The sequence below is a fragment of the Ruegeria discodermiae genome (assembly GCF_030758345.1).
In the GTDB taxonomy this organism is placed as follows: domain Bacteria; phylum Pseudomonadota; class Alphaproteobacteria; order Rhodobacterales; family Rhodobacteraceae; genus Ruegeria_C.
On the sequence record NZ_JAVAMO010000001.1, the window covers coordinates 616550 to 670779 of the forward strand.

Genomic DNA, 54230 nt, shown 5'->3' on the forward strand with positions numbered 1-54230 from the left:
TCGGCCTCGGACAGCGCTGCCGGGTTGGCGGCGGCAATGTGCATTGCAACCTGCTTGCCGATGGCAGCGTCGCCACCGTTCAGCGCGACCAGAACACCAATCTTGCCCATACCGCCGGTTGCCGCGTTGTGCACGTAGCTTACAACGGTGTCGCCTTCCAGCTTGGCCATGCGGCGCACGGACATGTTCTCGCCGATGGTGGCGATCTTGTCGGTCAGCGTGTCGGCCACGGTCTTGCCACCCAGGTCCGCCGCTTTCAGCGCGTCGACATCGTCAACACCCAGCGCCGCAAAGGCGATCTTGCCGACCATTTCCTGGAACTCGGCATTCTTGCCGACAAAGTCGGTCTCCGAGTTCACTTCGACCGCAACACCGGTGCCACCGTCAACAACAACGGCCACCAGACCTTCGGCAGCGGTACGGCCCGATTTCTTTGCAGCTTTCGCCAGACCCTTGGTACGCAGCCAGTCGACGGCCTCATCCATGTTGCCTTCAGTCTCGGTCAGCGCCTTCTTGGCGTCCATCATGCCTGCGCCCGTGCTGTCGCGCAGTTCTTTCACCATTGCTGCTGTGATTGCCATCTCTTGGCTCTCCTCAATTCAAAACGGTTTGGGGCAGGTCATACCCTGCCCCTCATGTCATTCCGATGACGGTCGGATCAGGCTTCGGCAGGCGTTTCCGCTGCAGGAGCTTCTTCAGCGACAGCTTCTTCGACCGGCGCCTCTTCCATCGCGCCCAGATCAACACCTGCGCTGCCCAGCTGAGCGGTCATACCGTCCAGCGCGGCGCGGGCGGCCAGATCGCAGTACAGCGAGATCGCGCGTGCGGCGTCGTCGTTGCCGGGGATGATGTAATCAACACCATCGGGCGAGCAGTTGGTGTCAACCACAGCCACAACCGGGATACCCAGCTTGTTGGCTTCGGCGATGGCCAGCGCTTCTTTCTTGACGTCGATGACGAAGAGCAGGTCGGGTGTGCCGCCCATCTCGCGGATGCCGCCCAGCGAGGCCTGCAGCTTCTGCTGGTCGCGCTCCATGCCAAGACGCTCTTTCTTGGTCAGGCCTTCGGCGCCGCCTTCCATGGTCTCGTCGATCTGACGCAGACGGTTGATCGACTGGGACACGGTTTTCCAGTTGGTCAGCGTGCCGCCCAGCCAGCGGTGGTTCATGTAATACTGCGCCGACTTCTCGGCGGCTTCGGCGATCGGCTGCGCCGCCTGACGCTTGGTGCCGACGAACAACACGCGGCCGCCCTTGGCGACGGTGTCACGGATGGCCTGCAGGGCCTGGTCCAGCATCGGTACGGTCTGCGTCAGGTCCATGATGTGGATGCCGTTGCGCGAGCCGTAGATGAACGGACCCATGCGCGGGTTCCAGCGCTGGGTCTGGTGGCCAAAGTGAACGCCAGCTTCGAGCAGCTGACGCATGGAGAACTCAGGAAGAGCCATGCTCAAGTATCCTTTCCGGTTTCGATCCTCGACGGGGGTGCAGAGCGGATGCTCCAACCGGGGGTCTGTCAGGGATGTCTCTCCTGAACAGGCCAAAACCCCGCCTGTGGGTTAATGGCGCGCGTATAGTGCAGGGAAATTCACACTGCAAGTTGAAACTTCACTCAAAAGAGGAAACTCAGATCGAAATCTGACGCATCTCGACATGCCCCTGCCGCACGGCGTTTTCGCAATAAGCCGCCAGCGCCTTGCGGTCGGCAAAGTCGCTGACTTTCACCGGCGGATGATAGATCAGTTCCACACGTCCTTGCGGCCAGGCGGCCAGTGTTTTCAGCAGATGCGGGCCGAATTCCATCTCGCCCCACCAGCCATAGAACCGGTCCGGCAGGCCTTTGGGCGCATGAAACACGACCGAGACCGGCTGCACATACATGAACTCGCGCAATTGCTCGGTAAAGAAGGCGGCAAAAAGCGTGGTCTTGAAGGGCAGCACCCGTTGCCCGTCGGTCGAGGTGCCCTCGGGAAAAAACAGCAGCTTGTGCCCCGCCTTCAAACGGCGTTCGAACATCTCGGTCTGCTCGCGCGCCTTGCGGCGATCCCGCTCGATGAACACGGTGCCGGTTGCGCGGGCCAGCCAGCCGATGCCGGGCCATTTCGCCACTTCGGCCTTGGACACGAAATAGATGCGTTTGCGGGCGTTCAGCGCAAAGATATCCAGCCATGAGCTGTGATTGGCCACAACCGCGCCCCGCTCGGTCATCAGCGCGCCGCGCGTGTGGAACCCCATTCCCAGAATGCGGAATGCGTTGCGGCAGACGAATTGCGTGATGTAGGGCGTCACCGGTCGGCGCGTGCCGAATATCGGTCGTTCAAACAACCGCAAGAGCAACAGGATCAGCAGGCCACCAAACACCAGCACCGCTAGAGAGAGCCCGCGCAGGGCCACAAGCCCCCAGCCGATCACTCCGATCCGCAGCGGATCAGGCGCATCATCACCCTGCCACGTGGCGCTCATGGGGTGCGATCCCCGCCATAGATGCGCCGCTGCCGGGCGTTGAGGCGCGTCGTGTCCAGCACCAGACAGATATCGGTGGTGTTGAAGGCATGGTCGATAAACGCTCCCTCGCCCACGAAGCCGCCCAGCCGCAGATAGGCCTTGATCAGCGCCGGCACCTGCACCATCGCGGCGCGCCGGTCCAACTGATCGGGCGCGACCAGATCCATCGACTGAAAATGCGCGGGCTGGGCACGGACCCGCAGCTCGGGCGGTGCCAGATGGTTGTGATGCAGCATCGACAGCGGTTGCGCCAGGGCGCTCATGTCAGTGCCGTGAAAGCTTGCCACGCCGAACAGAACCTCGATGTCGTGATCGGACACATACTCCGACAGCCCGTTCCACAGGTGATACATCGCCGCCCCGCCCCGGTAATCGGCATGCAGGCACGAGCGGCCCAGTTCCAGCAGCTTGCGCCCGCTTTGGCGCAGCACGCTCAGATCGTACTCATCCTCGGAATAAAACTGGCCCACTTTCTTGGCCCGATCATCGCGCAGCAGGCGATAGACACCGACCACCTCACCCGTGCTGTCATCCGAGATCAGCATATGGTCGTAGAACGGATCGAATCGGTCCTGTTCCAGCCCCCGCTCGTGATCGACCATCTCCCCGCCGCCGCCCAGCTCGCGCACGAAAACATCATAACGCAACCGCTGCGCGGCGCGCAGATCGGCGTCACTGTCGGCCAGTCTGACTGTAAAGCTCGGTCCGCTATCCGGCATGGGGCGCAAATCTCAAATAAAGCGTGGGTTTCAGCGCTGATACCGCATCTCAATCAACGATTGCAACCGAGGCCGGATTAACCATTCGTAAACCTATTTCATGGATCAAAGACGGGCATCAGGGCGATGCGCGTGCCGTCGATCACCACTTTCCCTTGATCGGGAAAATTCACGGTTATCTTGCCGCCGATATTGGACTGCACCTGTCCAATGCCCCAATCGGGGTAATCGGGGTGGCGCACGAACATGCCCGGTGCAAGGATAGCGTTCAGATCAGACATGTCGGCCCCTGTCTGGTATGTAAGAAAGCGATTTACCGGAGGTAGCGCATGGGCGAAAGCACCGTCAACCTGGCAACCCTGATCGGGTCGCGTATCTGTCATGATCTGATCAGCCCCATCGGTGCGATCAACAATGGGCTGGAACTGCTTGAAATGACAGGCGCACCCAGCGGCCCCGAGATGGATTTGATCACCGACAGTGTCGGCAGCGCCGGCGCGCGCATTCAGTTCTTTCGCATCGCTTATGGGATCGCCGGGGCGCAGATGCTGGGCGCGACGGAGATCAACGCGGTCCTGAAAGAGGTGAACCGGGGCGCGCGCGTCACCGCAGAATGGCATTGCGAAGATCCCTGTCCGCGCACCGCTGTGCGGCTGGCCTTTCTGGCCTTTCAGTGCTGCGAAACTTCCTTGCCCCAGGGCGGGCAGGTGCGTTTCGATCAAGCCGATGGACGCCGGAGCGTGACCGCAACCGGCCCCGCCCTGTCACTGGACCCCAATATCTGGGAAACGCTGAGCAATCCCTCCGCCGGGGCCGAAATCACGCCTGCGCTGGTTCAGTTCGCAATGCTGCCCGCTGCAGCCGCCGAATTGGGTAGCCGGGTCGAGGTGACCTCGGACGAGACCCAGATCACCATCCGGTTCTGAGAGCTCAGGACCGGACGGTTCCGTCGCCTTCAACCAGATATTTGAAACTGGTCAGCTGCGCCGCGCCCACCGGCCCGCGCGCGTGCATCTTGCCGGTGGCGATCCCGATCTCGGCGCCCATGCCGAACTCGCCACCATCGGCGAACTGGGTCGAGGCGTTGCGCATCAGGATCGCACTGTCGAGCCGTTCAAAGAACCGCGCCGCTGCCGCATCATCCTCGGTTATGATGCAATCGGTGTGGTTTGAGCCATAGGTGCGGATATGTGCGATGGCCTCATCGACGTCGGCCACCGGTTTGGCCGCGATGATCATGTCGAGGAATTCCCTACCCCAATCCTCCTCGGTGGCGGATGAGGTTCCTTCCTGCGCAAGCGCGCCCTCGGCATGCACGTCAACGCCCGCCTGCAACAGCGCGGCGATGGTGTCATGCCCGATGCCATCAATGATATCCTGATGCACCAGCAGGCATTCGGCAGCGCCGCAAATTCCGGTGCGCCGCGTTTTGGCGTTCATCACCACCTCACGCGCCTTTTTCGGGTCGGCATCCTTGTCGATATAGATATGTACGATGCCTTCGAGATGGGCAAAAACCGGCACCCGCGCTTCACGCTGCACGAGGCCGACCAGCCCCTTGCCGCCGCGCGGCACGATCACGTCGACACTGTCGGTCATGGTCAACAATTCCTGTACCGCCGCGCGGTCACGGGTGGGCACAAGCTGGATTGCGTCCTCGGGCAGGTTTGCCGATTTCAGCCCGTCCACCAGACAGGCATGGATCGCACCGGAGGAGTGAAAGCTCTCTGACCCGCCGCGCAGGATCACCGCATTGCCCGATTTCAGGCACAGCGCGCCGGCATCTGCGGTCACGTTGGGGCGGCTTTCATAGATTACCCCGATCACGCCCAAAGGCGTGCGCACCCGGCGGATATGCAGGCCAGAGGGCATGTCCCATTCGGCCAGCACCTCACCAACAGGGTCGGGTTGTTCGGCCACCGTGCGCAATCCGTCGACCATGCCGCAAATGCGGTCCTCGTCCAGCATCAGCCGGTCCATCATCGCCGGGCTCAGACCCTTGTCGCGGCCATGGTCCAGATCCTTGGCATTGGCTGCGATGATCTCGGCCCGGCGGGCCCAGACCGCTTCGGCAGCGCCGATCAGCGCGGCGTGCTTGCGTTCGGCGCTGGCAAAAGCCAGCTCGGCAGAGGCTGCTTTGGCGCGGGCGCCGATATCAGCCATCAGGGCGGGAATGTTGTCGAGGTCTTTCATCACATGCGCCTTTGGTCAGGTCTTTGTTTGTCTTTAGCAGGGATACGCCTCATAGCGCCATATCGTCCCGGTGAATCAACGCCGCCCGACCGGGATAGCCCAGCGTCGCTTCGATCTCGGAGGATTTGCGCCCCTTGATGGCGTCAGCCTCCTGCGCGGTGTAGCGGCTGAGGCCCTGGCCCAGCCGGTGCGCCTTGGGTCCGAGAATGGCGACCGGATCACCCCGCCCGAAATCGCCCACGACTTCGACGATCCCGGCGGGCAACAGGCTCTTGCCGTTGGACAACGCCCTGGCCGCTCCGGCATCCACCAGAATTTCGCCGCGCGGCTTCATCGCCGCGATCCAACGTTTGCGGGCGGCCTGCGGATCAAGCGTGGCGGTGAACCAGGTCCGCGCGGCACCATTTTCAAGCTTTTTCAGCGGGTTATCTGGCGATCCTTCGGTGATCGCCATTGCACAGCCCGCCGCCGTCGCCATCTGCGCCGCCATCAGCTTGGTCTTCATGCCGCCTTTCGACAGACCCGATCCCGCATCGCCCGCCATGCGCTCGATCTCGGGCGTGATGCGTTCGATCACGTCATAGCGTGTGGCAGTGGGGTCCTCGGCAGGGTTGGCGGAATAGAACCCGTCCACATCCGACAGCAGGATCAACTGATCCGCGCCCACGGTAACAGCCACCTGCGCCGCGAGCCGGTCATTGTCGCCATAGCGGATTTCGTCCGTCGCGATCGTGTCGTTTTCATTGACGATCGGCACCACGCCCAACCCCAGCAGGGTCTCCAGCGTCGCGCGCGAGTTCAGGTAGCGGCGGCGGTCGGCGCTGTCCTCCAGCGTGACCAGCACCTGTGCGGTCTTGATCTCGTAAGGCGTCAGCGCCTCTTCATAGGCGCGGGCCAGCCGAATCTGGCCAACAGCGGCCGCGGCCTGCGATTGTTCCAGCGCCAGAGTATCGCCATTCAGACCAAGCACGCCGCGCCCCAGCGCGATGGAGCCGGACGAAACCAGAATGACATCCGCCCCCTGCCCTTTCAGCCAGGCCACGTCCTGCGCCAGCGAATGCAGCCAACCGGCGCGCAGCGCGCCGCTGGCACGATCCACCAGCAGGGCCGAGCCGATCTTGACGACGACCCTTTTCGCCGCGCTCAGGGTTGCCAAGGCTGCGCCTCCTCCACGGGTTTGTGGAGCAGACGGTCGGCATCGATCTGGCTGCGCAGGGCCCGCAACACCTCGGTCACGCCCTCGCGAGCCACGCCGGACATCAGCATCACCGGGCCGCCCGATGCCTCGCGCAAGGCCTGCGCGGCCTCTTCGCGCTGCTCCGCGTCCAGCGCATCGACCTTGTTCAGCACTGTCACGCGGGTTTTGTCAGCCAGATGCCCGCCATAGGCCTCAAGCTCGTGGATGATGGTGTGGTAATCTTCGACCACGGTGTCAGAAGTGCCATCGACCAGATGCAGCAGTACGGCACAGCGTTCCACATGGCCCAGAAACCGGTCGCCGATTCCACGGCCCTCATGCGCCCCCGCGATCAGGCCGGGAATGTCGGCCACGACAAATTCCACATTGTCCACACCGACAACGCCCAGATTGGGATGCAGCGTGGTGAAGGGGTAATCGGCGATCTTGGGCCGCGCGTTGGAAGTGGCCGCCAGAAAGGTGGACTTACCCGCATTAGGCAGGCCCAGCAGGCCCACATCGGCGATCAGCTTCAGCCGCAGCCAGAGCGTGCGCTCAACCCCCTCCTGCCCCGGATTGGCGCGGCGCGGGGCCTGGTTGGTGGCGGATTTGAAATGCAGGTTGCCGAAACCGCCATTGCCGCCGCGCGCAAGCTGCACGCGCTGACCAACCTCGGTCAGATCGGCGATCACCGTCTCTTCATCCTCATCGAGGATCTCGGTGCCGACGGGAACGCGCAGCACGATATCGTCGCCATCCTTGCCGGTGCGCTGCTGGCCCTTGCCGGGCTGGCCGTTCTTGGCGAAGAAATGCTGCTGATAGCGGAAATCGATGAGCGTGTTCAGCCCCTGCACCGCCTCGGCCCAGACCGAGCCACCCTTGCCGCCATCACCGCCATCCGGCCCACCATATTCGATGAACTTTTCGCGGCGGAAGCTGACACAGCCGCCACCGCCACCACCGGACCGGATATAGACCTTTGCGAGATCGAGAAATTTCATATACGTCCCCTAATGCAAAGGCCCCATTGGCCTCAAGTCAGAGTTTTCGGCTATAGGTCCAGGTGGGCACATTTGCATCGCGCGCCACCGAGAAATTTTCCGCATCGCCCAGATATTCAAAGCCGCAGCGGGTCAGCACCCGCGCCGAGGCCGGGTTGTCCTGAAACACGCTGGCAAACATCGTGTCGTTGTCCAGCGGGTTACTCTCGACCAGCGCCTCAACAGCAAGCGAAGCGATGCCGGTGTTCCAGAAGACCGGCGCGACCCAATAGCCGATCTCGGACTGGTTGCGGTCCATCCGCTCCAGCGAGATCAGCCCCATCAGCTCAGGGCCGCCATCCTTGGTGCCGTCAATCGCCCAGACATCCTCGTCCCGGTCCTCGGACATGGAGCGGGTCACGAAGGATTCAACCAAACCCGGCGGAATCGGGTGCGGCACCGACTGGGTCATGAAGGCGACCCGCTTGTCGCTGGCGTAATGCTCGATCAGCCCCATATCCGAGCGCCGCAACCGGCGCAGGACAAAGCGCTCGGTTTCAATGACCGGCTGATTGATGATGGTATCAAATTTCATATGTGCGCCCCTCCTCCGAACAGCACAAACAGGACGGATGCGACGGTGAGCACCGCCAATGTCCACATCAGATATTTCTCCGCCGGGCGTCCTGCAACGCTATGCGCGATCCGGTCCCCGGCGAAGGTCCAGATCGGGTGCAGGATCACCTGGCAACTCAACAAACAAAGAGCGATTGTGAGCGTAGACCAGAATGGTGACGATCCTGGGGCGACAAAGCCGGTAAACCCGGCCACGATCATGGCCCAGGCCTTGGGGTTAAGCGGATGGACGATCAGACCGGGCAGAAATCCCGGCGCGGCCTGCTCCGCCTGTCCTGGTGCCAAGCGCAGGTTCGCGACCTTCCACGCCAACCAGCAGATATAGGCGGCCGAGGCGTATTTCAACGTCGCGAACACAATGGGTGCCTGATCCGCCAGCTGCATCAGGCCAAAGCCAACCGGCCAGATGATCAGCTGTTTACCCGCGATCACGCCCGCGACGAAAGGCAAGGCCGCCCGGAACCCATAGCGCGCACCGGTGCCCAGCAGCACCATGTTGGCCGGTCCCGGCGTGCCGACCTGGCTGGCGGCAAAGATCAGGAAAGAGCCCGCCGCGACGCTCATTGCAGGGCCTCCCAATCGTCGCGGCTCAGCATCATGTCCTGGACCGTCACATCCGTACCGGTGGAAACCACAGTGATCCTGCGCTGGTCGGTCGGGCGAAAGCCAAGCTTGGTCAGAACCGCGCCGGAACGGTCGTTGCCCAGGTGATAAGCCGAGGGCAGATCATTGCCGCCCGCGTTAAAATGCCAATCGACCATGGCGCGGGCGGCCTCGCTGGCATGGCCCTGCCCCCAGAACGGGCGCCCGATCCAGTACCCCAGATGCCGATCGGTCAAGATGCAGCCGATCAACTCATAATCCTTTGTCATTGCAAAACAGGTGGGCGTCGCGCAGGCGAAGTTCTCCAGAAACGCGACCGCGTGATCATGCGTATAGGGATGTGGCATCTCGCTTAGCCAGCGTGCCACCTCCAGATCATTAGCCAACGCGACCACGTCACCTGCATCGCCACGCCGGAAGCGGCGCAGGACAAGGCGTTCGGTTTTGATCACGTCGGTCATGGGACCGCTCCTGAAAACGAGAAAGGGACCGGCATTTCTGCCGATCCCCTGATTTTGTTAAACCTTTTTGGGTTCCGGCTTACTCGGCGGCCTCCGCTACTGGCAGGACCGAAATAAAGGTGCGGCCCTTGAGGCCCTTGTGGAAGGTCACGGCGCCGTCAACGGTTGCAAAGATCGTGTGATCCTTGCCCATGCCCACGCCTTCGCCCGGCCAGAACTTGGTACCGCGCTGACGCACGATGATGTTGCCCGGGATAGCCGCCTGGCCACCATAGAGTTTCACGCCAAGGCGACGACCCGCAGAGTCGCGACCGTTACGGGAGGAACCGCCAGCTTTTTTATGTGCCATTCTCTCTCTCCTTAGCCTTTGGCCAGTTCTTTGGCCTGCTCAACCCATTCGGGTTTCACTTTGACGCTGTCGATAGCAGCAATCTGCTCGTCCGACAAGGCGGCCAGCGCGGCAAAGCTCTCGATACCGGCCTCGGCCAGCTTCTTGGCGGCGGCAGGGCCAACGCCGGTCAGCTTGGTCAGATCATCCGCTGCAGCGGCTGCGGCAGGCGCTTCGGCTTGTGCCTCAGCCTTCTTGGCCGGTTTTGCGGCGGGCGCAGCAGCGCCTGCAGGTGCGGAACCGGTTGCAGCCTTGATGCCCGACTTGTCTGCGCCAGCGGCCAGAATGTCGGTGATCTTGACCAGCGTCAGCTTTTGACGGTGACCTTTGGTGCGCTGCGAGCTGTGCTTGCGGCGGCGCTTGACGAAGTGGATGAGCTTTTCACCCTTGATCTGGTCGATGACCTCGGCCTGAACGGCAGCACCGTCCACAAAAGGCGCACCAACAACCGGTGCGTCACCGCCCAGCATCAGAACTTCGTTGAATTGAACTGTTTCGCCGGCATCAGCAGCAAGTTTTTCGACGCGCAGGATGTCGCCCGCCTGAACCTTGTATTGCTTGCCGCCGGTCTTGAGAACCGCGAACATGCGAGTTTCCTTTTCTTTACCGCGTTCTGTGGTCCCCGGTGCGGGCGTTTGCGACCCCCCGTTTCAGGCAGGGCCACCTTCGAACAGCGCGCCCTTTATTCGGGCGGATTTGCGGTCCCAAAGGGACCAATGATAACGAAACCCGGCGCGGAATACCGGGCCGGGATGGGCGCTTATTGATGGATCAGGCTCAGATGTCAATCCTTTTTCAGTGATCTCTGGCCCTTTTCAGAGATCGCTGGATTGCATCGCGAATCCTACCGCCTCGCCCAGCTCGAACGAGATCCGGTCATAGATGCGGTCAAAGCCCACGAACAGCGCTTGGTTGAGCGCCTGCCCCGTCTCGGAGGCGGAAAAAGCGATATTCTCGCGCATCTGTGCATCAGAGAGCGGCTGATAGGCCAGCACCAGGAAGCCATGCAGCCAGTCCCGCGTCTCGCTTTCCATTTCTTCGCGCTGGGAAAACAGTTCTGCCAGCAAGGCGCGGTCATCGGAGTGCGTTTCCTGAACCGAGCCCATGCCCTTAAAGAAGCTGAAATCGGAGCTCAACGTGCCCTCGACATTGCGCACGACCAGTTCGTTGACCTCGATATATTCTTCGATCAGGTGAAACCGGTCACCCTCACGGTCCATCAATTTTGCGCTTTCCTGCGCCATCTCTTCGACCGCAGGGTCGCTCAGTGCTCGCCGGGCAGAGTTTTCCAGCGAGATGATGGTCTGTCCCAGATCACTGCTGAAAAACACCGCCGCCTCGGAAATCTGTTCCGGGTTCAGCTCTTCGCGGATGGTGTCGCGCATGGTCTGCACCATCTGCTCCGGCGCATAGATGTCATCGACCTTTTTGAAGAAATAGCTGCCTGCATCGCCATCCAGCATGTCGGTGTTCAGTGTCGCGGCATAGCGATGACCTTCATCGACAAGGATTGTGACGACCTCGTCCAGCCGCATGGCACCCATCAACTCGTCCAGCGATTCCTCCGCCTCTGCCGGAACCGCCAGCAGCATGGCGGAGGCCAGGATTGCCGCCACCCGGCGCATCACAATTCCTGCGAAGGGCGCAGATCGGCCATACGCGCAGCCAGCACTTCGAACCGATTGGCCATGATCTCGTACTGCACAGCATTGAGCAACTCGTACACTTCCTGCATCAGCGGCTGTTCCAGCGCCTCGGTATAGGCCAGCACATCCTCGTCCGAGAACTCCTGATAGGTATAGGCGGCCCCCGCCAGGGCCGAGCGTTGCAGGGCCAGCCGCAGTTCGGTTTCGTTGTTTTTCAGCATTTCGCGCAGATCGCCAGGATCAAGGCGCAGATCGACCACTCCTGCCGCGCTGGCCGCCAACAGAAACCGGTACTGGATTTCCTGCAGCGCCCGCAGCGAGGTGCCGGTGGAGTCGATGGCCATGTTCATCCGCTTGAGCGTTTCGACCCGGTGCGATCCGTCCGCGACCCATTGCGCCACCAGCGCCTCGCCCGCGTCGCGCTTGGCACCGTCATCCTCGATCATATGCGAGGCGTTTTCAGCCTCGACCAGACGCTGGCCCAGATTGCTGGCGTAAAACTCGACCGCATGGGTCAGCGCCTCGTCGCTCAGGGTCTGTTCCAGGATGTCGAGCGCGATGCTGCGCATCACCTCGGTATCAAAAACCTCGTTGGTCAGGCGTGTCCACTCGGACCCAAACTCGCCGGGATCGAACCCCAGCATCTCAGGGGCCGAGGAGGAGGACAGCGCGATACTGTCCAAAGCCACGTCAAATCCGGTGGTTGCAAGAAATGCCTCGACCCGCGTCCGATCCGCAGCTTGCGCTGCGGGTGTCGTCCAGAGGATCAGGGCTGCGATCAGGGCCATAAAGACCGGCGGTGTAAAAACTCGTCTCAGCATGCCCCCAAGCCTAATCCATTTCCGTAGACGGGCAATCAATTTCGGGTGATAACTTCGCGAGTGTGTTTTTCGAAAATTTCTGCTTGCACCCTGTGTCGTTCCTGACTACATCCCCGCTTCACAGACCCCCGCGGAGAGGTGCCGGAGTGGTCGAACGGGGCGGTCTCGAAAACCGTTGTGGGTGCAAGCCCACCCAGGGTTCGAATCCCTGTCTCTCCGCCACTAACCATCAGAAATAAATGATATTTCCAGGTCTACCGCTCCCTCGAGGGACGCCGATAAGACGCTTTGCGCAGCCGAAACATGTCATACTAAGACAACATTTCGGGTTTCAATTGCACCAACTATGCCATCTCTTGGGTTCAAATCTTGTCGTGAGAGCATCAGTTTCTGAGCTGAGGCTGTCTCCGGCTGATATCTTTCTGGCCATGCTCTCTGCGTAGCACAAGCCGCAGCCAGACCTGCCGCGCTGCAACGCAGTAACAGAATTTGTGGCCAACCATGAGCAGATAGCGGAAACCTGGTTCCGGAATTTCGATCATCGATTGGGCCATCGCTGGCAAGACGCATAGCCAATTCGAGATACGACAGAGCCCGTTGGAAATTCAGAACCGTCTGACGTAAAGGGACAAATCACAGGCGGCGCTTCAGCATGCGTTTGGGCCCAACCGACCCTCACGCTCAATAAAACGCCTGCAATCCGGTTTGCGCGCGCCCCAGGATCAGCGCATGGACGTCATGGGTGCCTTCATAGGTGTTGACCGTTTCCAAATTCACCATGTGGCGGATCACCTGGAATTCGAGGCTGATCCCGTTGCCGCCATGCATGTCGCGGGCATGGCGGGCGATCTCCAACGCCTTGCCGCAATTGTTGCGCTTGATGATCGAGATCATCTCGGGTGCAGCATTGGCCTCATCCAACAGTCGCCCGACCCGCAGGCTGGCCTGCAGACCCAGCGCGATCTCGGTCTGCATATCGGCCAGTTTGCGCTGGAACAGCTGCGTTTGCGCCAGGGGTTTGTTGAATTGCTTGCGGTCCAGCCCGTATTGCCGCGCACCAAGCCAGCAGGCCTCGGCCGCGCCCATCACACCCCACGAGATGCCATAGCGCGCGCGGTTCAAACACCCGAACGGCCCCTTGAGGCCCTGCACATGGGCCAACAACGCGTCTTCGCCGACCTCGACTCCGTCCATCACGATCTCGCCGGTGATGGAGGCACGCAGGGACATCTTGTTGGCGATCTTCGGCGCGCTCAGGCCCGGCAAGCCCTTGTCCAGCACGAAACCACGAATCTTGCCGTCATGGGCATCGGATTTGGCCCAGACCACAAAGACATCCGCGATCGGTGCGTTGGAAATCCACATCTTGGTGCCTGTCAGACGATAGCCACCCTCGATCTTCTCGGCGCGGGTCTTCATGCCCGCTGGGTCAGAGCCCGCGTCTGGCTCAGTCAGGCCGAAACACCCGATATACTCACCGCTGGCGAGCTTTGGCAGGTATTTCTGGCGCTGTGTTTCGCTGCCATAGGCATAGATCGGATACATCACCAGCGAGCTTTGCACCGACATCATCGAGCGATAGCCGCTATCCACCCGTTCGATCTCGCGCGCGACCAGCCCATAAGACACATAGCCCGCGCCCAGCCCGCCATATTCTTCCGGGATGGTGATGCCCAGCAGCCCCATCTCACCCATCTCGCGAAAGATCGCGGGATCGGTGACCTCGGATTGAAACGCTTCGGTCACGCGCGGTTGCAGTTTCTCCTGCGCGTAAGCCTGGGCGCTTTGGGCGATCATGCGCTCGTCTTCGGTCAGCTGGTCCTGCAGCCGCAGCGGGTCTTCCCAGTTGAACGGCCCCAGATCTGGCGCGTCCTTGGCTTTCAGGGTCGGTTTGGCAACAGGGGCGTTCATGGCAGGTCTCCTATGCAGGGCTAGGGTAAAAATAACGTGCGCAGGACGCAAAAAACAGCGATAAAACCGCATCGATACGTGAGATTTTCGCATAGATGACCCCTGCCCGCCGTCTGATCCCGTCCCTGTCCGCGTTGCGCGCGCTGGAGGCGCTTGACCGTCTCGGCTCGGCCTCGGCCGTAGCCGAGGAAATGGCCCTGACGCAGAGCGCCATCTCGCGCCAGCTTCAGGGTCTGGAAGAGCAATTGGGCGTCACGCTGATCCGGCGCGACAAGAAGCGTCTGTCGCTGACCTCGGCAGCCGCCGACTATGTGGTCGAGATTCGCGCGGCCCTGAACCAGATTGCGCAGGCGTCGATCCAATTGCAGGTGCAGCCTACGGGCGGCAGCCTGACCCTCGCGATCCTGCCCACATTCGGGATGCGCTGGCTGGTGCCCAGATTGCCCGAATTCACCCATCTGCATCCCGACATAACGATCAACCTGTCGACCCAGCTCAGTCCGTTCAGCTTTGACGTGGAACCCTTTGATGCGGCGATACATTTCGGTCAACCGGATTGGCGCAGTACCGAGGCGCTTTTGCTGAAGACCGAGCGCGTCGTGCCGGTGGCGGCCCCCACTCTGATCGCAACACCCCCCGATGACCCGACGGACCTGTTGAAACTGCCGCTGTTGCATATCCAGACCCGGCCCAATGCCTGGCAGGACTGGTTTGCGCGCGTGGGCGTTGCGGTGTCACCGCCCCTGCCCGGCATGATCTATGATCAGTTCTCGACCATCACACAGGCCGCCCTGCACGGGCTTGGTGTGGCCCTGATGCCGGAATACCTGGTCGAGCAGGAACTGGCGACCGGGCGGTTGGTTCCGGTTCATGACCATTCGGTCGAAGCCAACGGTGCCTATTATCTGGTCTGGCCCAAATCCGGCTCCGAGGACCCGGTTTTGCGGCAATTCCGCGACTGGCTGGCGCAGCGCGCCCAGCCCGAGGATGATCTGCCGCGCTAGATTGTCAGCCCAGAGCGTATCCCGCGCCGCGCACCGTGCGGACCGGGTCATCGCCGCCATGCTGGGTCAGAGCTTTGCGCAGACGCCCGATATGCACATCCACCGTCCGGGTATCCACATAGATGTCGCGGCCCCAGACCCGGTCGAGTAACTGTTCGCGGCTCCAGACCCGGCCTGGCTTTTCCATGAAGGTACTCAATAGACGAAACTCGGTCGGGCCCAGCTTCAGCGGCTGTTCTGAGCGGCTGACCTTATGGGTTTCGGCATCCAGCACGATATCTTCGAATTCCAGCCGCAACCCGACGGTCGAGGGGCGCACGCGGCGCAGCTGGGTGCGCACGCGGGCCATCAGCTCGGCGACGGAATAAGGTTTGACCACATAGTCATCCGCTCCGGTTTCCAAGCCCCGCACCTTGTCGACCTCCTCGGAGCGGGCCGAGAGCATGATGACCGGGATGCCCCGCGTATCAGGGCGAATCTTGAGCCTGCGGCAGACCTCGATCCCGCTGAGATTGGGCATCATCCAGTCCAGAACGATGATGTCGGGATTGTCCTCTTCCACCAGCAGCAGCGCGTCTTCGCCATTCTCGGCCTTGACGACACGAAACCCTTCGGCCTCCAGATTATAACCCAGCACTTCGCGTTGCGCCGGTTCATCCTCGACCACCAGAACGGTTGGTTGTGCAGCGGCCATTTCCTGATCCTTATACTGTCAGCGAGGTTTTGTCTGCTTTGGGGCGTGCCTCGTCAGGCCGCGCGCCAGTAACCAGATAGATCACCTGCTCGGCGATTGAGGTGACGTGATCACCCATACGCTCGATGTTCTTGGCGATGAAATGCAAATGCATACAGGACGTTATGCTGCGCGGCTCTTCCGCCATGAAGGTCAGGAACTCGCGGAACAGCGCATTGTACATCTGGTCGACCTCACGGTCGCGTTCAATCACATCGGCGGCCAGTTCGGCATCGCGCTGGATATAGGAATCGAGCGCGTCTTTCAGCATCCCCTCGACCTCGCGCGCCATGCGGCGCAGGGATGCGGCGCTGTCATTGACTGGCGGCACAGTGATCAGCACAGTGTTGCGCTTGGCGATGTTCTTGGCGTAATCGCCGATCCGCTCCAGGTTGCCCGCAACTTTCAGCACCGACAACACCAACCGCAGATCGATCGCGGTGGGCGCGCGCAGGGCGATCAGCCGCGCGGCTTCCTCGTCGATCACCTCTTCCAGCGCGTCGATGGCCTTGTCATCGGCCCGCACTTTCAGCGCCAGTTCCTCATCGCGGGTTTCCAGCGATGCCGCCGAGGCGCCGATGGCTGCTTCGACCAGGCCGCCCATCTTCATGATATGTGCCTGGATCGACTCAAGCTCACGGTCGAAAGCGGATGCGATATGTTGTTCTGACATGGTCATGACTTTCCCTAGCCGATGCGCCCGGTGATATAGCTTTCGGTCCGCGGGTCCTGCGGATTGGTGAATATCTGGCCGGTCTCGCCGAACTCGACAAGATTGCCCAGATGGAAAAACGCGGTCTTCTGGCTGACCCGCGCGGCCTGCTGCATCGAGTGAGTCACGATGACCACCGAATAGCGCTGGCGCAGCTCGTCAATCAGCTCCTCGACTTGGGCGGTCGCGATGGGGTCAAGCGCCGAACAGGGCTCGTCCATCAGCAGAACCTCGGGCTCGGTGGCAACGGCGCGGGCGATGCACAGGCGCTGCTGCTGGCCACCCGACAGGCCGGTGCCCGGCGCATCCAGACGGTCCTTGACTTCGTTCCAAATCGCGCCGCGACGCAGGGATTTCTCAACGATCTCATCCAGTTCTGCCTTGTTCTTGGCCAGACCGTGAATGCGCGGGCCATAGGCCACATTATCATAGATCGACTTGGGAAACGGATTGGGCTTTTGAAAAACCATGCCGACCTTGGCGCGCAATTGCACCGGGTCGACCCGCTTGTCATAGATATCCTCACCATCCAGCAGAATGTTGCCCTTGACGCGGCAGACATCAATCGTGTCGTTCATCCGGTTCAGGCAGCGCAGAAAGGTCGACTTGCCGCAGCCCGACGGGCCGATGAAGGCGGTGACCGTCTTGTCGCCGATGTTTACGTTCACATCCTTGATGGCGTGGGTGTCGCCATAATGGACTTGTACGTCGCTGGCGGTGATCTTGGCTTGGCCAGTGTCCACAACTCTCTCCACTCGTGCCATATCGTTCATATCGTGCCCCTCCATTACCAGCGGCGCTCAAAGCGGCGACGCAGGATTACGGCCACAGTGTTCATTGTTACAAGAAAGATCAGCAGGATGATAATGCCACCCCAGGCGCGTTCATAAAACGCCGGGTCGGCCCGTTTGGCCCATTCATAGATCTGGGCAGGCATGGCCGAGTTCGGTGACAGCAGCCCGCTTGCGACGCTGTCCGGCGCGTTCGAGGCGATAAAGCCCACCATGCCGATCAGCAAAAGCGGTGCGGTTTCCCCCAGCGCCTGCGCCAGCCCGATGATGGTACCGGTCAGGATGCCCGGCGCAGCCAGCGGCAGCACGTGGTGGAACACCGACTGCATCTTCGAAGCCCCGACCCCAAGAGCGGCATCGCGGATGCTGGGCGGCACAGCCTTCAGCGAGGCGCGCGTCGAGATGATGATGGTCGGCAGTGTCATCAGCGTCAGCACCAGGCCACCCACCAGCGGGGCTGACATCGGCAGGTGCATGTAGTTGATGAAGACCGCTAGGCCCAGAATACCGAACACGATGGAGGGCACCGCCGCCAGGTTCGAGATATTGACCTCGATGATATCGGTGATCCAGTTCTTCGGTGCAAACTCCTCCAGATAGATCGAGGCGGCCACGCCGATGGGCAGCGCCAGGGCCAGAACCACCAGCATCATGAAGAGCGAGCCGATCATCGACACCCCGATCCCCGCAGCCTCAGGCCGCTGGTCGGAGGCATCCGCACCAAAAATGAAATCCAGGTTGAAGGATTTGACGATCACGCCATCCGCCACCAGTTGATCCACGAAATCCAGTTGCGCCGGTGAGATCGACTTGTCATTGGCGATGCTCTCGCGGCTGACCCGGCCTTTCATGTAGCCATCAACGCGCGAATTGGCGAGGAAGCGGAATTGAACCGTTTCTCCGATCTTGTCGGGGTTGGCGATCACATAGTCACGCAGCTGCGCCGCTGCACTTTTGGACAGGATGGCAGCCTGATCCTTGGCCGACAGATCGGTCTGGATGCCCAGCTTCTCGACCTCGCTGCTGATCGCGTCCTTGATCAGCGGTGCGTATCCGAAGGTCGAGACCTTCTTGATCTCATCAAGGTTGCGGTTGCCGTTCTTGTCCAGCTTGTCCTCGGCCAGCGTTACGTCCAGCGTGACGAAGGTCTGCGTGAATGCCCCGGTGCCACGGCTGACAATGTTGTAGACCAGCGTGATCAGCATCAGTAGGCCAACCGCAATCGCAAGAATGCCGTAGAGCTTGAACCGGCTTTCCGCCCGGTTGCGCTTTGCGGTGCGCGCGTCTTTGGACAATAGCGAGCTTGCGTGTTTGGGCGCGCCGCTTTGACTGATATCGGTCATTCGTACTGCTCCCGGTATTTGCGCACGATGTAAAGCGCCAGAATGTTGAGCCCCAGCGTCAGAACGAACAGGGTCAGCCCCAGCGCAAAGGCCACCAACGTCTCGGGGCTGGCAAAGTCGGTATCCCCGGTCAACTGGCTGACGATCCGTGTGGTGATCGTCGTCATCGATTCCAGCGGATTGAGCGCGAATTTCGCAATCGCACCCGCGCCCATCACAACGATCATGGTCTCACCGATGGCGCGCGACGCGGCCAGCAGCACCGCGCCGACGATCCCCGGCAGGGCCGCGGGCAAAACGACCTGCCGCACGGTTTCGGATTTGGTTGCCCCGAGGCCCAGAGAGCCGTCGCGCATCGACTGCGGTACCGCGTTGATGATGTCGTCTGACAGCGAGGACACGAAGGGGATCAACATGATGCCCATCACCACGCCCGCCGTCAGGACCGAGGTTGCCCCGGCCATCCATTCGACGCCCAGAAACCCGCCTTTGCCAAAGAAATCGACCAGCATCGGACCAACGGTCAGCAGCGCAAACAGGCCGTAAACGATGGTGGGGATACCGGCGAGGATTTCCAGCAGCGGCTTTGCGAAACTGCGGGTCGCTTTGTTGGCATATTCGGCCAGATAAATCGCCGCAAACAAACCGATCGGCACCGCGACCAGCAGCGCGACGAACGAGATATAAAGGGTGCCCCACAAGAGCGGCAGGATCGACAGTTCTGAATCGCCCCGGAAGTTCGGCGCCCAGGTGCCACCGAAGAAGAAATCCTTCCACGAATGCAGGCCGAAGAAATTCATCGTCTCGAACAGCATCGAAAAGACGATGCCAACCGTGGTCAGGATCGCCAGCGACGCCGCCAGGATCAGCAGGACCAGAATGCCGCGCTCGACCACGTTGCGGGCGCGGAAATCCTTGTGGGTGCGCGCATAGGCAATCGCCAGACCGGCCACTGCCAGCAGCGCGACGATCAATGTCATCGCATGTGTGCCGGTTGTGGTCATCTGCCGGTAGCGCTGCGCGGCATCTAACACTTCGGCTTCAACCTCGGCCCCAAGTGCGACGCCGACCTCACCGAGCCGTGCGCGGATATCACCGGCTTCGGCTTTGAGAGATTGCGACTCCGCCAGTGTCATCGCGCCCTGCTCGACGGCAAAATCCAGACCGCTGGCAACCCGGCGCACATCAGACATGACCAGACCGCGGGTCGAATCCTCAGGGATCGCCTCGTCCGGGATCAGCCCCGAAACCGAGTTTTCGACGATCATCGGCTGCGCGAGCAACCAGATGAGCAGAACGCCCAGGGCCGGGATCAACGCCGCAAAAGCAACGTTCAGACCGTAGTAGTTGGGAAGCGAGTGCAGCGCCCGCACGTCGCCACCGGCAGATTGCAGGGCGCGTTTGCGGCCCAGCACATACCCGATAGCGGCGAGAACAAGCACCGAAACGACCAGCCAAAGTGTCGGCATCGGTTCACAATCCGTTGTCGAAGGAAGGGGAAATGCCGGGGCGATCAACCCGCCCCGGCCAAGTCATTTGGGCGTTCCGATTAGGAATTGCCGCCCAGAACCGCCTCATCCGCGACGGCGCCCTGGGTGTCGCTCAGCTCGGGGTCCGACACCAGGCCATATTCGGCCAGCGGGCCGTCGGGGCCTGCGATCTCATCCGCGACAAAGAACTCGGCATATTCTTTAAGGCCGGGGATCACGCCGATATGTGCTTTCTTGACGTAGAAGAACAGCGGGCGCGAGACCGGGTATTCGCCGGTTGCAATCGACTCGGTCGAAGGAACGATGCCCGACATGGTCGCAACCTGCAGCTTGTCGGTGTTATTCTCGTAGAAGGCCAGACCAAAGACGCCGATGCCGTCCTTGTTGCTTTCGATACGCGCCAGCGTCTCGGTGTAGTCGCCGTCGATATCGACCGATTTGCCATCGGTGCGCAGACCAATACAGGCTTTCTCGGCGGCTTTCTTGTCGTCGCCATTTGCGGCTTTCAGCGCGTCGAAGGCACCGGTGTGCTCGCAGCCCGCCAGGATCACCTTGTCTTCGAACACTTCGCGGGTGCCGTGCTTGGTGCCCGGGATGAAGGCCTGGATGTCGACGGCCGGGAAGTTCGGGTTCACGTCGGCCCAGGTCACGTTCGGATTGTCGACCAGTTCACCATCAACCAGCACCTTGTCTGACAGCGCCAGGAACCAGTCATCTGGCGTGAACTCGTAGGAGTTGCCGGCGATGTCGCTGGCAAAGACGATGCCGTCATAGCCGATGCGCACTTCGATGATGTCGGTCACGCCTGCTTCGGCGCATTTGGCGATCTCGGAGTCCTTGATCTTGCGCGAGGCGTTGGCCACGTCGATGGTGTTTTCGCCCACACCTTCGCAGAACCGCTTCAGACCCGCCGACGAGCCACCCGATTCCACGACCGGTGTCGGGAAGTCGAAGTTTTCGCCAAAGGCTTCGGCAACGATCGAGGCGTAGGGCAGAACAGTCGACGAACCGGCAACCTGAACCTGATCACGCGCGGCAGCAGCAGTTGCCGAAACAGCAGCGATGGCCAGTGCAGAGGCGGAAAGTTTCACAAAGGACATTCAAGTCTCCTTGGTAAAGAATGTGCAGCGATCACCCCCATGATGATCTCGTCGCGGTAGCTAGCCGCGCTGCGTTTGCCTTTTGTGACAGGTTTGTAACAGGAGTATGACAATCGGGGTTTTGTGGGAAATAAGTTAAAATGCCTTCATTCCAATAAGGCATTGATTTTGAACGGATACCTTAGATCTCCGTTACATTCCCTTGCGGCAGGATAACTGTAAACTTGGTTCCTTGCCCCAATTCGCTTTCGATCCGCAGGCGGCCGCGATGGCGATTGATGATATGTTTGACGATGGCAAGCCCCAGCCCGGTTCCGCCAAGCTCGCGCGAGCGGTGGCTGTCGGCGCGATAGAAGCGCTCGGTCAGGCGCGGCAGATGGATCGGGTCGATGCCCGGCCCCTTGTCCGCCACCAGAATGCGTGCCGATGGCGCGCGCAGGGTTGGATCGCGCTCCTTCGAGGTCAGCGAGATGTCGACAACGCCGCCACTGCCGCCATATTTGATCGCGTTCTCGATCAGGTTGGTGAAGACCTGACGCAGCTGATCGGGATCGCCCGCGATCAGAACCGGATTGTCGGGCGTGGTCAGATTCATCACAACGCCCGCTTCTTCGGACAGCGGCTTGATCGAGTTCAGCGTCGATTTCAGCAGCGCGCTCAGGTCCACCTCTTCGCTAGGGCGCACCCGTTCCTGGCTTTCGACCCGGTTCAGCGACAGCAGGTCACCAACCAGACGGTTCATCCGGCTGGCCTCTCCCTCCATAATCTGCAGAAACCGCTCGCGCGCGACACCGTCGTCGCGGGCTGGGCCGCGCAGGGTTTCGATGAAGCCCATCAGCGCGGTCAGCGGAGTGCGCAATTCGTGGCTGACATTGGCGACAAAATCGCGCCGCATCTGCCCCGCTTTTTCCATCGGGGTCACGTCGGTGAAACACAGCAGCGCGCCCAGATCGGGAATGTAGCGGCAAGAGACATCGAAGGTGGTGTCCTGCCCACCGGCATTGGAGAGCAGCCGCGTGCGCGTCGCCTCGCGGCGTTGCAGGCAACGCTCCAGCGCGTCGATCACCGGGGGTTGACGCAGGATGGTGGCGAAATGCCTGCCGACGATCTGGCGCCCCAGCAGCGCCTGCGCCTCGGCATTTGCGCCGATGATCCGCTCGGCAGGGTCGACGATCAGCGCCACCAGCGGAATTCCGGCCAAAAGCCCTCGTATGGTTTCCTCGGGCAGCGGAGTCATGATCCGGTGGCCTCAGCAATGGCCTGCGAGAAGATATCCTTCAGCAGGTCCGGGTCTTCCAGACCGACGGAGACCCGAAAGAACCCCTCGGTCAAACCACGCGCCGCGCGCTCTTCCACGCTGAGGGCGCGGTGAGAGGAGGAGGCGGGGTGTGACAGGGTGGTGCCGACATCGCCCAGCGTTGGCGCAAAACTCAAACCATCCGCTGCGCGGGTGAAAGCATTGGCGGCAGCGCGGCCGCCGTCCAGCTCAAAGCTGACCATGTTACAGCCCTGCCCGTTCAGCAATGTCATGGCGCGGGCATGATCGGGATGATCAGGGCGTGTTGGGTAGAGCACGCGTTTGACGCCCGGCAGCGTCGCAAGATGATCGGCGAGTGACGCCGCGCTGCCCTGCGCCCGGTCAAAGCGCAGATCAAAAGACAGCATGCCGCGTTCGGCCAGCCAGCAATCAAACGGGCTGGGGGTCAGTCCGGTGGTGACCGAGAACACGCGCATGCGGTCGCTCAGCTCCGGATCGCGCGCCACCGCATAGCCCAGCATCACGTCGGAATGCCCGGCCAGCAGCTTGGTGATCGAATGCAGCACGATATCAGCGCCATGATCCAGCGGCCGGAACGCACGCGGCGTGGTAAAGGTGTTGTCCACCATCAGCAGGATGCCGCGTTCCTGGCACAACGCCGCCAGCCCTTGAATATCGGCCACGTTCAGCGCCGGGTTCGAGACGACCTCGACCAGGATCATTCGCGTCTCGGGCCGGATCGCAGCGCGCATCGCGTCGATATCGCCCGAGTCCGCCAGTGTCGTCGCAATGCCCAGACGTGGCAGGTCTTCCTTCATCAGACGCAGCGATCGCCCATAAAGCTGACTGCCGCCAATCACATGATCGCCTGTCGAGAGCAACCCCATGAGCGCCGCTGTCACAGCCCCCATGCCGGACCCGGTCACAATACCGCCCGAGGCCCCCTCCATCGCATCCAGCCGCTTGGCCACCACATCGGCATTGGGATGCCCCTCGCGCGAGTAGGTATAGCCCTGCACGCGGCCCTCATATTGGTCGTCCAGCGCATCGGGCGTGTCCGAGGCATAGACCACCGATGGGCTTAGCGGCGTGGCGACAGGCCGACTGGCGCTTTCTGGCAGCGGATCGGGCCGGATGATCGAGCCCTTTTCGTTTCGGCTCATGTCACCTCAACCATCCCGTCACGGAAACGCCGCATGTTCTTCTGATAAACCATTGCGCTCAGGGTCAATTTCTGCGCTGCGGCCTCGTCCAACTCGCGCACCACCTTGCCCGGCGCGCCCATCACCAGGGAGTTGTCCGGTATCTCTTTGTTTTCCGTAATCAAAGCCCCTGCCCCAATCAGGCAGTTCTTGCCGATCTTCGCACCATTCAGAACCGTTGCGCCCATCCCGATTAAGGAGTTGTCGCCGATGGTGCAGCCATGCAGCATGGCCTTGTGCCCAATGGTGCAGTTCCGCCCGATACTCAGCGGGAAGCCCGGGTCGATATGCATGACCACGTTTTCCTGGACATTGCTGCCCGCGCCCACGCGAATCTCTTCGTGATCGGCGCGAATGGTGCAGCCGAACCAGACCGAGGCCCCCTCCTCCAGCACCACCTTGCCGATCAGATGCGTGCCGGGGGCGATCCAGGTGTCTTCGTGGATATCCGGCGCGTGGCCGTCCAGAGCGTAAAGTGTCATGTCAGTTCCTCGAACTGGGTTTGCAGATTGCGCACATGGCTTTGCAGCGTAGGTTGCTGAATGCGGCGCATCCGCTCGGCGCTGATGATGGTTTTCAGCCGTTCTTCGGTCTCGTCCAGGTCATCATTGATCAGCACATATTCGTAGTAGCCCCAATGGCTGATCTCGTCCCAGCTTTTGAGCATCCGCTTGCCGATCACCTCTTCGCTGTCCTGTGCGCGGGTTTCCAGCCTTCGCCGCAGCTCGCGGATCGACGGGGGCAGGATGAAGATCGACAGCGCGTGCTTGCCGAGGTCCGAGTTGCGGATCTGAATGTCACCCTGCCAGTCCACGTCGAACAGAACGTCGTTCCCGGCATCAATTGCCGCGCGGACAGGGGCAGCGGGCGTGCCATAGAAATTGCCGAACACATGGGCGTGTTCCAGCATATCGCCATCGGCAACGGTCTGTTTGAAGCCCTCTTCGCTCATGAAGTGGTATTCACGTCCGTCCCGCTCGCCGTTACGCGGCGCACGCGTGGTGGCCGAGACCGAAAATTCCAGACTTGTGTCCCATTCCATCAGCCGCCGGGCCAGGGTTGATTTCCCCGCGCCCGAGGGCGAGGACAGGATGATCAGCAACCCGCGTCTGTTGGTCATGCGAAGCGTCCTTTATTCGACATTCTGTACCTGTTCCCGCATCTGGTCGATCACCGCCTTGAGGTCCAGCCCAATCGCCGTCAGATCGGTGTTCTGAGATTTCGAGCAGAGCGTATTGGCCTCGCGGTTGAACTCTTGCATCAGGAAATCCAGCTTGCGCCCCACCGCGCCGCCTTTTGCGACAAGATCGCGGGCGGCCTTGATATGTGCGCCAAGCCGGTCGATCTCTTCGGTCACATCCGCCTTGACCGTGAGGATCGCCAATTCCTGCGCGACCCGGTCCGGGTCGGCCCCGTCGGTGTTTTCCAGAATCTTGGCCAGATTAGCTTTCAGCGTGTCGGCCATGGCCTCTTTGCGGGCCTCGGCGACGCTTGCGGCCTGTGTGGTCAGCTCTGCGATCCGCGTCAGCTGCCCGTCCAGCAGCTCGGCCAGGGCTGCGCCTTCGGTGGCCCGCATCTGAACAAAGGCCTGAACCAGCGCCTCGAATTCCGATTTCAGCTGTGCGACCAGCGGGGCCTGATCCTCTTCGCCTGCGCCCGCCTCCAGAATGCCGCGCACAGACAGAAGGTCGCTGGCCTTTGACGGCGCAAAGGTGATCCCGCGCGCCATCGCCTCGACCTCGATCTCGTGCAACGCCTCTAACGTGGCGGTCAGGACATCGTGATTGAGCGACAATGCCGCGCCCTCTTCGTTGCGGCTGAGGCGAAGCGACAGGGTGATATTGCCGCGCGCGACCGACTTTGCCAGCATGGGCCGTAGCGCGGCCTCCAGCCCGTCCAGCCAGTCGGGCACCCGCAGCCGCAGATCCAGCCCCTTGGCGTTGACGCTGCGCAATTCCCAGCTCCAGGAGAAGGGCGCATGTTCCCCCTTGCTGGAGGCGAACCCGGTCATCGACTTGATCATCACAATCCTCAACTGCGGCAGGTCGTTGCACCTAATGGCAATCGCCTGCCCAGAGCAAGCCCCGAGCCGCGCGAAAAGCCGCGTCGACTGACCATGTCGCGTCGTGCTGAAACACCAAAGGCCGGGCGTAATACCCGGCCTTTCAATCCTTTCAGGTCAAAGCCTTATGCGCGGCGGCGACGTCCGCCAGCACGCCCGCCCCGCCCGCGGCCCTCTTCTCCGGCCTTGGCGGGTACTTTGTTGGCCTTGATCCATTCGCCGCCATGCGGGTCATTGTTGGTCAGGAAGTTGGCGGCGCGGATGGCCTCCATCTCTTTGCCCGCGCGCGGCAGGGTCGAACCCATGCCAAACATCTGAACAAAGGCTTCGTCATCCATCGCCTCGGGCAGGATGATGCCCGCCGCTTCGACCTCGGCGCGCTTTTCGGCGATCTTCTTTGGACCGATGGGCAGCGCCACCGGGTTCATGATGGCCGATGTCATGCCCGCGCCCATCGCCATCGGCAAAAACGCGTTGTTGATACCATGACGGTTGGGCAGGCCGAACGAGATGTTGGACGCGCCGCAAGTGGTGTTCACGCCCAGCTCTTCGCGCAGGCGGCGCACCAGGGCAAAGACCTGCAGCCCGGCCGTGCCCATCGCACCCACCGGCATCACCAGCGGGTCCACCACGATGTCATGCGCCGGTATGCCAAAATCGGCGGCGCGTTCGACAATCTTTTTGGCCACGGCAAAGCGCACGTCGGGATCTTCGGAAATACCGGTATCGTCATTCGAGATCGCCACCACCGGCACGTTGTATTTCTTGACCAGCGGCAGGATCTGTTCCAGCCGCTCTTCCTCGCCGGTGACCGAGTTCAAGAGCGGGCGGCCCTCACAAACCTCCAGCCCCGCCTCAAGCGCGCCGGGCACCGATGAATCGATACAGAGCGGCACATCGACCAGCCCCTGCACCAGCTCGACGATCTTGCGCATCAGCGGCGGCTCGGTCTCGTTCGGGTTGGGGTTGGAGTTATAAACCACGCCCGCATTGATATCGAGCACGGTCGCGCCTGCGGCCACCTGCGCCACCGCGTCCTTTTCGACGGTCGAGAAGTCGCCCGCCTCAAGTTCGGCGGCCAGTTTCTTGCGGCCTGTCGGGTTGATCCGCTCACCGATCACGCAGAACGGCTGGTCAAAGCCGATGATCGCTGTTTTTGTTTTGCTTTCTACGATTGTCTGCGTCATGTCAGGCCTTTCACGCCGGGTTTGCGGGGCGGGTGCTCTCGCCGCCATTCTTGATTGCCCAGTTGGCATTGGTCTTGATGCCGCCAAGCGGGAAGAAGTGGACATTGGTGATGTTGAAGTCCGGGTTGGCCGCTTTGTATTCGGCCAGTTCGGTCACGACATCGGTCGGCTCGTAAGGCAGCAGCAACTTGGAGACATCCATCGCGCGTTTTTGCAGAACCTTCAGCGACGGGCCGACGCCACAGGCAATCGCAAACTTGATCAGGGTTTGCAGCTTGGCCGGACCGGCGATGCCGATATGGATCGGAATGTCGACGCCCGCCGCCTTGACCGCATTGGCCCATTCGATGATCGGCTCGGCCTCGAACGCGAACTGCGTGGCCAGCGCCATTTCGGCATCCGTGCGCTCGGAGAATTTCTGTTTCCAGAGTAACGCTTCAAAGACGTTCTTGGTCGATCCGTCCGGATCGATATCCTTGTTGCCCTCGGGGTGACCGGCCACGTGCAGGCGCTTGAACCCGGCCTTATCGAAGAGCCCGGTTTCCATCAGCTGCATCGAGCTGTCGAAATCTCCATAGGGCTTGGCGACACCACCGGCCAGCAGCAACGCCTGCTCGACGCCCGCCTCGCCCTGATACATGGCAATCCAGTTTTCCAGCGTGGCGGCATCCTTGATGATCCGGGCCGGGAAATGCGGCATCACCGGATAGCCGTCATCGGCCAGACGCTTGGCGGTCTTGACCATGTCCTCGATCGGGGTACCTTCGATATGGGCGATATACACGCGTGTGCCCTCGGGCAGCAGCGCGCGAAAATCCTCGACCTTTTCGGCGGTGCGCGGCATCACCTCGATGGAATAGCCTTGCAGAAAGGCTTCGACGGTGGGGTTCACGGGGCCGGTTTCGACCGCATCGCGTTTCTTGAAATTCAGCAGAGCCATCACGGCCTCCCTCAATGATCGTAGGCTCATGCCCACCCGTCATTTGCGATCAGGGCTTTGATGCGATCCTGATCATACTCCGTTTCCAGACGCATAGCCTCGGCCTCGGCGATCTCGGACGGATCGCCCTCGACCGTGTAAGGAGCGGCCTTGCGCCATTCCGCCAGATAAGCATCCGTATCCTTCGCGTCCACCTTCATCGCAGCACGGTCGATGGCCTGCTCGAACCGTTCCTCAAGCTGACGTTTGGCCCCACGACGCCCTTTGCCCACGATAACCTGGGCGGGAATGTCGCGCCAATAGACCACGGTGACGTCCGGCATAGATCTGATTCCTTCTGACTTCCTATGGCGCTTGATATCCGCCATTGTGACGGCGGGACGGTTCGATTTCGACACGTCCCGTTTTCACAGCGACGTTTTCTGCCCGCGCGAGCCTAGCGGATTTCCGACCGCAATGGCCATCCATGCCAAAGCCCAAATTGTTCATGACCTTCATGAGCGGGTTGCGCCAAACCCAACCCCAACCTATGGTCGGGGTAACTCGAAATCGGAGGGCGTGTAGATATGGCGCCCAAGCGTCCCAAAGGTGCGGGCGCGTTCCCGAAAGCGGTCGATACCCCCGCGCCGTCCCGGCCGGATCCAGATGCGCTCTATGCGGCGCTGGATCTGGGCACAAATAGTTGCCGCATGCTGATTGCCCAACCTTTGGGCAGCGGTTTTCATGTCGTAGACAGCTTCTCGAAATCGGTGCAACTCGGCGCGGGTCTGGAACGGACCGGTCGGCTGTCACGCTCGTCCATGGCGCGCACGGTGCAGGCGATGCGGATTTGCCAGCAGAAACTCAAGCGCAACCGGGTGACGCGGATGCGACTGGTGGCGACCGAGGCCTGCCGCCGGGCCAAGAATTCCCGCGACTTCACCAATCAGGTCAAGCGCGAAACCGGCCTGACGCTTGAGATCATCAAACCCGAGGAAGAGGCGCGGCTGGCGGTGATTTCCTGCGCGCCGCTGGTCTCGACCAAGACCGAGCAATTGCTGGTCGTCGATATCGGCGGCGGCTCGACCGAGCTGGTCTGGATCGACCTCAGCTCGGTGCCGCGCCGCGACCGGCCAGCGGCGATCATGCGGCTGCATGCGGGGTTCCACACCACCGACAGCCCCTTCCCCGCCGCCAAGGTGGTGGACTGGATTTCTGTCCCTCTGGGGGTGGCCACGCTGCGCGATCAGTTCAATGACGTGCATGACGATGCTGCACGATTTGCGCTGATGAGTTGGTTTTTCGAGGAGAACCTGGCCGATTTTGCCCCCTATAAGGACGAACAGGCGCGCGAAGGCTTCCAGATCGTCGGCACCAGCGGCACGGTCACCACGGTGGCCGCCTCGCATCTGGGGCTCAAGCGTTACGACCGCACCAAGGTGGACGGGTTGCGCATGACCAGCGATCAGATCGATAAGGTGATCCGCGGCTATCTGGAGCTCGGGCCCCACGGTCGCCGCAAGGACCCGCGTATCGGCGAAGACCGGCAGGCGCTGATCATGTCCGGTTCGGCCATTCTGCAAGCGTTGCTGCGACTCTGGCCCACTGACAGGCTTTCTGTTGCAGACCGGGGCCTGCGTGAGGGGCTGCTTTATGCCCAGATGAGCGCGGATGGCGTGCTTGAAGACGGGCCATTCTGACCCCACCTTTGTGGGACATGTCGTTTACAACCGTCGCCATAACCTATCGGGCCTCAACGGCTGCGACCACGATCTGCGCCTTGGAAGCAGCAGGTTTCGATGTGCTGTGCCCCGGCTATCAGATTGCCAACACGCTGCCCCATTTTGCACTGGCCATCGGTGGCATCGCGATCAAGGTGCCCACGCCACAAGCCGAAGATGCCGCAGCTCTGCTGCGCAGTTTCCACGCCAATGAACCCTCAGAGGCGCCTTTGACCAGCAAGCTGCTGAACGGTGTCGGGTGGTTGGTCTGCGGGGCGTCCTCTCCGTGGCCAGACATCATGATCCGCGAACCCGGCGCGGCCATGGCTTGATACCCACCCTGCCTGCCGATAAGCACAAGTTAGATTGCAGGAGATTGGTCCCATGGCAAAATCGCCGGGCGGAAAGAACACATCAGGCCGCGGCCAGCGCGACCTGAAGGTCAAGGTCAAGACCGCGCGCGGGCGTAAGCTGAGTTCAACGCGCTGGTTGCAACGACAGTTGAATGACCCTTATGTCAAGCGCGCGCAGGCCGATGGCTATCGCGGACGTGCGGCCTATAAGATTCTGGAACTGGACGACAAATACCGCTTTCTGGTGCCTGGTGCGCGGGTGGTCGATCTGGGCTGCGCGCCCGGTGGCTGGCTGCAGGTTGCGGTCAAACGGGTGAACGCCCTGGGCGAGAAATCGGGTAAGGCCATCGGCACCGTGCTGGGCGTCGACCTGCAAGAGGTCGAGCCTGTGGCAGGTTCCGAGGCGCATGTGCTGGATTTCATGGCGGTTGATGCCGATCAGCAGGTCAAGGACTGGCTGGGCGGCAAGGCGGATGTGGTCATGTCGGATATGGCGGCAGCCTCTTCCGGACACAAGCAGACCGACCATTTGCGGATCATCTCCTTATGCGAGGCGGCCGCTTACTTTGCCTTTGACGTGCTGGATGAGGGCGGCACCTTCGTGGCCAAGGTGCTGGCCGGTGGGGCTGAAGGTGATCTGCAAAAGCTGCTGAAACAGAAGTTCACCAAGGTCGCGAATGTGAAACCCCCCGCCTCACGCTCGGACAGTTCCGAGAAATTCGTGGTTGCCACCGGATACAGGGGGTAGGATTCAGCGCAAGGGACCAGACCAGCCAAACACCGCAGGACCGAAAGGATCAGACATGAAAAGCCTTGGTTTCACAGCACTCATTTTGGCTATGCTGCCCGCCGTGTCGCTCGCCGATACGCTGATTGTGGCAAATAAATACGAGGGAACTGTCAGCTTCATCGATCTGGACAGCGGCGCGGAATTGGCCCGCCGAGCAACCGGCCCCTCGCCTCATGAACTGGCCCTGTCGCCCGACCAAACTCTGGCCGTTGTCGTGTCCTATCTTGAGGATGGCTATATCGGGCGTGAGCTGAATGTATTCGATGTGGCGTCAACCGAGTTGATCAGAACGATCGACATCGAACCTCACCTTGCGCCCCACGGCATTGCCTGGATCGGCGACAGCAACAGCGTGATCGTCACCACGGAAGAGACCCGCGATGTCATCCGTGTCGATGTGGAACGCGGCAAGGTCGAAGGTGCAGCCGTGACCGATCAGATAGGCTCGCATCTGCTCGCGCTCTCGCCTGATGCCTCACGCGCCTATGTCACAAGCCGCGGCTCTGACACGGTCAGTGTTATAGATACGACTGCAATGAAGACGCTTGAGACGATCGAGGCAAACAAAGGGCCAGAGGCCGTGTTTGTCAGCCCGGACGGCAAGGAAGTCTGGGTCGGCAACAATCAATCAGAGAATATCATCATATTTGATGCCCAGTCGATGGACCGGATCGAAACGATCGAGATGGGGTTTGTGCCCATTCGCGTGCGCTTCAACCCAGCCGGGGATCGCGTTGCCATTGCCGACCTGCATGGCAACCGCGTGCTGGTTTACGACGCCGCCGACCGGAGCGAGCTGGCCGTCGTGGATCTCAATGAATTCGACATCAAAAGGCCGCCCTCGCTGCTCTTCTCACCGGATGGCGCGCATCTTTATGTCGGGTCGGAATTGTCGGAGAAAGTTGTTGAGATCGCGACGGACAACTGGAAAGTGACGCGGCTGCTGGAGGCCGGTGCCGGAGCGGACGGGTTGGAGATCAGCTCTGTAAAGGCCAAACCCGACGGCGCGAACTGATGTCGGGATTATGGGGAGGCTAGATAGGCCTTTCTACGCAGTGGCCTGGTGCGGGTCCCGAACCTCTGCGGCGGATATCTTAAGCTAAACTAGACCCGTGTCGCGCGCGGCAGACGTTGTTCGCGAAACGACGAGGCGGCCAGTGATTGCAGCAGGAGAGCATCCCCTCTCGACACCTGCGGCTTCTGGTCCTCGACCCGTTTCGAAGTCTCCTCCGACAGATGCTTCTGGCGCAGAAGTTCAAACAACATGTTATGCCGCGCGCGCGGCTGAGTGGTGGTCATCTTATTCCCCCCGAGGAGCTACTTTCCCGGTCTGACTACTCGTCTAAAAGGCGATTGGGACCGGAAAATGGCAACGCTGGGGCAATTCGGGGATCAGGGTTTTTTTGTGATTTGGAGCCACGACCTGCTCAGGATCATTCCTCGGCCAGAAGATCCATCAGCGCCCCGTTGAACTCGGCCCCCAGGATCAGGATGGCCGAGATCAGGTACAGAAAAATCAGCGCCGACATGGCACCGGCCAGCCCCGCATAGGTCGCGCTGTAGCTGGCAAATTGCGACACATAGATCGAAAACCCCCAGCCAACCACCGCCCAGAGCACCAGCGTCAGCACCACGCCCGGCAGGATCTGGCGCAGCTTGTGGCGCCGTGCGGGCAGCAGCATGTGAAAGGTCAGGACACCGCCCGCAGGCATGGTGATGATGAAAATCCAGCTCAGCCGCTCGACCGAAATCAGGTCCTTGGACTCACCCGTCAGCGCCTCGGACACAAGCTGGCCATAAAGCGGCAGCACCACTTCGATGGCAGCAACCACGATCACGATGGCAGCGCCAGCCACTACAATCGCAATACAGAGTAGCCGCGTCTGCCAGAAGGGGCGATCGTCGTAATCGTGGTAGGCCCGCGTCATGGCCATTCGCACCGCATCCACACCGTTGGAGGCAAAGAACACCGCAAGAAGCCCCCCAAAAGTCAGCACTCCGGTGCCGGAACTGTTCAAGACATTCTTGAGCTCTGCAATGATCGGTCCTGACACATCGGGCGGCCAGGCCCCGAAGATCAGCGCGATGACATCGTCGTTGATCACATTCTCCGAAAGGCTGCCCGCCAACGCGATGCTGAACAGGATGAACGGAAACAGCGCCAGCATCGCAAACATTGCCACATGGCTGCTCATGACCCAGCCGCTTTTGAGCGTGAACCGTCTCAGCGCGGTCAGAAAGGCGCGCGCCGGCAGTGCCGGATCGGGATGGGTGCGAAAGAACATGACCCCCAGCCTAGTGACACAGACACACAGCGCAATGGTCGAGGCGGGTCTCAATCCCCGATTGCACCGCGTGGCGCTCCGGTGCAACATTGCATCACGCAAACCGGGGTCCGCCTGCATGTCCTTCAACCCAGACGAAAAATCCGAGCTCTCTAAGAGCGCACCATCGTCCGCCGAAGGGCTGCATCCCACGCTGTCCACATTTCGGGACGTATCGCTGATCATCGCGGTGATCGTCTTTGGCCTTTATGCGGGGTCCGGTTTCCTGATCCCTCTGGTGCTTGCGCTGCTGGCTTATGTGCTGATTATCGCGGTCAGTGACCGTATTCTCGACTTCCTGCCCCTGCCCGTCTGGCTTGCCAATATCCTGGCTGTGATCGTGGTTCTCGCCGGGTTGTTCCTGATCATGTATGTGCTGGGCAGTCAGGCCACGCAGATGGTGCGCAATTTCAGCAGCTACGAGACCGCTTTTGACGCCGCGCTGGACAAGCTGGTCACGTTGGTCGGCAATGATGTGACCAAATACATCCGGGACAGTCTGGTCAATCTCGACATGTCCTTCATCGCGCGCAGTGCCGTGGGCGGGGCAACCTCATTTCTCAGCACCTTCGTGTTGATCAGCCTCTATGTGGGGTTCCTGATGGCCGAGCGGCTGATGTTTAGGCGCAAGATCCTGCTGGCCGCCAATGACAAGGTGTTCGGCCAGAAACTGAGCGCGGTGATGGCGGCGATCTCACAAAGCCTGCAAAGCTATGTGGGGGTGAAATCAATGGTGTCGGCGATGACCGCCCTGATCAGCTATGGCGTGTTCAGATGGCTGGATCTGGAATATGCGGAGACCTGGGCGGTGCTGACATTTGGCCTGAATTTCATTCCCAATATCGGCTCCATCGTGGCGGTGATATTCCCCGCTCTGATCGCATTGGTGCAGTTCGACTCGTTGTCACCCTTCCTGACGATCATATTCCTCTGCGGCACGGTGCAGTTTCTGATGGGCAACTTCCTGGACCCCGCACTGCTGGGGCGGTCGCTGAACATGTCGACCTTCATGGTGATCATTTCGCTCACGTTCTGGAGCTCGGTCTGGGGCGTGGTCGGCGCGTTTCTGAGCGTGCCGGTGACCGTCTGCCTGCTGATCGTTTTCAGCCATATCAAGGCCTTGCGGCCCGTTGCTATCCTGATGTCAAAGGATGGGACGATCTTTGATTCTGACACCGAAAGGACTTCGTGATGGCCACCAAAGCCGAACTAGAGGCCGAACTGGCCACGCTGAAGGCGCAACTTGCCGCTAAGCCCGCAGCGGTAGAGCCACATGACGAAGCGGAGCCAGAGCCCGGTGAAATGCGCTCCAGCTTTGACAAGATGCTGGCCGGTCACGGCATCGACAGCAGCGAGTTGGACGCGCTCTGGGCGCAGTTTTCCAAGGAGCTGGGCGATTTCCCGACGCAAAAGCCGCTCTTGACCACGATCGCGGCCTTTGGCCTGGGATTTGCCCTGGGCCGGATCACCAAATTCTGACAGGAGTGCCGAGATGAGCCGGATCACCAGAAACCTCTCGATCATCTACCGCACCGAACGCCTCATCACCCGGCGCCAGATGGCTGTATTCCAGCAGCAGACCGGACTTATGCTGTTTGCCGCGCTGATCACCGGGATCGGGATCATCATGCTGAACGTCGCGGCTTATCAGGCGCTTTCCCTGGTCATGCAGAGCTATCTGGCGGCTGTGGTGGTCGCGGGGGCCAATCTGGTGCTGGCGGCCATTCTGGTCTCGGTTGCCAGCCGCATGAGCGCGGAAAAGGACGTGGGTCCAGCCATCGAGATGCGTGACCTCGCCATCGCAGAGCTTGAGAGCGATCTGGAAGAGGCGGTGGACGAGGTTCGGGGTATCAGCCGTCAGGTCACGCAGATCGCACGCGATCCGCTGGGCTCGGCCCTGCCCGCCATCATCGGCCCACTGCTCTCGCTCCTGCTGAAAAGCGCCAAGAAATAGATGCCCGCCCCGATCCTGATCGGATCAGAGATTTACCGGGGCTCAAGCTATGGGCTGAAACACCCGCTGGCGATCCAGCGGGTGTCGACCGTTCTGGACCTCTGCCGCGCATTGGGTTGGCTGCCCGAGACGCAATATCGGGTCAGCCCGCGCGCCAAACCCGCCGCGCTGACGGGTTTCCACACGGAGCGATACATAAACGCCCTGCAAGAGGCTGAAAACGCACAATATGTCAGTGAGGATACGCGGGCGCGTCATGGTCTCGGGACGCTCTCCAATCCGGTCTTCCCTGAGATGTACCGCCGTCCCGCCACCGCGGCGGGCGGGTCGATCCTGGGCGCGGAGCTGGTGGCGCGTGGTGGGGTTGTGTTTAACCCCGGCGGCGGCACCCATCACGGTTTTCCCGATCGCGCCAACGGGTTCTGCTACCTCAACGATCCGGTGCTGGCGATCAAACGCCTGCTGGCGCTTGGCGTGGGCCGAGTCGCCTATGTCGATATCGATGCCCATCACTGCGACGGGGTCGAGGCTGCCTTCGTCGGTGAGGATCGCCTGCGTCTGATCTCGACCCATGAACAGGCGCGCTGGCCGTTTACCGGCACGCTTGTTGACACCGGCGGCGGCAACGCCTTTAACCTGCCGGTGCCGCGCGGCTTCAATGACAGTGAATTCCACGTCCTGCGCGAGGCGGTCATTCTGCCCCTTCTGTCAGATTTTGACCCTGATATCATTATCTTGCAATGTGGAGCGGATGCAGTTGAGGAAGACCCGCTGTCCCGGCTTGCCCTGTCCAACAACACCCATTGGCGCCTGCTGCGCGATCTCATGGGCGTGAGCGACAGGCTGCTGGTTCTGGGCGGTGGTGGCTATAACCCGTGGAGCGTGGCACGACTCTGGACCGGGGTCTGGGCGGTGCTGAACGGCCATGAAATCCCCGAGACCTCACCACAAGACGCCCAAGAGGTGCTGGCTCAATTGCGCTGGACTCGCAAGGCGGGCCAGCCACCTGCGCACCACTGGATCACGACCTTGCGCGACCCTGCCCGTCCCGGGCCGGTACGTGAGGAGATCTGGCAGATGATCGCTCACATGCAACGCCGGATCGCGGCCTTGGCCTGAACGGGGTGATTGTGGACATGGCCAAGGGCAGCAACCGCCTATAGACTGGCGCGTGGTAAGTCGCTGAAAAGGCCCGAATCTCATGTGGACCGTACTGGTCTCGCTGTTTGTCCTCGCACTTTATGCAACCGCAGCCTTCTTCGCCCTGCGCGCCGCGCAAACGGCACGCACGCCGCAGGGTTCCGTCGGTTGGGTGATCTTCCTGCTGACCTTCCCGGTGGTGGCCGTGCCGGCCTATATGTTTCTGGGCCATCACCGGTTTCGCGGCTACAGGATCGCGCGCCGGGAAAGTGAGCGCGTCGTCGAGGGCATCAAGGCCTTTGCCACGCAGGCCCGTCCGCCCTCTGATGAGTTGCGGTTGAATGCAAAGCCGTTCGAAGATATCGCGCATATGCCCGTTATCCGGGGCAATACCGCAGAGTTGCTGATCGACGGAGACGCCACGTTCGACGCGATCTTTGACGCGATTGATGCGGCGCAGTCCTATATCCTGATCCAGTTCTACATTCTGCGCGATGACCTCCTTGGGCGCGAGTTGCGCGACAAGCTGGTCGCAGCGGTCGATCGGGGCGTGACCGTCAATATGCTCACCGATGCGGTGGGCAGCTATGGCCTGCCAAACGAGTTCATTGCCCGGATGATCGAAAGCGGCATCGACATCGCAGACCCGCGCCAGCAGCGCGGTCCGAATTTCCGCTTTCAACTGAACTACCGCAATCACCGCAAGACCGTGGTTGTGGATGGTAAGGTCGGGTTCATCGGCGGTCACAATGTCGGGGTCGAGTATCTGGGCGATGACCCGAAATTCGGCCGTTGGCGGGACACGCACCTGCGCCTGACCGGCCCGGTCGTCCTGCAACTCCAACTGATCTTTGTCGAAGACTGGCATTGGGCGCGCAATGTCGAAATCATCGATGATCTGGACTGGTCCACCAGTTTTGCTGACCCCGGCGTCAATGCTCTAATCGTTGCCACCGGCCCGGGCGACCGGACAGAGACAGGCTCGATGATGTTTTTCTCGGCGATCGTTGCCGCGCAGGAGCGGGTCTGGATCACCTCGCCCTATTTCATCCCCGATCTGGACATCATGTCAGCCTTGAAGAACGCGGCGCTGCGGGGTGTCGATGTGCGTATTCTGTTGCCGGACTCAATCGATCACACGATGCCCTGGCTCGCGGCCTTCGCCTATTTTGACGAGATCTGCGAAACGGGTGTGCGGTTTTTTCGTTATACCGACGGGTTCCTGCATCAAAAGGTCATCCTAATGGATGATACGATGGCGGCAGTTGGCACGACCAATCTGGACAACCGATCCTTCCGGCTGAATTTCGAAGCTATGGCGTTGATCTTTGATGCAGGCTTCGCCGCGCAGGTCGAAGAGATGCTGCGCGCGGATTTCCTCAACAGTTTCGAGTTGACCAAGACCCTCGATCTGCAGCCGCCTCACATCCGCTACGGCGCCCCGCTGGCGCGGCTGCTGGCACCTGTCCTGTGAGACAGCTCTAGTCGTTTGGGCGAAGCTGCTTGTCAAAGATCATCGACATCAAGGCCACAAGATAGGCCGTGGACAACCCAAAGGCCAACAGCCCGGCCACAGCCGAAAACGCCGCAAATATCCGCAGATCGGGCCCAAGCACGATGTCGCCATAACCCAGCGTGGTATAGGTCACCAGTGAGAAATAGAGCGACTCGTTCCAATCCGCCAATGTCCCGTCCATCATCCAGGCAACGGCCCAGACCCAGACCTGAATCGTATGGGCCAGAACGATGAAAAACAGCGCAATGCTGATCAGCCCGCCCGCCTGAACGGAGATTGAATGCCGTTCATACCGCTTACCGAAAGAGCGCAGGATCAGCGTGCACCAGACCAGCAGCATGATTTCGACGACAAAGCAGATCCCCAGATAGAGACTGCCCCAGACGATCTGATGTGGCAGCGACACGTGGCTCTCCTGTTGCTGATAGCGGCTCGCTATTTGCCCCTTTGGTGTCCCAAAGCCTGACCCGCGTCAATCCCGCGCATCCCCCTTTTGGACTGGACAGCGAGGCTCACCCGGTCAGATTGTCGATTGGAAATCACAACGTGATCAATTTGCTAGGCTTTGGACCTGCCATGCTTCTGAGTGTCGAAACTGTCAGCAAGACCTATCCGGGCGGGCGGCCCGTGCTCGATCAGGTCTCGCTGGTGCTGGAGCGTGGCGAGACATTGGCGCTGACCGGAGAAAGCGGCTCGGGCAAGAGCACGCTGCTCAACCTCGTGGGCGCGTTGGATCATTTCGACAGCGGTGAGATTACAGTCGCGGGCACGCCCCTTTCCGCTCTGAACGAGCGCGGGCGCGCAGCCTTGCGGCGCGAAAGCCTGGCGCTGGTGTTCCAGCAGTTCAACCTGATCCCCTCGCTGAATGTCGAACAGAACCTCGCCTTTCACGCGCGCCTTTCCGATCAAAGTGATACCACATGGTTGTCTCATCTGACGGATCGGCTGGGGCTGGCCCCGTTTCTTTCGCGCTCTCCCGAACAGCTCTCGGGTGGGCAGCAGCAGCGTGTCGCCATCGGGCGGGCGCTGGCCACGCGCCCTGCCCTGTTGCTGGCGGATGAGCCCACCGGAAATCTGGATGAAACCGCAAGTGCCGCCGTGCTGGACCTGATGCTAGAATTGGTGGCCGAGACCGGCTGCGGTCTGCTGCTGGTCACCCACTCCGCTGCCATCGCCGCCCGGCTGGACCGGCGCGCGCATCTGAGCGGAGGGCATCTGGCATGAGGCGCGCCGCCATTGCCTGCCTGTGGTCGCACTGGGCGCGGCATCCTCTGCAACTGGTGACACTTCTTGCGGGGCTCGCACTGGCCACCGGGCTCTGGTCGGCGGTGCAGGCGATCAATGCCGAGGCGCGCACCAGCTATGCCGAAGCCAGCGCGCAGCTGGGTGTCGGCCAGTTCGACGAGCTGCGCGCCGCCAGCGGCCCGATCCCCTTGGCGCGCTATGTCGCCCTGCGCCGGGCGGGCTGGCAACTGGCGGCGTTGCTGGAGGGGCAATTGCGCCTGCCGGGCGGCTCGGTTGACGTGATGGGCGTCGATCTGCTCTCTTACCCCGCGCTGCCTGCGGTCGAGGAAACCTCGCAGGAGGACGGGATCGCGCCCACCGATGCGCTGCTGGCGCCGGGCTTGCTGATCGCCGGGCCAGAGACGGCAGAACGACTGGAGTCGCAACCGGGATTGCCCCCAGTGAGGCGCACGCAAAACCTGCCCAGCGGCGTGGTCCTGACCGATATCGGCACTGCCGAGATGCTGTTGAACCGCCGCGCAGAGATCACGCGCCTCCTGATCCTGCCGGATCAGTCTGCCGGGCTGACCCCGCTTGCCGACCTCGCCCCCGATCTGATGCTTGTACGCGCTGAGGGCCGGTCGGAACTGGCGCGGCTGACCGACAGTTTTCATCTGAACCTGACCGCTTTCGGCTTGCTCTCCTTCGCGGTGGGTCTGTTCATCGTGCATGGCATGGTCGGCCTGTCCTTCGAGCAGCGGCGCGGGATGATCCGCACCCTGCGCGCCCTGGGCCTGCCGCTGCGTGACCTGACATGGCTGATGCTGGGCGAGTTGCTGCTTTTTGCGCTGATCGGCGGCCTGATCGGTCTGGTGCTTGGCTATGGCGTGGCCGCCGCGCTGCTGCCCGATGTGGCCGCCACGCTGCGCGGGCTTTATGGCGCGCCGGTGGATGGCGATCTGGCGCTGCAGCCCGCCTGGGTCGCGCTGGGGCTGATGATGGCGGTTGCGGGCACGTTTGCCGCCAGCGCGCAGGCGCTCTGGCATTTGTCGCGCGTGCCGATCCTGCAGGCGCAGGGTCAATATGCCTGGACAGCTCAGGGCCTGCCTGCCCGCGCGCAAGCAGGCTTTGGCGCGCTGCTGATCTGCGCGGGGTTCCTTGCGCTGGTGGTATTTGACGGCCTGATCGCCGGGTTTGCGATGCTGGGCGGGTTGCTGATGGGGGCGGCTTTGTTGCTGCCGCCGATCCTGTCACTGGCCTTGCGGCTGGGTGAGCGTTTTGCGCGCGGACCTCTGGAGGAGTGGATCTGGGCCGATATGCGCGCGCAACTGCCGGGCCTGTCACTGGCGTTGATGGCGCTGCTGCTGGCGCTGGCCGCCAATATCGGCGTCGGCACCATGGTGTCGAGCTTTCGCCTGACCTTCACCGGCTGGCTCGATCAGCGGCTGGCCTCGGAGCTTTATGTGACGGCGCGTGACGAGGCACAGGGCCATGAGATCGAGCGCTGGCTGAACTCCCGCGCCGATGCGGTGCTTCCGATCCGGGCAACCGAGGTGCAGGTCGCGGGCGAGACGGTGTTCCTCTATGGCATCATCGATCACCCGACCTATCGCAACAACTGGCCGCTGATTGCCGAGCTGCCCGAGGTCTGGGATGTGCTGGCCGAGGGGCGTGGAGCGCTTATCAACGAACAGATGGCGCGGCGGATGGACCTCTGGCCCGGCGATCGCGTTGAGTTGCTGCCCGGCTGGAGCCTGCCGGTCGCCGGGGTCTATTCCGATTACGGCAACCCGACCGGTCAGGCCATCACCGCCCTGCCCGCGCTGCTGGAACGCGTGCCGGACCTGCCCAATACCCGCTTTGGTATCCGGATCGATCCGCCTGAGGCGGAGGACCTGCGCACAGCACTTGCCGACAGGTTTGCGCTGCCGCCGCAGGCCGTGGTGCCGCAGGCCGCGATCAAGGCCTCGTCGCTGGCGATCTTTGAAAAGACCTTTGTCGTTACCGGTGCGCTGAACATCCTGACCCTTGGCGTTGCGGGATTCGCCATCCTGACCAGCCTGCTGACACTCTGGGCGCATCGCCTGCCGCAGCTGGCCCCGGTCTGGGCGCTGGGTGTGCAGCGCGATACGCTGGCGCGGCTGGAGGTGCTGCGCAGCGTCGCGCTTGCGGTGATGACGGCGGTTCTGGCGCTGCCGCTGGGGCTGGTTCTGGCCTGGGCGCTGCTGGCCATCATCAATGTCGAGGCTTTTGGCTGGCGCCTGCCGATGCATCTCTTTCCGCTGCAATGGCTTGTCCTGTTGCTGCTTGCGGTGGCCACGGCCATTCTGGCAGCCCTTCTTCCCGCAAGGCGGCTGCGGCACCTGCCGCCATCGGACCTGCTGCAGGTGTTTGCCAATGCGCGTTAGGCTGCTGCTCTTCCTGCTCTTGCTGCCGCTGAGCGCCTATGCGCAGGGCTTTGCCGGGCTTGGCAGTGATGCCGACGGGTTTGCGGTGCCCGAGCGTGGTCACGCGCTTGCCTTCCCACGCGATCACGGCCCGCATCCGAGCTATCGGATCGAATGGTGGTATGCCACTGCAACGCTCACCGGCGCGGATGGTCAGGACTATGGTATCCAGTGGACATTGTTCCGCTCGGCATTGGCCCCCTATGACAAGGCGGGCTGGCAGAGCCCGCAGCTCTGGCTCGCCCATGCGGCACTGACCACGCCCGAACGGCACTTCGTGGCCGAGCGGCTGGCGCGCGGCGGGATCGGACAGGCCGGGGTCACTGCCGACCCGTTTGAGGCCTGGATCGACGACTGGCGCATGGCAGGCCCCGATTTCGACAGGCTCGATCTGCGGGCGCGTAGCGCGGAGTTCGCCTATGATCTCAGTCTGGCCGCGCAGGGGCCGCTGGTGCTGCATGGGGATCGTGGCTATTCGGTGAAATCGCAGGACGGACAGGCCAGCTATTACTACTCGCAGCCCAATTTTGCGGTGACCGGCACGCTGACCCTGCCTTCGGGTCCTGTCGCGGTGACCGGCACGGCCTGGCTGGATCGCGAATGGTCCTCGCAACCGCTATCGGAAGATCAAACCGGCTGGGACTGGTTCTCGCTCGGTTTTGACGATGGCACCCGTCTGATGGCGTTCCGGCTGCGCGGCGGGCGCGGAGATTTCACGTCGGGCACCTGGATCAAGGCCGATGGCAGCGCGACGCCCCTGCCCGATGGTATGATCGCGGTTGAACCGCTTGATATGACCCGCGTCGCCGGGCGCGATCTGCCCACGCGCTGGCGGCTGGCCTTGCCAGACAAGGCGCTTTCGGTTGAGATTGAGGCGCTGAACCCGCAGGCCTGGATGGCGACCTCGTTCCCCTATTGGGAAGGGCCGGTGCGCGTCACCGGCAGCCATGATGGCAAGGGATATCTGGAGATGACGGGCTATGACTGACACACCGGGACTGACGCAAACGCTGGATCAGGCCTGGGGGCTGTTGGATCTGGCGATCTCTGAAGGGCGCTCGCCATTGCGCTATGTCACGCTGGGCACGGTGGATGGGAAGGGTGCGCCGCAGGTGCGCATCGTGGTGTTGCGCAAGGTGGATCGCGCCGCGGGCCAGTTGACCGCTTTTACCGACAAACGCTCCGACAAGGTGGGGCAATTGCGCCAGAACCCGCAGGTGGCGCTGCATCTGTGGTCGCCCGATGACCTTGTGCAACTGCGGATGAATGGCACCGCCTGGGTAACGCAAGGCAGCGCCGGGGATTGGGACGCAGTGCCCGAGCACATGCGCGAGGCTTACGGCCATGTGCCGCCGCCCGGTATTAAGATCGACCGGTCCGATGATTGGCAAATCCTGCCCGATCCGGCCCATTTCGCCGCGCTGGACATCACATTATCGCGGATTGAATCGGTCTGCCTTGACCCCGCCGGCCACCGCCGCGCAAATTTCGAGCGGGCCGATGGATGGATGGGCCATTGGCTATCCCCCTGACCTAGGGGAATGCGAAATTTGCAGAAAAACCAAGAACACCCGTTGCAACCTTCGCGCCGATTTGGATGATACCCTCCATGACACCCGGTCCTGCGCCGGGGCGTTCAAACCGGAAAACCGGTCGAACAACGATAATGGGAGAAACTACATGAAACTCAGACATCTCATGCTTGCGGCAAGCGCCACCGCCCTGATGGTCGGCGCGGCCTCGGCGGAAACACTGCGCTGGGCGCGTGCGGGCGACTCGCTGACGCTGGACCCGCATGCCCAGAACGAAGGCCCAACCTCAGCTCTGGCGCACCAGATCATGGAAACGCTGGTGATGCGCGACCATTCCGGCACGCTTGTGCCCTCGCTGGCCACCGAATGGGGCCCATCTGAAGAGAACCCCAATGTCTGGGTGTTCAAGCTGCGCGAAGGCGTGACCTTCCATGACGGGGCCGAGTTCGACAGCGAAGACGTTGTGTTCTCGCTCAATCGCGCAATGACTCCGGACAGCGACTACAAAGAGTTGCTGGCCTCGGTGAAAGAAGTACGCGCGCCCGACAAATACACTGTCGAGATCGAAACCGACGGTCCGAACCCGATCATGCCCAACAACCTGACCAACATGTTCATGATGGACAAAGGCTGGGCCGAGGCAAACAACGCCGTGAAGGTGCAGGATTATGAGGGCGGCGAAGACACGTTTGCAGCCAAGAACGCCAATGGCACCGGCCCCTACAAGCTGGTCAGCCGCGAACCGGACGTGAAAACCGTTCTGGCCGCCAATGAGAACTACTGGGGCAAAAACGAATTCCCGCTGGAAGTGACCGAGATCATCTATACCCCGATCCAGAACCCCGCGACCCGCGTAGCGGCGCTCTTGTCGGGTGAGGTGGACATCATTCAGGACGTCCCGGTGCAGGACCTTGAGCGGGTCGCGGGCACCGATGGTCTGGATGTGCGCACCGCACCGCAGAACCGGGTCATCTTTTTCGGGATGAACCAGGGCGATGCGGATCTGGCCAATGACAATGTCGACGGTAAAAACCCGCTCTCGGATGTGCGGGTGCGTCAGGCCATGTCCAAGGCGATCAACCGCGATGCGATCCAGCAAGTGGTTATGCGCGGCCAGTCTGCCCCGGCGGGCATGATCGCGCCTCCATTTGTCAACGGCTGGGATGAGGGCATGGATGGCTCCTCGACCACGGATATCGAAGGCGCCAAGGCGCTGATGGCCGAGGCAGGCTATCCCGACGGGTTCTCGATCCAGCTGGACTGCCCGAACGACCGCTACATCAATGATGAAGCGATCTGTCAGGCCGCCGTGGGGATGCTGGCGCAGATCGGTATCACCGTGAACCTCGATGCCAAGCCCAAAGCGCAGCACTTCCCGCTGATCAACAATCTGGAAACAGATTTCTACATGCTGGGCTGGGGTGTTCCGACCTACGACTCAGAATACATCTTCAACTTCCTGACCCACACCAAGGGCGAGAAATATGGCTCGTGGAACGGCACCCGCTATTCCAACCCGGATCTGGATGCCAAGATCGTGGCGCTGGCCTCGGAAACCAACCTGCCCAAGCGGGACGAGATGATCGCCGAAATCTGGCAGGTGGTGCAGGATGATCAGCTTTATATCCCGATCCACCACCAGGTGCTGAACTGGGGCATGAAGTCCAATGTCGGCACCATCGTCGAACCCGAGGATTCGCCGAAGATCAAATATTTCACGATGCAATAACCTGTAGCTGAGCATTAAGCGGGGCGCAGAGGCGCCCCGTTTCGTTTGACGGCTTTGTGTTCCATGCCCCTGATAGTGTTTCTTCTTACCTTGTGTTTTGTCCTGACCGGTCCCAATCGTGCCGAGGCGCAATATGTGGATGTCACCGACCTCGCTTATGAGATGCTGGGCGAGTTGCAGGCCGTCTCTTTTGCTGAAAATCGCGAATTCTGCGGCTTTATCGGCGAGGATCTGGACGGCCAACTGGTTATCTCGGACCCCAGACGCGGGGGTACCGACAGTTGTCGGCCCGAATATCCGCCCGGCACCTATGTGCAGCCGCTGGCGAGCTTCCACACCCATGCTGCCCATGACCTCGCGGTGGACAGCGAGATTCCCTCCTCCTCTGATATCGTCGCGGACATGGAGGATGGTGTTGATGGATATGTTGCGACGCCGGGCGGGCGGTTCTGGTTTATCGACGGTATCGAAGGCACGGCACGGCTGCTCTGCGGCCCCGGCTGCCTGCCCCAGGACCCGAGATATGACCCGGAAGATGGTGCACCCGTCGGAGATTTCTATACTCTGCAAGAGCTCGATATCCGCGAGACCGAGTGACAAGCCCAACCCAAGGAGATGCGACATGCGCCTGATGACCCTCACTGCCATCCTTGCCCTGAGTGCCGGCTCGGCGCTGGCCCAGAATAGCTGCGCCAACGGCAAGACGCTGAAGGACGGGGTGCTGACGGTGGCCACTGGCAACCCGGCCTATTTCCCCTGGGTGCTGGAAGATGATCCCAGCAGCCAAAGCGGGTTCGAGGCGGCCATGGCCTATACCGTGGCCGAGCGGATGGGGTTCAAGGCCGATCAGGTAGACTGGGTGCGCACCAGCTTTGACGAGGCGATCCAGCCCGGCGCCAAGAATTTCGATGTCAATCTGCAGCAATTCTCGATCACCGAGGATCGCGAGAAGGTGGTCGATTTCTCCGTCCCCTATTACTCCGCCGCGATGGCAGTCCTGACCACGAAACCGGTGGTCGATGGCGGAGCGAAACCTGACTTGGCCTCGCTCAAGACGCTCAAATGGGGGGCGCAGGCCAGCACCACCGCTGTGCCGATGCTGCAGGACCTAATCGGGCCGGACTCCGATCCGCTGCTCTATAATGACAATGCCGATGTGGTCGAGGCGATGAAATCCAACCAGATCGACGCCGCCCTGTTCGACCTGCCCACCGCGCTTTACCTGTCGGCGGTGACGCTCGACAATGGCGTTTTGCTGGGTCAGTTCCCGGCAGATCGCACGGAGAATCCTGACCGTTTTGGCATGTTGATGTCCAAGGGCAATCCCCTTAAGGAATGCGTCGATGCCGCGCTGACGGAGATGTCCGGTGACGGCACGCTCGATCTGCTGGAGGATGAATGGCTGGCCCAGAATACCGGTGTTCCCGTCATAAAATGAGCGCGGCATGACAGTGGCCCGGGCAGCGCCGGGCAGAACCCGGCGCGAAATCCACGAGGCGCGCGCGCGCAAACGCGGCATCGTGATCGCCTCCCTCTCTACGCTTCTGGTCGTTGGCGCGATCATGCTGCTGGTGCCGCTGGCCCCTGGATGGGAGGCGGTGCAGAAGAGCTTCTTCAACGGCGAGGTTTTCCTCAAGACTTTTCCCAAGCTGTTGCAGGCCTTTCTGCTGGACGTGGCGATCTTTGCCTGGTGCGCGCCACTGATCGCGGTCTGGGCGCTTGTGATCGCGCTCTGCCGTGACGTGCGCAATCCCGCGCTCTATCCGCTGCGGCTGTTTGCGATCCTTTACACGGATATCTTCCGCGGGGTTCCGGTGGTGTTGGTGGTCTATCTGATCGGGTTTGGCGTGCCGGGGCTGGGCCTGCCACGGCCGTGGAATTCGCCCTATATCTGGGGCTCGCTGGCGCTGATCCTGACCTATTCGGCTTATGTGGCCGAGATTTATCGCTCGGGCATCGAGTCGATCCACGCCTCGCAACGCGCCGCTGCCCTGTCGCTGGGCCTGTCGAAATCGGACACAATGCGGTTCGTGGTCCTGCCTCAGGCCCTGCGCCGGGTGGTGCCGGCCAACATGAACATGTTCATCGCGCTGCAGAAGGATGTGGCACTGCTCTCATTCATCGGTCCGGTCGAGGTCCTGCGTCAGGCTGGCGTGTTCAAATCGCTACTAGCCAATTTCACACCTTACGTGGTGGCCGCGATCATCTTTCTCTGCGTGACCATTCCGGCCACGCGTTATGCCGATTACCTAATCACGAAACAGAACAGGGCCCGTAGCTGATGACGCATCTGGTGTTGCGAAGCCTAAAAAAATCGTTTGGGAACAAATCAGTCATCGACGGTCTTGATCTTCAAGTGAACGAGGGCGACATGGTCTGCCTGATTGGCGCATCGGGGTCAGGAAAGTCCACCCTGCTGCGCTGCATCAACCTGCTTGAGCCTATCGACGATGGTTTCATTGAATTGGATGGGCAGGATATTTCGGACCCCGAGCGTGATCCGCAGCCGGTCCGCCAGCGCATCGGGCTGGTGTTTCAGAGCTTCAACCTGTTTCCACATATGACCGCCGAGGAAAACGTGATGCTGGCGCCGCGCCGCATCAAACGCCTGTCGCGCGACCAGCTACGTCCTGCAATCACCGCGCTTTTCAACCGTTTTGGCCTGTCCGAGCATATGCAGCACTACCCCGATCAGCTCTCGGGGGGTCAGCAGCAGCGCGTGGCCATCATCCGCGCGCTGGCGATGCAACCTGAGATCATGCTGTTCGACGAGATCACCTCGGCGCTGGACCCGGAACTGGTGGGCGAGGTTCTGGACGTGCTGCGCCAGCTCAAGTCGCAAGGCATGACCATGGTGATGGCCACGCATGAGATGGGATTTGCCCGCGAAGTGGCCGACAAGGTCTGTTTCCTCTGCGAGGGCCGCATTCTGGAACAAGGTCCGCCAGAGGCGCTGTTCGGCAACCCGCAACAGCCACGGACAAAAGCCTTTCTCAGCGCGGTTTTGTAAACCGACCTCGCCTCAGGAACTCGTGATTACGGAGTAAACGGTGATCGCCGAATACATGGAGACAAGACTTATAGTGCAAATCCTTGTCGTGCCACCCTGCGCATTCACGAGATCGTAGTCGCTGATCTCACCCTGCGGCGGCGGCGGTGGGACATGCAGGTATTTTGTCTGCTCGGTATCCTGTACCACTCGGATCTCGATATCGCTGTCAATCGGGCCGAAGTATTCTTCCAGCGCTTTGTGCGGATCGCGTTGCAGCTGCGTCCGAAACGCGGGGTCGTTCTGTGCCCGGTCCTGTATTTGCGCCATGCGTTGGCTGCTTTCATTCTTTGGTTGCATGCTCTCTCTCCTCAGGTTGAGTTTGGAGGGGCCTGTGTCGGTCTCCCTCAACGTGACCAAATGCGCAGTTCCTTGGGGTGATCTTCCAAGGAATTCGGGCGCGTTCAGTCGATGAGACTCGTCTGTGCGATGCTCTGGGCTGAGACACTTACCAGAGATAATGCCGAGATGACCGAAGCGCCGATGCAAACCGGGGTGGTCCCGCCCTGCACGCGCATCAGGTCATGTTCATTGACCTCGCCTTGCGGCGGCGGCGACGCGATATGCAGGTATTTCGTTTCATCGGAGTCCTGCACGACCCTGATCTCGATTTCCCTGTCGATTGGGCCAACATACTCCGCCAGAACCGCATGCGGCTCGTCTTGAAGCTGTCTAAGGAATGCGGGTTCAGCCTGCGCGCGACGCTGAAGCTCCACGAAGCTCGATATCTTAAAATGCGGGTTTTCCATGTTCTCTATCCTTTCGCAGCACCGAGTGGTGCTCGCTGCTTATGGATTTTCGATCGTGGTGTAGACCGTGACACCCACCGCCGACACAATGGTGGTGACGATGTAGCTGACGCAGACCGGCGTTGTGCCGCCCTGGGCCTGCAACAGATCCCGCTCATCGATCTCACCTTCGGTTGGTGGGGTCGGGATATGCAGGTATTTCTTGTCCGAACTGTCCTGTACCACGCGGATCTCGTAATCGCCGGGAATGCCCTCGAAATAGGTCGCGAGGGCCGCATGGGGATCGTTTTGAAGCTCCCGCGCAAACACCGGATCACGCCAGGCGCGCGCAGAGATGTCCTGCAAGCGCGCTTTGTAGGTCTTTTCGTCCAACATCTGTTGCCCCCTTGATTTCGCTGCGCGGGATGCCGCGCTATTCGACTTACCTCAAAACGTGGGAGGCAAGCCTTTGGGTCGTCTGTTCAAAGGCTTAACTTTTCTTAACGCTGCCCAAGATGGCATCTGGCGCGGCTCGGCCCGCGCGGATTGCCGAAAGAACCTGCCGCTTGCCCTTTACGCCGTCCGCCAAATCCTCAAACATGTTTGCGATACCATCAGGGAGTTTCCACCATGTTCCTCAGATCCTCCGCCATCGGGCTGGTCCTGCTGGCTGCAACTGCCGCGCAGGCCGCAGATTTCAAATGGGCCTCAACCACCGATCCGCAGACATTGGACCCGCATGCGGTCAACTCCGCCCCGGTGCTGGGCTTTCTCAACAATGTCTATGAAGGGCTCGTCAGGCGGAATCAGGATATGGCGGTCGAACCGGCGCTTGCGGTGTCATGGGAACCAATCGGGGATGGCGAAGGCTGGCGCTTCAATCTGCGCGAGGGGGTCACGTTTCATGATGGAAGCGACTTCACCGCCGAGGATGTGCTGTTTTCCTACGAGCGTGCTTCGAACGAGGTGGCCGACACCAATAGCTGGTTTGCCCCGGTCAAAGAGGTCAAGATCGTTGACGACTACACGATCGACATCCTGACCCATGGCCCGAACCCGATCTTTCCCGGCTCGATCGCTAACTGGATGATCATGGATAGCGGCTGGGCCGAGGCCAACGCGGCCGCCCTGCCCGACAAGGACAATGGCAACTACGCAACCCTGAACGCCAATGGCACCGGCGCCTTCAGGGTGACCGCGCGCGAACCCGGTCTGCGCACGGTGTTGGAGCCGTTCGAGGGCTGGTGGGACGATGCGACGCATAACATCACACAGGCCGAGTTCACGCCGATCCAGAACCCGGCCACTGCGGTAGCGGCCCTGCTGTCGGGCGATGTGGACATGATCAATCCGGTGCCCATCCAGGATGCCGCGCGGCTGAAGGAAAGCGATGAGGTCGAGATCATTCAGGGCATTGAGGCGCGGGTGATCATGCTGGGTTTCCCGCATGAAGCCGAGGCGCTGAAATACGGGGGCGACGCGGGCCAGCCCAACCCCTTCAAAGACGTACGCGTGCGGCAGGCCGTGGCCCATGCCATCAACGTGCCTGCCATCCTCGCCACCATCATGCGCGGCAACGCCGAAGAAGCCTCGCAACTGGTCAGCCCGGCGATGAGCGGCTATTCCGCCGCCCATGCCGACCGCCGTGCCTTTGACGTGGACAAAGCCAAGGCGCTGCTGGATGAGGCGGGCTATGCGAACGGGTTCTCCTTCGGGCTAAAATGCCCCAATGACCGCTATCTGAATGACGAGGCCGTGTGTCAGGCGGTGGTCAGCATGCTGGCTCAGATCGGCATCACGGCCGAGCTGGACGCGATGCCGGTGCGCAACTACTGGCCGGAACTGCGCGAAGACAATTACGACATGTACCTGCTGGGCTGGAGCCCGGGCACTTTCGATGCCGAGCATCCCATCCGGTTTCTGGTGACCACGCCCAACCCTGACAAGAAACTGGGCAGCTGGAATTTCGGCGGCTTCTCGAATGCGCGGGTCGATGAGTTGCTGCCGCTGATTCAGGCGGAACTGGATGCAGGCAAACGACAGGCTATGCTGGATGAGGTGACGCAGATCATTCAGGACGAGCAGACCTATGTGCCACTTTACGTCCAGCCCTTGGTCTGGGGCACACGCAACAATGTCGCGCTGACCCAGCGACCTGACAACTTCTTCATCCTGCGCTGGGTGAACGTGAACTGACCCGACGCCAACCAAAAAGCCGGGATCTAGCTCTGGTGGGTCCCGGCAAACTGCACTATCACCAAAGGATGGCAAGGACGGCACAGATCGTCCGACGGCAATCCGGGCGTCGCAAGAAACCGGACTAAAAGGGAGACAGAATGCTAGCCTATATCATCCGGCGGGTGTTTCAGTCCGTGATCGTGCTGCTCGTCGTGGGGCTGGTCGCGTTTTCGATGTTCCGCTTTGTTGGCGACCCGATCGACAACATGCTGGGGCAGGAGCGCACCCAGGCCGACATCGACCGGCTGCGCACGGAACTGGGCCTCGATAAGCCGTTCCCGGTGCAGTATTTCAAGTTCCTGCAAGGCGCGGTCGAGGGCAATTTCGGTGTCTCCTACCGTCAGGGCCGCCCGGTTTCGACCATCATTGCCGAACGCGCGCCCGCCACGCTGGAACTGGCCGCCGTTTCGGGGTTTCTGGCGATCACCTTGGGCATCGCTCTGGGTGTCTTTACCGCGATCCGACGACAAGGCTTTGCCGCAAATGCCATCATGACGGTTAGTCTGATCGGGGTCTCCTTGCCCACCTTCCTGATCGGGATATTGCTGATCTATATCTTCTCGGTCGAGCTGGATTTGTTACCGAGTTTCGGCCGTGGTGAGACGGTGAAAATCGGCAATTGGTCCACTGGGTTCCTGACCGCATCAGGCCTCAAGGCGCTGATATTACCGGCGATCACGCTGGGCCTCTATCAGATGACACTGATCATGCGGCTGGTGCGCTCAGAAATGCTGGAAGTGCTGCGCGCCGACTATGTGCGTTTTGCCCGCGCCCGTGGTCTGACCGACCGGGTGATCAATTTCCGCCATGCGCTCAAGAACACGCTGGTGCCGGTGATCACGGTGACGGGGCTGCAGCTGGGCTCGATCATCGCCTTCGCCATCATCACCGAGACGGTGTTTCAGTGGCCCGGCGTGGGCCTGCTCTTCATCAACGCGATCCAGTTTGTCGATATCCCGGTCATGGCCGCCTATCTGATGCTGATTTCGGTGATGTTTGTGTCGATCAACTTGATTGTTGACCTGCTCTATTACGCCATCGACCCGCGCCTGCGCATCGACGGGAGGACCGCATGAGCGATTTGACCCAAAAACCCGCCCCTGCCCCGTCCCGGCCCTCGCGCCTGGCGCAGATGTGGGACAGCGATTTTGCCTATGCGTTCCGCCATTCGCCGGTCGCCATCGTGGCGCTGCTGGTGGTGCTGGTGCTGTTTCTGGCCGCGCTCTTTGCGCCCTGGATCGCACCGCATAACCCGTTTGATCCGGCCACGCTGAACCTGATGAACGGTTTCACCCCGCCGGGACAGCCCAACGCGTTCACGCAGGACACCTTCCTGCTGGGCACGGATGATCAGGGGCGCGATGTGTTCTCGACCATCCTTTACGGCATGCGCATCTCGCTTTTCGTCGGCATCTCGGCGGTGCTGCTGGCGATGATCATCGGCGTGATCCTTGGCCTTGTCGCAGCCTATGTCGGCGGCTGGGTTGAGACGCTGATCATGCGGGTCGCGGATGTACAGCTGACCTTTCCGGCCATTCTGGTGGCCATGCTGATCTTTGGCATCGCCAAGGGCTTCACCCCGCCGGAATACCGCAACCAGATGGCAATCTGGGTGCTGATCGTGGCCATCGCGCTCTCTGACTGGGTGCAGTTTGCCCGCGTGGTGCGTGGTGCCGCGCTGGTCGAGAAGAACAAGGAATACGTGCAGGCCGCGCGGCTGATCGGGCGCGGATCTTTCCCGATCATGTTCCGCCATATCCTGCCCAACGTGCTGTCACCGGTGCTGGTGATCTCGACCATCTCGCTGGCGCTAGCGATCATCGCCGAAGCGACGCTCAGCTTCCTCGGGGTTGGCGCGCCGCCCACACAGCCCTCGCTGGGCACGTTGATCCGCATTGGCCAGGGCTTCCTGTTCTCCGGCGAATGGTGGATTCTGTTCTTCCCCGCCGTCACTCTTCTGGCCCTTGCCCTTTCCGTAAACCTGCTGGGCGACTGGCTGCGCGACGCCCTGAATCCGAAGCTGCGATGACCTTACTTGATATCAAAGACCTGACCGTCGAATTCCCCACCCGGCGCAAGATATTCCGGGCGGTGAACCATGCCTCGCTTGTTGTAGAGCCCGGCCAGATCCACGGGCTGGTGGGCGAATCCGGGGCTGGCAAATCCACCATCGGCGCGGCGGTGCTGGGGCTGCTGGAACGGCCCGGCCATATCACCGCTGGCGTGATCAGCTTCAAGGGCGACCAGATCAGCGGTTTGGATGACGAGGCCATGCGCAAGCTGCGCGGGCGCAGCATCTCGATGATCTTTCAGGACCCGCTGACCTCGCTGAACCCGCTTTTTACGGTCAAGGAACAACTGGTCGAGACTATTCAGGCCCATCACGATGTCTCGGAGGGTGAGGCCACCAAACGCGCCCGCGACCTGATCGACCGCGTTGGCATCCCCGATCCCGATACGCGGCTGAACCAGTATCCGCATCAGTTCTCGGGCGGTATGCGGCAGCGTGTGGTGATCGCGCTGGCGCTGTGTTCAGACCCCGATGTGATCATTGCCGATGAGCCGACAACGGCGCTGGATGTGGCGGTGCAGGCGCAGATTCTCGACCTGATCAAGGAGCTCGCGCGCGAGCGTCAGGTTGGCGTTATCCTTGTAACGCACGATATGGGCGTGATTGCCGAGACCACCGATCTGGTCACCGTGATGTATGATGGCGAGCCGGTGGAAAGCGGGCCCACACATGAGATCATGGGCAACCCGCAGCACCCCTATACCAAGTCGCTCATCGCTGCTGTGCCGCGCCCGACGCTCAAGCTGCATCGCTTTCCGCAGATCAGCTATGGCGGTCGCGAGACCCGCTTTGCCATCGAGGATCTGGCGCGCAACTGGCCCAAGACCGACAATGACATGTCGAAGCCGCTCTTCCAGATCGAAGGCATCACCAAGCGCTTCTTGCTGCGCAAGGGCCTGTTGCCCTGGGATCGGGAGTTTTTCACCGCCGTGGATTCTGTGAGTTTCGACATCAGACCGGGCGAAGTCTTTGGTGTGGTCGGCGAATCCGGCTCCGGCAAGTCCACCGTCGCACGGATGATTTCCGGGCTTTATGATGTGGATGAAGGCCGCATCACCTTTGACGGTCAGGTGGTTAGCGACCTGAGCGATAAGGCGGCGCTGAACGCCTATCGCCAGGAAATCCAGATGATCTTTCAGGACCCCTATTCATCGCTGAACCCGCGCATGCGGGTGGATGATATCGTGGCCGAACCGATCCGCCATCACCGCCTGCTGGAAGGCAATGCCATCGACAAGCGGGTGCGCGAATTGCTGGATCAGGTCGGACTGGGTGCTGAAGCGGCAGTGAAATACCCGCATGAGTTCTCGGGCGGGCAACGACAGCGCATTTCGATCGCACGGGCCCTAGCCACCCAACCCCGGTTCCTGATCTGTGACGAACCCACCAGCGCGCTGGACGTGTCGATCCAGGCGCAGATTCTCAACATCCTCAAGGACCTGCAGGAACATCTGGGCCTGACCATGCTGTTCATTAGCCACGATTTGCCGGTGGTGCGGCAGATGTGCGACCGCGTGGCGGTGATGAAGGGTGGTAAGATCGCTGAGATTCAACAAACCGATGATCTGTTTGCC

The 54230-nt window shown here is 61.3% G+C and carries 60 protein-coding genes and 1 tRNA gene (2 of these 61 running past the window's edge); 25 read left to right on the top strand and 36 right to left on the bottom strand.

Translation table 11 applies throughout. The features are described from left to right. The 5 genes from tsf to Q5Y75_RS03080 all read right to left on the bottom strand — a co-directional run. A protein-coding gene (gene tsf, locus Q5Y75_RS03060) for a translation elongation factor Ts (RefSeq protein ID WP_306194213.1) crosses the window boundary here: on the bottom strand, nucleotides 1–581 show its 5' portion. Its footprint begins 295 nt before the window's first position; the window shows 581 of its 876 coding nt (coding positions 1–581); its start codon is at nucleotides 579–581; its stop codon lies off the left edge, out of view. 77 nt (nucleotides 582–658) lie between these two features. Continuing rightward, complete coding sequence (gene rpsB / locus Q5Y75_RS03065; RefSeq protein ID WP_306194216.1) at nucleotides 659–1447, bottom strand: 30S ribosomal protein S2; 789 nt, start codon at nucleotides 1445–1447, stop codon at nucleotides 659–661. A 178-nt stretch (nucleotides 1448–1625) separates the two neighbouring features. After that, nucleotides 1626–2462: a lyso-ornithine lipid O-acyltransferase gene (gene olsA / locus Q5Y75_RS03070; protein ID WP_306194218.1), complete on the bottom strand. Its 837-nt coding sequence runs from the start codon at nucleotides 2460–2462 to the stop codon at nucleotides 1626–1628. Continuing rightward, a complete protein-coding gene (gene olsB / locus Q5Y75_RS03075; protein ID WP_306194221.1) occupies nucleotides 2459–3223 on the bottom strand; it encodes an L-ornithine N(alpha)-acyltransferase in 765 nt (254 codons plus the stop codon). The genes olsA and olsB overlap by 4 nt, the downstream gene beginning before the upstream one ends. A gap of 98 nt (nucleotides 3224–3321) precedes the next feature. After that, nucleotides 3322–3504 (bottom strand): DUF3553 domain-containing protein, encoded by a 183-nt coding sequence (locus Q5Y75_RS03080; protein ID WP_306194223.1) that lies wholly within the window; start codon nucleotides 3502–3504, stop codon nucleotides 3322–3324. A gap of 48 nt (nucleotides 3505–3552) precedes the next feature. On the opposite strand from Q5Y75_RS03080, the gene Q5Y75_RS03085 reads away from it, so the two are divergent. Next, entirely contained in the window at nucleotides 3553–4149 is a 597-nt protein-coding gene (locus Q5Y75_RS03085; RefSeq protein WP_306194225.1) for a histidine phosphotransferase family protein, read from the top strand. 4 nt (nucleotides 4150–4153) lie between these two features. Here Q5Y75_RS03085 and Q5Y75_RS03090 read toward each other — a convergent pair whose 3' ends face one another. The 10 genes from Q5Y75_RS03090 to Q5Y75_RS03135 form a co-directional block, all read right to left on the bottom strand. Beyond that, nucleotides 4154–5416, bottom strand: a complete 1263-nt coding sequence (locus Q5Y75_RS03090) for a glutamate-5-semialdehyde dehydrogenase (protein WP_306194227.1) — start codon at nucleotides 5414–5416, stop codon at nucleotides 4154–4156. 49 nt (nucleotides 5417–5465) lie between these two features. Then, entirely contained in the window at nucleotides 5466–6572 is a 1107-nt protein-coding gene (gene proB, locus Q5Y75_RS03095; protein WP_306194229.1) for a glutamate 5-kinase, read from the bottom strand. Beyond that, nucleotides 6560–7594, bottom strand: coding sequence for a GTPase ObgE (gene obgE, locus Q5Y75_RS03100; RefSeq protein WP_306194231.1), 1035 nt, complete (start codon nucleotides 7592–7594; stop codon nucleotides 6560–6562). Before obgE ends, proB begins: the two co-directional genes overlap by 13 nt. A 37-nt stretch (nucleotides 7595–7631) precedes the next feature. Beyond that, complete coding sequence (locus Q5Y75_RS03105) at nucleotides 7632–8168, bottom strand: GNAT family N-acetyltransferase (protein ID WP_306194234.1); 537 nt, start codon at nucleotides 8166–8168, stop codon at nucleotides 7632–7634. Then, complete coding sequence (locus Q5Y75_RS03110) at nucleotides 8165–8773, bottom strand: LysE family translocator (protein ID WP_306194236.1); 609 nt, start codon at nucleotides 8771–8773, stop codon at nucleotides 8165–8167. Before Q5Y75_RS03110 ends, Q5Y75_RS03105 begins: the two co-directional genes overlap by 4 nt. Then, complete coding sequence (locus tag Q5Y75_RS03115) at nucleotides 8770–9273, bottom strand: GNAT family N-acetyltransferase (RefSeq protein ID WP_306194239.1); 504 nt, start codon at nucleotides 9271–9273, stop codon at nucleotides 8770–8772. The genes Q5Y75_RS03110 and Q5Y75_RS03115 overlap by 4 nt, the downstream gene beginning before the upstream one ends. A 79-nt stretch (nucleotides 9274–9352) precedes the next feature. Beyond that, a complete protein-coding gene (gene rpmA / locus Q5Y75_RS03120) occupies nucleotides 9353–9622 on the bottom strand; it encodes a 50S ribosomal protein L27 (RefSeq protein ID WP_136442474.1) in 270 nt (89 codons plus the stop codon). Nucleotides 9623–9633: 11 nt separating this feature from the next. Next, nucleotides 9634–10248, bottom strand: coding sequence for a 50S ribosomal protein L21 (locus tag Q5Y75_RS03125; RefSeq protein WP_306194242.1), 615 nt, complete (start codon nucleotides 10246–10248; stop codon nucleotides 9634–9636). Nucleotides 10249–10476: 228 nt separating this feature from the next. Continuing rightward, on the bottom strand, nucleotides 10477–11286 hold the full coding sequence (locus Q5Y75_RS03130) for a DUF2059 domain-containing protein (protein ID WP_306194244.1): 810 nt from the start codon (nucleotides 11284–11286) through the stop codon (nucleotides 10477–10479). Further along, entirely contained in the window at nucleotides 11286–12128 is an 843-nt protein-coding gene (locus Q5Y75_RS03135) for a DUF2059 domain-containing protein (protein ID WP_306194247.1), read from the bottom strand. Before Q5Y75_RS03135 ends, Q5Y75_RS03130 begins: the two co-directional genes overlap by 1 nt. 132 nt (nucleotides 12129–12260) lie before the next feature. On the opposite strand from Q5Y75_RS03135, the gene Q5Y75_RS03140 reads away from it, so the two are divergent. Next, nucleotides 12261–12350, top strand: a tRNA-Ser gene (locus Q5Y75_RS03140). A gap of 459 nt (nucleotides 12351–12809) precedes the next feature. Here the strand turns inward: Q5Y75_RS03140 and Q5Y75_RS03145 are convergent. Further along, on the bottom strand, nucleotides 12810–14039 hold the full coding sequence (locus Q5Y75_RS03145) for an acyl-CoA dehydrogenase (RefSeq protein WP_306194249.1): 1230 nt from the start codon (nucleotides 14037–14039) through the stop codon (nucleotides 12810–12812). Nucleotides 14040–14134: 95 nt separating this feature from the next. On the opposite strand from Q5Y75_RS03145, the gene Q5Y75_RS03150 reads away from it, so the two are divergent. Next, nucleotides 14135–15043 (top strand): LysR family transcriptional regulator, encoded by a 909-nt coding sequence (locus Q5Y75_RS03150; RefSeq protein WP_306194251.1) that lies wholly within the window; start codon nucleotides 14135–14137, stop codon nucleotides 15041–15043. A gap of 4 nt (nucleotides 15044–15047) precedes the next feature. On the opposite strand, the gene phoB is transcribed toward Q5Y75_RS03150, so the two are convergent. From phoB to Q5Y75_RS03220, 14 genes are all read right to left on the bottom strand, one after another. Then, nucleotides 15048–15737 (bottom strand): phosphate regulon transcriptional regulator PhoB, encoded by a 690-nt coding sequence (phoB, locus tag Q5Y75_RS03155; protein WP_306194253.1) that lies wholly within the window; start codon nucleotides 15735–15737, stop codon nucleotides 15048–15050. Between the two features lie 10 nt (nucleotides 15738–15747). Next, nucleotides 15748–16449 (bottom strand): phosphate signaling complex protein PhoU, encoded by a 702-nt coding sequence (phoU, locus tag Q5Y75_RS03160; RefSeq protein WP_306194255.1) that lies wholly within the window; start codon nucleotides 16447–16449, stop codon nucleotides 15748–15750. Nucleotides 16450–16463: 14 nt separating this feature from the next. Beyond that, nucleotides 16464–17261 (bottom strand): phosphate ABC transporter ATP-binding protein PstB, encoded by a 798-nt coding sequence (pstB, locus tag Q5Y75_RS03165; RefSeq protein WP_306194258.1) that lies wholly within the window; start codon nucleotides 17259–17261, stop codon nucleotides 16464–16466. Nucleotides 17262–17275: 14 nt separating this feature from the next. Further along, entirely contained in the window at nucleotides 17276–18622 is a 1347-nt protein-coding gene (gene pstA / locus Q5Y75_RS03170) for a phosphate ABC transporter permease PstA (protein WP_306194260.1), read from the bottom strand. Beyond that, on the bottom strand, nucleotides 18619–20091 hold the full coding sequence (gene pstC / locus Q5Y75_RS03175) for a phosphate ABC transporter permease subunit PstC (protein ID WP_306194261.1): 1473 nt from the start codon (nucleotides 20089–20091) through the stop codon (nucleotides 18619–18621). The genes pstA and pstC overlap by 4 nt, the downstream gene beginning before the upstream one ends. 80 nt (nucleotides 20092–20171) lie before the next feature. Next, on the bottom strand, nucleotides 20172–21212 hold the full coding sequence (locus tag Q5Y75_RS03180; protein ID WP_306194263.1) for a substrate-binding domain-containing protein: 1041 nt from the start codon (nucleotides 21210–21212) through the stop codon (nucleotides 20172–20174). A gap of 181 nt (nucleotides 21213–21393) precedes the next feature. After that, entirely contained in the window at nucleotides 21394–22440 is a 1047-nt protein-coding gene (locus Q5Y75_RS03185) for an ATP-binding protein (RefSeq protein WP_306195684.1), read from the bottom strand. Between the two features lie 5 nt (nucleotides 22441–22445). Continuing rightward, nucleotides 22446–23633 carry a trans-sulfuration enzyme family protein gene (locus tag Q5Y75_RS03190; protein ID WP_306194267.1) on the bottom strand — a complete coding sequence of 396 codons (1188 nt, stop codon included), beginning with the start codon at nucleotides 23631–23633 and terminating at the stop codon, nucleotides 22446–22448. Further along, entirely contained in the window at nucleotides 23630–24154 is a 525-nt protein-coding gene (locus Q5Y75_RS03195) for a gamma carbonic anhydrase family protein (RefSeq protein WP_306194268.1), read from the bottom strand. The genes Q5Y75_RS03190 and Q5Y75_RS03195 overlap by 4 nt, the downstream gene beginning before the upstream one ends. Continuing rightward, nucleotides 24151–24792, bottom strand: a complete 642-nt coding sequence (gene gmk / locus Q5Y75_RS03200) for a guanylate kinase (protein ID WP_306194269.1) — start codon at nucleotides 24790–24792, stop codon at nucleotides 24151–24153. Before gmk ends, Q5Y75_RS03195 begins: the two co-directional genes overlap by 4 nt. A gap of 12 nt (nucleotides 24793–24804) precedes the next feature. Continuing rightward, entirely contained in the window at nucleotides 24805–25695 is an 891-nt protein-coding gene (locus Q5Y75_RS03205; RefSeq protein WP_306194272.1) for a YicC/YloC family endoribonuclease, read from the bottom strand. Nucleotides 25696–25859: 164 nt separating this feature from the next. Continuing rightward, complete coding sequence (locus Q5Y75_RS03210) at nucleotides 25860–26921, bottom strand: methyltetrahydrofolate cobalamin methyltransferase (RefSeq protein WP_306194274.1); 1062 nt, start codon at nucleotides 26919–26921, stop codon at nucleotides 25860–25862. Between the two features lie 10 nt (nucleotides 26922–26931). Then, a complete protein-coding gene (locus tag Q5Y75_RS03215; RefSeq protein ID WP_306194277.1) occupies nucleotides 26932–27861 on the bottom strand; it encodes a methylenetetrahydrofolate reductase in 930 nt (309 codons plus the stop codon). Between the two features lie 26 nt (nucleotides 27862–27887). Next, on the bottom strand, nucleotides 27888–28184 hold the full coding sequence (locus Q5Y75_RS03220) for a virulence factor (protein ID WP_306194279.1): 297 nt from the start codon (nucleotides 28182–28184) through the stop codon (nucleotides 27888–27890). A 243-nt stretch (nucleotides 28185–28427) separates the two neighbouring features. Between Q5Y75_RS03220 and Q5Y75_RS03225 the strand changes: the two genes are divergently transcribed. Genes Q5Y75_RS03225 through Q5Y75_RS03240 form a run of 4 tightly spaced genes read left to right on the top strand, consistent with a single transcriptional unit; the run spans nucleotide 28428 to nucleotide 31719 of the window. Next, nucleotides 28428–29540, top strand: coding sequence for a Ppx/GppA phosphatase family protein (locus Q5Y75_RS03225; RefSeq protein ID WP_306194280.1), 1113 nt, complete (start codon nucleotides 28428–28430; stop codon nucleotides 29538–29540). A gap of 17 nt (nucleotides 29541–29557) precedes the next feature. Continuing rightward, on the top strand, nucleotides 29558–29893 hold the full coding sequence (locus Q5Y75_RS03230; RefSeq protein ID WP_306194282.1) for a hypothetical protein: 336 nt from the start codon (nucleotides 29558–29560) through the stop codon (nucleotides 29891–29893). A gap of 52 nt (nucleotides 29894–29945) precedes the next feature. Then, nucleotides 29946–30662, top strand: coding sequence for an RlmE family RNA methyltransferase (locus Q5Y75_RS03235; RefSeq protein WP_306194284.1), 717 nt, complete (start codon nucleotides 29946–29948; stop codon nucleotides 30660–30662). 55 nt (nucleotides 30663–30717) lie between these two features. Beyond that, complete coding sequence (locus Q5Y75_RS03240) at nucleotides 30718–31719, top strand: YncE family protein (RefSeq protein WP_306194286.1); 1002 nt, start codon at nucleotides 30718–30720, stop codon at nucleotides 31717–31719. A gap of 89 nt (nucleotides 31720–31808) precedes the next feature. On the opposite strand, the gene Q5Y75_RS03245 is transcribed toward Q5Y75_RS03240, so the two are convergent. Beyond that, complete coding sequence (locus tag Q5Y75_RS03245; RefSeq protein ID WP_306194289.1) at nucleotides 31809–32003, bottom strand: hypothetical protein; 195 nt, start codon at nucleotides 32001–32003, stop codon at nucleotides 31809–31811. Between the two features lie 134 nt (nucleotides 32004–32137). Continuing rightward, nucleotides 32138–32989, bottom strand: coding sequence for a YihY/virulence factor BrkB family protein (locus Q5Y75_RS03250; protein WP_306194293.1), 852 nt, complete (start codon nucleotides 32987–32989; stop codon nucleotides 32138–32140). A gap of 118 nt (nucleotides 32990–33107) precedes the next feature. Here Q5Y75_RS03250 and Q5Y75_RS03255 point away from each other — a divergent pair, with 118 nt between their 5' ends. From Q5Y75_RS03255 to cls, 5 genes are all read left to right on the top strand, one after another. Further along, complete coding sequence (locus tag Q5Y75_RS03255) at nucleotides 33108–34220, top strand: AI-2E family transporter (RefSeq protein ID WP_306194295.1); 1113 nt, start codon at nucleotides 33108–33110, stop codon at nucleotides 34218–34220. After that, nucleotides 34220–34507, top strand: a complete 288-nt coding sequence (locus tag Q5Y75_RS03260) for a hypothetical protein (RefSeq protein WP_306194298.1) — start codon at nucleotides 34220–34222, stop codon at nucleotides 34505–34507. Before Q5Y75_RS03255 ends, Q5Y75_RS03260 begins: the two co-directional genes overlap by 1 nt. Nucleotides 34508–34520: 13 nt before the next feature. After that, the gene (locus Q5Y75_RS03265) at nucleotides 34521–34982 is read left to right on the top strand and encodes a phage holin family protein (protein ID WP_306194300.1); all 462 of its coding nucleotides are present in this window, start codon (nucleotides 34521–34523) and stop codon (nucleotides 34980–34982) included. Next, nucleotides 34983–36101, top strand: a complete 1119-nt coding sequence (locus tag Q5Y75_RS03270) for an acetoin utilization protein AcuC (RefSeq protein ID WP_306194303.1) — start codon at nucleotides 34983–34985, stop codon at nucleotides 36099–36101. It abuts the gene before it with no gap. 82 nt (nucleotides 36102–36183) lie between these two features. Further along, nucleotides 36184–37596 (top strand): cardiolipin synthase, encoded by a 1413-nt coding sequence (gene cls, locus Q5Y75_RS03275; protein ID WP_306194306.1) that lies wholly within the window; start codon nucleotides 36184–36186, stop codon nucleotides 37594–37596. Nucleotides 37597–37603: 7 nt separating this feature from the next. Here cls and Q5Y75_RS03280 read toward each other — a convergent pair whose 3' ends face one another. After that, nucleotides 37604–38044: a potassium channel family protein gene (locus Q5Y75_RS03280; RefSeq protein WP_306194308.1), complete on the bottom strand. Its 441-nt coding sequence runs from the start codon at nucleotides 38042–38044 to the stop codon at nucleotides 37604–37606. Between the two features lie 170 nt (nucleotides 38045–38214). Here Q5Y75_RS03280 and Q5Y75_RS03285 point away from each other — a divergent pair, with 170 nt between their 5' ends. From Q5Y75_RS03285 to Q5Y75_RS03325, 9 genes are all read left to right on the top strand, one after another. Next, a complete protein-coding gene (locus Q5Y75_RS03285; protein WP_306194310.1) occupies nucleotides 38215–38862 on the top strand; it encodes an ABC transporter ATP-binding protein in 648 nt (215 codons plus the stop codon). Beyond that, complete coding sequence (locus Q5Y75_RS03290; RefSeq protein WP_306194312.1) at nucleotides 38859–41270, top strand: ABC transporter permease; 2412 nt, start codon at nucleotides 38859–38861, stop codon at nucleotides 41268–41270. Before Q5Y75_RS03285 ends, Q5Y75_RS03290 begins: the two co-directional genes overlap by 4 nt. Then, the gene (locus Q5Y75_RS03295; protein ID WP_306194314.1) at nucleotides 41260–42297 is read left to right on the top strand and encodes a lipocalin-like domain-containing protein; all 1038 of its coding nucleotides are present in this window, start codon (nucleotides 41260–41262) and stop codon (nucleotides 42295–42297) included. The genes Q5Y75_RS03290 and Q5Y75_RS03295 overlap by 11 nt, the downstream gene beginning before the upstream one ends. Then, the gene (locus Q5Y75_RS03300) at nucleotides 42290–42841 is read left to right on the top strand and encodes a pyridoxamine 5'-phosphate oxidase family protein (protein ID WP_306194316.1); all 552 of its coding nucleotides are present in this window, start codon (nucleotides 42290–42292) and stop codon (nucleotides 42839–42841) included. The genes Q5Y75_RS03295 and Q5Y75_RS03300 overlap by 8 nt, the downstream gene beginning before the upstream one ends. A 148-nt stretch (nucleotides 42842–42989) precedes the next feature. Continuing rightward, nucleotides 42990–44570: an ABC transporter substrate-binding protein gene (locus Q5Y75_RS03305; protein WP_306194317.1), complete on the top strand. Its 1581-nt coding sequence runs from the start codon at nucleotides 42990–42992 to the stop codon at nucleotides 44568–44570. A 63-nt stretch (nucleotides 44571–44633) separates the two neighbouring features. Beyond that, complete coding sequence (locus Q5Y75_RS03310) at nucleotides 44634–45167, top strand: DUF4329 domain-containing protein (protein ID WP_306194318.1); 534 nt, start codon at nucleotides 44634–44636, stop codon at nucleotides 45165–45167. Nucleotides 45168–45192: 25 nt separating this feature from the next. Beyond that, nucleotides 45193–46008 carry an ABC transporter substrate-binding protein gene (locus Q5Y75_RS03315; RefSeq protein WP_306194319.1) on the top strand — a complete coding sequence of 272 codons (816 nt, stop codon included), beginning with the start codon at nucleotides 45193–45195 and terminating at the stop codon, nucleotides 46006–46008. A 7-nt stretch (nucleotides 46009–46015) separates the two neighbouring features. Next, nucleotides 46016–46852 (top strand): amino acid ABC transporter permease, encoded by an 837-nt coding sequence (locus Q5Y75_RS03320; RefSeq protein ID WP_306194322.1) that lies wholly within the window; start codon nucleotides 46016–46018, stop codon nucleotides 46850–46852. Next, the gene (locus tag Q5Y75_RS03325) at nucleotides 46852–47580 is read left to right on the top strand and encodes an amino acid ABC transporter ATP-binding protein (protein WP_306194324.1); all 729 of its coding nucleotides are present in this window, start codon (nucleotides 46852–46854) and stop codon (nucleotides 47578–47580) included. The genes Q5Y75_RS03320 and Q5Y75_RS03325 overlap by 1 nt, the downstream gene beginning before the upstream one ends. A gap of 12 nt (nucleotides 47581–47592) precedes the next feature. Here Q5Y75_RS03325 and Q5Y75_RS03330 read toward each other — a convergent pair whose 3' ends face one another. The 3 genes from Q5Y75_RS03330 to Q5Y75_RS03340 all read right to left on the bottom strand — a co-directional run bounded on the left by Q5Y75_RS03330 (nucleotide 47593) and on the right by Q5Y75_RS03340 (nucleotide 48743). Then, nucleotides 47593–47919, bottom strand: a complete 327-nt coding sequence (locus tag Q5Y75_RS03330) for a hypothetical protein (protein WP_306194326.1) — start codon at nucleotides 47917–47919, stop codon at nucleotides 47593–47595. A gap of 104 nt (nucleotides 47920–48023) precedes the next feature. Then, a complete protein-coding gene (locus Q5Y75_RS03335) occupies nucleotides 48024–48368 on the bottom strand; it encodes a hypothetical protein (RefSeq protein ID WP_306194328.1) in 345 nt (114 codons plus the stop codon). A 39-nt stretch (nucleotides 48369–48407) separates the two neighbouring features. After that, entirely contained in the window at nucleotides 48408–48743 is a 336-nt protein-coding gene (locus tag Q5Y75_RS03340; RefSeq protein ID WP_306194330.1) for a hypothetical protein, read from the bottom strand. Nucleotides 48744–48977: 234 nt separating this feature from the next. Here Q5Y75_RS03340 and Q5Y75_RS03345 point away from each other — a divergent pair, with 234 nt between their 5' ends. The 4 genes from Q5Y75_RS03345 to Q5Y75_RS03360 all read left to right on the top strand — a co-directional run. Then, the gene (locus Q5Y75_RS03345; RefSeq protein WP_306194331.1) at nucleotides 48978–50543 is read left to right on the top strand and encodes an ABC transporter substrate-binding protein; all 1566 of its coding nucleotides are present in this window, start codon (nucleotides 48978–48980) and stop codon (nucleotides 50541–50543) included. A 140-nt stretch (nucleotides 50544–50683) separates the two neighbouring features. Next, entirely contained in the window at nucleotides 50684–51661 is a 978-nt protein-coding gene (locus Q5Y75_RS03350; protein WP_306194333.1) for an ABC transporter permease, read from the top strand. Next, nucleotides 51658–52614 (top strand): ABC transporter permease, encoded by a 957-nt coding sequence (locus Q5Y75_RS03355; protein WP_306194335.1) that lies wholly within the window; start codon nucleotides 51658–51660, stop codon nucleotides 52612–52614. Before Q5Y75_RS03350 ends, Q5Y75_RS03355 begins: the two co-directional genes overlap by 4 nt. Further along, a protein-coding gene (locus Q5Y75_RS03360) for a dipeptide ABC transporter ATP-binding protein (RefSeq protein WP_306194336.1) crosses the window boundary here: on the top strand, nucleotides 52611–54230 show its 5' portion. 90 nt of this gene lie beyond the right edge of the window; 1620 of the gene's 1710 nt are visible here — the first part of the coding sequence; it begins with the start codon at nucleotides 52611–52613; its stop codon lies off the right edge, out of view. Before Q5Y75_RS03355 ends, Q5Y75_RS03360 begins: the two co-directional genes overlap by 4 nt.

Excerpts from the sequence above, each read along its gene's own strand:
- rpsB (WP_306194216.1), bottom strand. The coding sequence starts at position 1,447 with ATGGCTCTTCCTGAGTTCTCCATGCGTCAGCTGCTCGAAGCTGGCGTT.
- olsA (WP_306194218.1), bottom strand. The coding sequence starts at position 2,462 with ATGAGCGCCACGTGGCAGGGTGATGATGCGCCTGATCCGCTGCGGATC.
- olsB (WP_306194221.1), bottom strand. The coding sequence starts at position 3,223 with ATGCCGGATAGCGGACCGAGCTTTACAGTCAGACTGGCCGACAGTGAC.
- Q5Y75_RS03080 (WP_306194223.1), bottom strand. The coding sequence starts at position 3,504 with ATGTCTGATCTGAACGCTATCCTTGCACCGGGCATGTTCGTGCGCCAC.
- Q5Y75_RS03085 (WP_306194225.1), top strand. The coding sequence starts at position 3,553 with ATGGGCGAAAGCACCGTCAACCTGGCAACCCTGATCGGGTCGCGTATC.
- Q5Y75_RS03090 (WP_306194227.1), bottom strand. The coding sequence starts at position 5,416 with ATGAAAGACCTCGACAACATTCCCGCCCTGATGGCTGATATCGGCGCC.
- obgE (WP_306194231.1), bottom strand. The coding sequence starts at position 7,594 with ATGAAATTTCTCGATCTCGCAAAGGTCTATATCCGGTCCGGTGGTGGC.
- Q5Y75_RS03105 (WP_306194234.1), bottom strand. The coding sequence starts at position 8,168 with ATGAAATTTGATACCATCATCAATCAGCCGGTCATTGAAACCGAGCGC.
- Q5Y75_RS03110 (WP_306194236.1), bottom strand. The coding sequence starts at position 8,773 with ATGAGCGTCGCGGCGGGCTCTTTCCTGATCTTTGCCGCCAGCCAGGTC.
- Q5Y75_RS03115 (WP_306194239.1), bottom strand. The coding sequence starts at position 9,273 with ATGACCGACGTGATCAAAACCGAACGCCTTGTCCTGCGCCGCTTCCGG.
- rpmA (WP_136442474.1), bottom strand. The coding sequence starts at position 9,622 with ATGGCACATAAAAAAGCTGGCGGTTCCTCCCGTAACGGTCGCGACTCT.
- Q5Y75_RS03125 (WP_306194242.1), bottom strand. The coding sequence starts at position 10,248 with ATGTTCGCGGTTCTCAAGACCGGCGGCAAGCAATACAAGGTTCAGGCG.
- Q5Y75_RS03130 (WP_306194244.1), bottom strand. The coding sequence starts at position 11,286 with ATGCGCCGGGTGGCGGCAATCCTGGCCTCCGCCATGCTGCTGGCGGTT.
- Q5Y75_RS03135 (WP_306194247.1), bottom strand. The coding sequence starts at position 12,128 with ATGCTGAGACGAGTTTTTACACCGCCGGTCTTTATGGCCCTGATCGCA.
- Q5Y75_RS03145 (WP_306194249.1), bottom strand. The coding sequence starts at position 14,039 with ATGAACGCCCCTGTTGCCAAACCGACCCTGAAAGCCAAGGACGCGCCA.
- Q5Y75_RS03150 (WP_306194251.1), top strand. The coding sequence starts at position 14,135 with ATGACCCCTGCCCGCCGTCTGATCCCGTCCCTGTCCGCGTTGCGCGCG.
- phoB (WP_306194253.1), bottom strand. The coding sequence starts at position 15,737 with ATGGCCGCTGCACAACCAACCGTTCTGGTGGTCGAGGATGAACCGGCG.
- phoU (WP_306194255.1), bottom strand. The coding sequence starts at position 16,449 with ATGTCAGAACAACATATCGCATCCGCTTTCGACCGTGAGCTTGAGTCG.
- pstB (WP_306194258.1), bottom strand. The coding sequence starts at position 17,261 with ATGAACGATATGGCACGAGTGGAGAGAGTTGTGGACACTGGCCAAGCC.
- pstA (WP_306194260.1), bottom strand. The coding sequence starts at position 18,622 with ATGACCGATATCAGTCAAAGCGGCGCGCCCAAACACGCAAGCTCGCTA.
- pstC (WP_306194261.1), bottom strand. The coding sequence starts at position 20,091 with ATGCCGACACTTTGGCTGGTCGTTTCGGTGCTTGTTCTCGCCGCTATC.
- Q5Y75_RS03180 (WP_306194263.1), bottom strand. The coding sequence starts at position 21,212 with ATGTCCTTTGTGAAACTTTCCGCCTCTGCACTGGCCATCGCTGCTGTT.
- Q5Y75_RS03190 (WP_306194267.1), bottom strand. The coding sequence starts at position 23,633 with ATGAGCCGAAACGAAAAGGGCTCGATCATCCGGCCCGATCCGCTGCCA.
- Q5Y75_RS03195 (WP_306194268.1), bottom strand. The coding sequence starts at position 24,154 with ATGACACTTTACGCTCTGGACGGCCACGCGCCGGATATCCACGAAGAC.
- gmk (WP_306194269.1), bottom strand. The coding sequence starts at position 24,792 with ATGACCAACAGACGCGGGTTGCTGATCATCCTGTCCTCGCCCTCGGGC.
- Q5Y75_RS03205 (WP_306194272.1), bottom strand. The coding sequence starts at position 25,695 with ATGATCAAGTCGATGACCGGGTTCGCCTCCAGCAAGGGGGAACATGCG.
- Q5Y75_RS03210 (WP_306194274.1), bottom strand. The coding sequence starts at position 26,921 with ATGACGCAGACAATCGTAGAAAGCAAAACAAAAACAGCGATCATCGGC.
- Q5Y75_RS03215 (WP_306194277.1), bottom strand. The coding sequence starts at position 27,861 with ATGGCTCTGCTGAATTTCAAGAAACGCGATGCGGTCGAAACCGGCCCC.
- Q5Y75_RS03220 (WP_306194279.1), bottom strand. The coding sequence starts at position 28,184 with ATGCCGGACGTCACCGTGGTCTATTGGCGCGACATTCCCGCCCAGGTT.
- Q5Y75_RS03225 (WP_306194280.1), top strand. The coding sequence starts at position 28,428 with ATGGCGCCCAAGCGTCCCAAAGGTGCGGGCGCGTTCCCGAAAGCGGTC.
- Q5Y75_RS03230 (WP_306194282.1), top strand. The coding sequence starts at position 29,558 with ATGTCGTTTACAACCGTCGCCATAACCTATCGGGCCTCAACGGCTGCG.
- Q5Y75_RS03235 (WP_306194284.1), top strand. The coding sequence starts at position 29,946 with ATGGCAAAATCGCCGGGCGGAAAGAACACATCAGGCCGCGGCCAGCGC.
- Q5Y75_RS03240 (WP_306194286.1), top strand. The coding sequence starts at position 30,718 with ATGAAAAGCCTTGGTTTCACAGCACTCATTTTGGCTATGCTGCCCGCC.
- Q5Y75_RS03245 (WP_306194289.1), bottom strand. The coding sequence starts at position 32,003 with ATGACCACCACTCAGCCGCGCGCGCGGCATAACATGTTGTTTGAACTT.
- Q5Y75_RS03250 (WP_306194293.1), bottom strand. The coding sequence starts at position 32,989 with ATGTTCTTTCGCACCCATCCCGATCCGGCACTGCCGGCGCGCGCCTTT.
- Q5Y75_RS03255 (WP_306194295.1), top strand. The coding sequence starts at position 33,108 with ATGTCCTTCAACCCAGACGAAAAATCCGAGCTCTCTAAGAGCGCACCA.
- Q5Y75_RS03260 (WP_306194298.1), top strand. The coding sequence starts at position 34,220 with ATGGCCACCAAAGCCGAACTAGAGGCCGAACTGGCCACGCTGAAGGCG.
- Q5Y75_RS03265 (WP_306194300.1), top strand. The coding sequence starts at position 34,521 with ATGAGCCGGATCACCAGAAACCTCTCGATCATCTACCGCACCGAACGC.
- Q5Y75_RS03270 (WP_306194303.1), top strand. The coding sequence starts at position 34,983 with ATGCCCGCCCCGATCCTGATCGGATCAGAGATTTACCGGGGCTCAAGC.
- cls (WP_306194306.1), top strand. The coding sequence starts at position 36,184 with ATGTGGACCGTACTGGTCTCGCTGTTTGTCCTCGCACTTTATGCAACC.
- Q5Y75_RS03285 (WP_306194310.1), top strand. The coding sequence starts at position 38,215 with ATGCTTCTGAGTGTCGAAACTGTCAGCAAGACCTATCCGGGCGGGCGG.
- Q5Y75_RS03290 (WP_306194312.1), top strand. The coding sequence starts at position 38,859 with ATGAGGCGCGCCGCCATTGCCTGCCTGTGGTCGCACTGGGCGCGGCAT.
- Q5Y75_RS03295 (WP_306194314.1), top strand. The coding sequence starts at position 41,260 with ATGCGCGTTAGGCTGCTGCTCTTCCTGCTCTTGCTGCCGCTGAGCGCC.
- Q5Y75_RS03300 (WP_306194316.1), top strand. The coding sequence starts at position 42,290 with ATGACTGACACACCGGGACTGACGCAAACGCTGGATCAGGCCTGGGGG.
- Q5Y75_RS03305 (WP_306194317.1), top strand. The coding sequence starts at position 42,990 with ATGAAACTCAGACATCTCATGCTTGCGGCAAGCGCCACCGCCCTGATG.
- Q5Y75_RS03310 (WP_306194318.1), top strand. The coding sequence starts at position 44,634 with ATGCCCCTGATAGTGTTTCTTCTTACCTTGTGTTTTGTCCTGACCGGT.
- Q5Y75_RS03315 (WP_306194319.1), top strand. The coding sequence starts at position 45,193 with ATGCGCCTGATGACCCTCACTGCCATCCTTGCCCTGAGTGCCGGCTCG.
- Q5Y75_RS03320 (WP_306194322.1), top strand. The coding sequence starts at position 46,016 with ATGACAGTGGCCCGGGCAGCGCCGGGCAGAACCCGGCGCGAAATCCAC.
- Q5Y75_RS03325 (WP_306194324.1), top strand. The coding sequence starts at position 46,852 with ATGACGCATCTGGTGTTGCGAAGCCTAAAAAAATCGTTTGGGAACAAA.
- Q5Y75_RS03330 (WP_306194326.1), bottom strand. The coding sequence starts at position 47,919 with ATGCAACCAAAGAATGAAAGCAGCCAACGCATGGCGCAAATACAGGAC.
- Q5Y75_RS03335 (WP_306194328.1), bottom strand. The coding sequence starts at position 48,368 with ATGGAAAACCCGCATTTTAAGATATCGAGCTTCGTGGAGCTTCAGCGT.
- Q5Y75_RS03340 (WP_306194330.1), bottom strand. The coding sequence starts at position 48,743 with ATGTTGGACGAAAAGACCTACAAAGCGCGCTTGCAGGACATCTCTGCG.
- Q5Y75_RS03345 (WP_306194331.1), top strand. The coding sequence starts at position 48,978 with ATGTTCCTCAGATCCTCCGCCATCGGGCTGGTCCTGCTGGCTGCAACT.
- Q5Y75_RS03350 (WP_306194333.1), top strand. The coding sequence starts at position 50,684 with ATGCTAGCCTATATCATCCGGCGGGTGTTTCAGTCCGTGATCGTGCTG.
- Q5Y75_RS03355 (WP_306194335.1), top strand. The coding sequence starts at position 51,658 with ATGAGCGATTTGACCCAAAAACCCGCCCCTGCCCCGTCCCGGCCCTCG.